Source organism: Pseudomonas putida (assembly GCF_005080685.1).
GTDB lineage: Bacteria > Pseudomonadota > Gammaproteobacteria > Pseudomonadales > Pseudomonadaceae > Aquipseudomonas > Aquipseudomonas putida_V.
This window is the reverse complement of record NZ_CP039371.1, coordinates 4,921,476-4,976,837: the sequence shown is the minus strand read 5'-3', so window position 1 is coordinate 4,976,837 and position 55,362 is coordinate 4,921,476. Positions and strand designations below refer to the sequence as shown.

The window sequence follows — 55,362 nt, the reverse complement described above, 5'->3', positions numbered from 1 at the left end:
AGCCAGCTGATCAAGGCGGCGCAAACCCTGCCGAACAAGACCTTCATCGTTGCCACCGACCGCGGCATCTTCTACAAGATGCAGCAGTTGTGCCCGGACAAGGCGTTCGTCGAAGCGCCCACGGCGGGGAACGGTGCGGCTTGCCGCAGTTGTGCGCATTGCCCGTGGATGGCGATGAATACCCTGGAGCGGGTGCTCGACTGCCTGCGCAATGGCAGCAACGAGATCTTCGTCGACCCGGCCCTGGTGCCCAAGGCAATCAAGCCGCTGAACCGGATGCTTGATTTCACCCAGGCGGCGCGCCTGAAGTTGTCGGGTAACGCCTGACGCTGGGGGGCGCTTCGCGCCCCATCCCGGTACAAGGCCGCTGCTACAGGGGAATGCGATCTATTGTAGGAGCGGCCTTGTGCCGCGAAGGGCCGCAAAGCGGCCCCAATGGCTATGACTAACGCCCCATCATCTCCCGCACCATCCGCTGCTGTTCCATGATCTCGCGCTGGCGCTGGTCGATCTGCGACGCCAGTGGGAAGTTGCTCCCGGCCCGACGCTTGGCGTAGTCCAACTGCTGGATCGCCTGGTCGAAGTCGCCCACCAGGGTGAAGTACTCGGCCCGAGCACGATGCAGGCCGATGGTATTGCCCGAAAGCCCTCGCACCTCGGCCACGTCGTACCACACGTCCGGGTCGTCGGGCCGGCTCTTGAGCAGGTCGTCCAGTACCTTTTCCGCCTCGGCCGGCTTGTTTTGCTTGACCAGCAGGTCGGCGCGCACCTGTTTCAGCGGATAGCTGTTCGGGTACAGCCCGCGCATGCGTTCGACCCGCTGCATGGCGTCGGCCAGGCGGTTGTTGGTGATCTCAAGATCGATCTGCGCGAGGTTGTAGGTGAGATCGTTAGGCGCCGCCGCCAGCAGCGGCTTGAGGTTTTCCCGTGCTTCGTTGAGCTGGCCGCCCTTGATCTGCGCCAGGGCCAGGCCGTAGCGTGCGGCATCGAGCTTGGGATTTTCGTCGAGTTGTGCGCGGAAGCGCTTGGCGGCAAGGCCTGGGGTGCCCTCGTAGGTGAGTGCGACCCGGGCGCGGATCAGCTGGTAGCGCTGGCTGTCCTCGACACCGCCCTTGGGCGCCTGCTCGGCGCGGTTGCGGGTATCGGCGATACGCGACTCGGTGACCGGGTGAGTCAGCAGGAATTCCGGCGGCTTGGCGTCGTAACGATACTGCCGGGCCAGGCGCTCGAACATGGTGGGCATGTTGCGCGGGTCGTAGCCTGCGCGTTCGAGGTTCTGGATGCCGATGCGGTCGGCTTCCTGTTCGTTTTGCCGGGAGAAGCGCCGCTGTTCCTGGATGGCCGCCGCCTGGGTGCCGGCAATCACGCCGATGCCGGCATCGCCACCGCCACCGGCGGCCAGCACGATACCGGCCAGCAGCGCTGCCATCATCGGCAGCTGCATGCGCTGCTGGGCCTCGACGCCACGGGCGAAGTGGCGCTGCGACAAGTGCGCGAGTTCGTGAGCCAGTACCGAGGCGTACTCGCCTTCGGTCTGGGCATTGAGGAACAGGCCGCCGTTGACCCCGACGATGCCGCCTGGGGCGGCGAATGCGTTGAGCTCACGGCTGTCGATGAGGATGAATTCCAGGCGCCGATCCTGCAGTTGGCTGGTCTCGGCTAATTTGTAAACGCTGGTTTCAACGTAGTCCTTGAGCTGCGGATCGTTCAGCTGGTTGACCTGCCCGCGCAGCAGGCTCAGCCAGGCGCGGCCGAGCTGATGCTCCTGTTGCGGCGATACGATCGCGGAACTGGCGTCACCCAGGGACGGCAGGTCGTCGGCGTGGCCGGGGAGGGCCATCAGGCAGGCCAGCGTCAACAGGGTAGGGCGCAGTAGATTCATGCATGAAGCTCGCGTCGGATCAAAGCCACTACTGTAGCCGGCTCGCACCTTGGCGACCAGTGGCGCTATCCTAGCGAACCCGATGGCCGATCGGCCTGCCCGCTTGTGGAGACCTGCAATGAGTGAGACCCCGACCTGCGACGCCGAATTGGACGCCAGCGGTCTGAATTGCCCCCTGCCGCTGCTCAAGGCGAAGATGGAACTCAACCGCCTGGCCAGTGGCGCGGTACTCAAGGTGACGGCCACCGATGCCGGTTCCCAGCGCGACTTCCGCACTTTCGCCCAGCTCTCCGGTCATACGCTGCTGCATGAAACGGCCCAGGCCGGCACCTATACCTACTGGCTGCGCAAGGCCTGAGCCTCAATCAAGGATCGTCAATGTTCAAAGTGCTTCGCGACTGGATGCAGCGCTACTTCTCCGACGAGGAGGCGGTGGTGCTGGCGGTGCTACTGGCGGTGGCGTTCACGGCCGTGCTCACCCTGGGCGGCATGCTTGCGCCCGTGCTGGCGGGCATGGTCCTGGCGTTCCTGATGCAGGGATTGGTCAATGCCCTGGAGCGCCTGCGCATTCCGACGCGCGTGGCGGTGGTGCTGGTGTTCGCCCTGTTCATCGGCGCCCTGGCGGTGTTCCTGCTGGTGCTCGTGCCGCTGCTCTGGCACCAGTTGATCACCCTGTTCAACGAGTTGCCGGGCATGCTCGGCAAATGGCAGTCGCTGTTGTTGCTGTTGCCCGAGCGCTATCCGCACCTGGTATCGGATGAGCAGGTGCTGCATGCCATCGAGTCGGTACGTGGCGAGATCGGCAAGTTCGGCCAGTGGGCGCTGACGTTCTCGCTGTCGAGCCTGCCGCTGTTGGTCAACGCGATGATCTACCTGGTGCTGGTGCCGATCCTGGTGTTCTTCTTCCTCAAGGATCGCGAGCTGATCAAGCGCTGGGTCAGCGGCTACCTGCCGCGCCAGCGGACCTTGCTCAACCGGGTGGGCAGCGAGATGAACCGGCAGATCGCCAACTACATCCGTGGCAAGGGCATCGAGATCCTGATCTGCGGCATCGCCACCTACATCGCCTTCATCAGCCTGGGGCTCAACTATGCCGCCTTGCTGGCGCTGCTGGTGGGGTTGTCGGTGGTGGTGCCCTACGTCGGCGCCGTGGTGGTGACGGTGCCGGTGACGTTCATCGCGCTGTTCCAGTGGGGATGGGGCGACCAGTTCATCTACCTGATGACGGTGTACGCGATCATCCAGGCGCTCGATGGCAACGTGCTGGTGCCGCTGCTGTTCTCCGAGGCGGTTAGCTTGCACCCGGTGGCGATCATCTGCGCGGTGCTGCTGTTCGGCGGGCTGTGGGGGTTCTGGGGGATCTTCTTCGCCATCCCGCTGGCGACGCTGATCAAGGCGGTGCTCGATGCCTGGCCCAGGCAGGAGCCTAGCGTTTCACCGTTGCTCTGAATGAAAGGGGGCTGCAAGGCAGCCCCATCGATCTCAGGCCTCGTTCAGGGCCTGCGCCGCTTTCAGCACCGCATCCACATGCCCCGGCACCTTCACCCCGCGCCATTCCTGGCGCAGCACGCCGTTCTTGTCGATCAGGAAGGTGCTGCGGTCGATGCCCATGTATTCCTTGCCGTACAGCTTCTTCAGCTTGATCACGTCGAACAGCTGGCAGAGCGCCTCGTCCTTGTCGCTGATCAGTTCGAAGTTGAAGCCTTGCTTGGCCTTGAAGTTCTCGTGCGACTTCATGCCGTCGCGCGAGACGCCGAACACCACGGTGTTGGCGGCCTCGAAGGCCGCATGCTGGTCGCGGAAGCCCTGGCCCTGGGTGGTGCAGCCCGGGGTGCTGTCCTTGGGGTAGAAATACACCACCACCTGGCGTCCCTTGAGCTCGGCGAGACTGACCGTCTGGCCGCTGGTGGCCTGGGCCTGGAAATCGGCGACGGGTTGGTTGAGTTCTACGGCCATGGTGGCTTCCTTACATTGGGTTCTGTGGGCGCCAAGGCTCGATCAGGGCGTCCAGGTTCAGGGCGTCGGCAAAGTCGAGGAACTGGTCGCGCAGCCAGCTGATCTGGGTACCGGCCGGCAGGATCACGGTGAACTGGGCGTTGAGCATGCTGCTGCCGGTCTGCGGCGCCAGGTAGGTATCGCAGGTCATCGCCTCGAGCTCGACGCGGTGGTCGAGGAAGAACTGGCACAGTTCGTTGATGATGTCCGGGCGATAGGCGGCACTGACGTAGGCCACGTAGGGCAGGGCCTGGGGGCGTACCTCCTGGTCGGCGCTGCGCACCACGTCGAGGGTCAGGCCGTGCTTCTTGCCCAGGCCCGGCAGGGTGGACTCCAGACGCGCCAGGGCGTCCCAGCTACCACCGACCTGCAACACCAGGGCGCTGGTCTCGCCGTGGCGGCTCAGGCGCGAGGTAACGACCGCGCAGCGGTTTTCGAACGCAGCGCGGCTGAGAACGTTGGCCAGTTCCATGGGATTGGGGCCCAGGGCACTGATGACAAGGAATTGTTCGCGGACGGTGGGGGTGGACATGCAGCATTCCTAAAGCGATGAGCGGTCGGCGCAGGACGGGGAAAGCCTCCAGTCGGCAGGGCCCGGGGCTCGCATGCGAGGCAGAGGACGCTGGCCCGGAGCGAGGTCGACGGCCCGGCGGGCCGCGCTGCACCGATCAAAGGATCAAGGGTAGCGAAATAAGGCGCCGAGGGGAATGCTCCGCCCGCCTGCTTCGCTTGTGCAAGGTCGATGCCCCCAGTACCATTACCGCTCTCTTTTTCCGGCAGGAGCAGTTACATGATTGCGGGCAGTATGGTGGCGTTGGTCACACCCATGGATGCACAAGGGCGTCTGGACTGGGACAGCCTCGACAAGCTTGTAGACTTCCACCTGGAAAACGGCACCCACGCGATCGTTGCAGTCGGCACCACCGGTGAGTCCGCCACGCTGGATGTCGAAGAACACATCCTGGTCATCAAGCACGTGGTCGAGCGCGTCAAGCGCAGCAAGCACCCCGTCCCGGTCATCGCCGGTACCGGTGCCAACTCCACCGCCGAAGCCGTGCACCTGACCCAGAACGCCAAGAATGCCGGCGCCGATGCCTGCCTGCTGGTGGTTCCGTACTACAACAAGCCGACCCAGGAAGGCCTGTACCTGCACTTCAAGCACATTGCCGAATCCGTCGACATCCCGCAGATCCTCTACAACGTACCCGGCCGCACCTCCTGCGACATGCAGGCCGAGACCGTGATCTGCCTGTCGAAGGTCAAGAACATCATCGGCATCAAGGAAGCCACCGGCGACCTGACCCGTGCCAAGGCCATCCTCGACGGCGTCGACAAGGACTTCATCGTCATGTCCGGCGACGATCCGACCGCTGTCGAGCTGATCCTGCTCGGTGGCAAGGGCAACATTTCCGTTACCGCCAACGTCGCCCCGCGCGAAATGGCCGATATGTGCGAGGCCGCCCTTGCGGGCAATGCCGAGAAGGCCCGCGCTATCAACGAAAAACTCATGCCGCTGCACAAGGACCTGTTCTGCGAAGCCAACCCGATTCCGGTGAAATGGGCGCTCGTCGAAATGGGCCTGATGCACAAGGGCATTCGCCTGCCACTGACCTGGCTGAGCGAAGGTTGTCACGAAAAAGTCCGTACTGCCTTGCGCCAGTCCGGCGTACTGGTTTAATCGAGGAAGTACACCGCATGAAGCGACTGGCTGGTCTTTCCGCCCTTGCCCTGATCATCTCCAGCACCAGTGGGTGTGGCTGGCTGTGGGGCGACGAGGGTTATTTCCGCGACCGCGGCAGCGATTACCTGCAGGCGCACCCGACCGCGCCGATGCAGCTGCCGCCGGACGCCAGCAACGTCAAGCGCCTTGACCCGCTGCTGCCGATTCCGCGTAACGTTGCCGACGACCACGCCACCGGCGAGTTCGAGGTACCGCGCCCGCAACCGCTGTCGAGCGTGGCCGAAGTCAGCGACTTCAGCCTGCAGCGCAGCGGCTCCAGCCGCTGGGTACTGGCCCAGCGCTCGCCTGCCGAAGTGTGGCCGGTGGCCCACCAGTTCTTCGAGGACAACGGCTTCCGTATTGCTGACGAACGTCCGCAGACCGGCGAGTTCAGCACCACCTGGCAGCGTTTCGACGAACTCTCGGCCTCGCTCGGCCAGCGCCTGGCGAGCACCGCCAGCAGTGGCGACAGCGAAGTGCGCGTCCGTGTGCGCATGGAGCCTGGCGTGCAGCGCGATACCTCCGAGGTCTACGTGGTCAGCGTCGAACGCCCGGCCGGCAGCACTGACGAGCCTGCGTTCCCGTCCACTTCCGCCAACACCGGTGCCGATGCCCTGCTGGTCGATGAAATGCTCGCCAGCATGAACCGCAGCGCCGAGAAGGGTGGTTCGGTTTCCCTGTTGGCCGCGCGTGATTTCGATGCGCCGAGCCGCGTCACCCTCAGCGAAGACGGTAGCGGCAACCCGGTGCTCTTCGTCGGCGCCGACCTCGACCGCGCCTGGTCCAGCGTGGGCCGCGCCTTGGAAGAAGGCGGCCAGTGGCGGGTCGAGGACATCAACCGTAGCCTGGGCCTGTACTACATCAACCTGTCGGAAAAGCCTGAAGACAAGCAGAACGAGCCTGGCTTCTTCAGCCGCCTGTTCGGCAGCGAGCCGACCAAGGAAGAACGCGAAGCCCGTGCCGAGCGCTACCAGGTCCGCCTGGCCAAGGTTGGCGAGACCGTACAGGTCACCGTCGAGAAGAACATCAACACCGTGGCCCCGGCCGATGTCGCCCGCCGCGTGCTGAGCGCCATTCAGGACCACCTGGGCTAAGTGCGCTTCGCGGTATTGGGAAGCGGTAGCCAGGGAAACGGCACGCTGATCGCCAGTGGTGATACGTACATCCTGGTCGATTGCGGTTTTTCCCTGCGCGAAACCGAGCGGCGCCTGGCGCTGCTCGGGGTGCAGGCCTCGCAACTGAGCGCGGTGCTGGTCACCCACGAACATGCCGACCACGTGCATGGGGTGGGCTTGCTGGCGCGGCGCTACAATGTACCGGTCTACCTGAGCCAAGGGACCTTGCGCGGCTTGCGCAAGCCGGTGGAGGTGACCGGTTTTCTTGCCTGCGGCGACCGCCTGGACATCGGCGACCTGCAGGTGAGTGCCGCGCGTGTCGAGCACGATGCCTACGAGCCGTTGCAGTACGTGCTCAGCGATGGCCGGCGCCGCTTCGGCATGCTGACCGATCTGGGGTCGTACGACGCGCTGTTGCTCGAGCGCTACCAGGGCCTGGACGCATTGCTGATCGAGGCCAACCATTGCCGCGACCTGCTGGCCCGCGGGCACTACCCGTACTTCCTCAAGCAGCGGGTCGGCGGCGCCCAGGGGCATTTGAACAATCATCAGGCCGCGCGCCTGGTGGAAGAGTTGGGCTGGAGCAACCTGCAACACCTGGTGCTGGCCCACCTCAGCAGCAAGAACAACCTGCCACAGCTGGCCCGTCAGTGCTTCGTCGACACCCTCGGGTGCGACCCGGACTGGCTCCAGGTGGCAAATCAGGAACACGGGCTCGACTGGCGCGAAATCGCCTAGCCCAACCACTCAAGCAAGCGGAGCCCATCATGGAAAAACGCGACGAACTCTACCGCGGCAAGGCCAAATCGGTTTACAAGACCGATGACGCCGACCGCTTGATCCTGCTGTTCCGTAACGACACTTCGGCGTTCGACGGCAAGCGCATCGAACAGCTGGACCGCAAGGGCATGGTGAACAACAAGTTCAATGCCTTCATCATGCAAAAACTCGAAGAAGCCGGCGTGCCGACCCAGTTCGACAAGCTGCTGGGCGACAACGAGTGCCTGGTGAAGAAGCTCGACATGATCCCGGTCGAGTGCGTGGTGCGTAACTATGCCGCCGGCAGCCTGGTCAAGCGCCTGGGCGTGGAGGAGGGCATCAAGCTGGAGCCGTCCACCTTCGAGCTGTTCTTGAAGAACGACGAAAAAGGCGATCCGTTCATCAACGAATCCCACGTCGTGGCTTTCGGCTGGGGCACCGCCGAGCAGCTGGCCGAGATGAAGAAGCTGTCGTTGAAGGTCAACGAAGTGCTGAGCAAACTGTTCGACGACGCTGGCCTGCTGCTGGTCGACTTCAAGCTGGAGTTCGGTGTTTTCCACGGCCAGATCGTGCTGGGCGACGAGTTCAGCCCGGACGGTTGCCGCCTGTGGGACAAGGAAACCCGCAAGAAGATGGACAAGGACCGCTTCCGCCAGGGTCTGGGCGACGTGATCGAAGCCTACGAAGAGGTTGCCAAGCGCCTGGGCGTGCCGCTGTAAGCGGTGGGTTCACGCAAGCGCCTGATACCACGCGAGTTTTTTGCAAATAAAGGTTTGCCTTTTCAGAATTCGCTGGTATGATGCGCGGCATTGGAGAGATGCCGGAGTGGTCGAACGGGACGGATTCGAAATCCGTTGTACTGGCAACAGTACCTAGGGTTCAAATCCCTATCTCTCCGCCATACAAGATGAAGCCCCGCAGATTAACGTCTGCGGGGCTTTTTCGTTATGGGTTTTCTGATTTCATGAGCCCGATCTCGGCATCGTCGAGCAGCGCCTTGGCCAAGGCGTTGAGGTAGTACGAGGCCCAGATCAGATTGTGGTTTCGCTCCATCAGGCCATCCAGGGTCATGTCCCGTGCGTAGCCCATCAATTCCGAGGCTTGTTCGCGGGCGAACTGGCAGTTGATGCCCGGTTCGATGCGGAACAGCGGTTGGGTTTGGCCTTCGCCTTGGTAGAAGCAGGTTTCGCCGGGTGTTACGGCGTTTGTGGTCATTGTCGATCTCCCTTCGATAATTTGGTTGTCTGGGCGGGCCCTTTCGCGGGACAAGCCCGCTCCCACAAGTACCCCGTTGTTGTAGAGGATTATGTTGACCCTCCGCTGCTTTGGGGATTGTGGTGATTCTGTGGGAGCGGGCTTGTCCCGCGAAGAGGCCCGCCCAGACAACACATCACTTAATGCAGCGTTCGCGGCTCGGTCGGCAGATGCGCTCGCATCTGCGCATGCTCTTCTGCAGAGTCCAACAAGGCCTGCACCGCCGCCATTTCATGGATCACGGCTCGCATGATCTTCGAGCTCGGGCTGACAGGGTTGAGCATCACGGATTGACTCGCGACGGACAGGGCACAGAGAACGTGCTCCGATGCCTGCACGAGTGCGTCTTGCAGGGCGACGGAGGATTCGAGGGAAGAAGCGGGTGGATCGGGGACTGTCTTGCGCATGAAAGCTCCTTGGGTAGGTGGAGCCGCCTGGCAACGCTGTCAAACGAATGGAGGCAGCTATACACGGGTTGACAGACCGGTTACCCAAGGACCCGGCGCACACGAATGTGCCCCATGCACAGCTGCCATGAAGCGCTGCGACAAATACTTGAATAAAACGGCCTGTCAAAGCCGGTCGTTGATTTGGCAACGACGAACCGAGACTAGGGCGCAATCCAAGCAGTCGCAATAGTTTGGCAGCGATGGAAGTATGTTTCAGAAACGGACTACAGGAAATGGGAAAAACCTGAGAAAAATGGCTGGATTTGCAGCGCTGGATTTACACGTTCCGTATAAACCTCTTCTTGCTTCTTGGTCCGCCCTGGATACCACATGGGAGAAGCTCGCCTGAGCTACCTGATTTTCCTCGAAAGCTGAATAGGGTTTTTCTTCAACTGCCGGTTGGCGTGCGCAGCCGCACGGTCCTTACCCATTGCAATGGCACAGTTAAAAGCCAAGAAAAAAACAGCGTTTAGGTACATGGCCGCTATCTGCTTGGGAGTGCCGGTTATTATATGAGTAGCATTGAGTAGAATGAGGATGCCAATAATCGCACCTAGTGCAGTCCTCGTGATGGTGAGAAAGCCAGGGCCTACCTCGGTGATAAGATCATGGACGTAGTCAAACTTGGCGCGGCTGGAGTCGAAGCTAAATCGAATCCCATGTTTCACCAGTAGCACTAAGAAGTAGGGGAAAGTCAGAATCACAGAGTATTTGATCAATGGTCCGATCGCCAGTAGCCCACTGAGCATCTCTTCTACATCCTTTTCGGTTGAGCAAAAGAGTAGCATCGGCGCCGTGCCCAGAAGGAGTGCCAGCGGTATCTCCATTTTTAGCTTGCTGAACAGCTCAACCGTATCCTGTTTGAGCTTTTCCAGGTTTCTTCTCGTTTGGTTTTTCATGGGGGACCATTGGTTTGGCGGAACAGAGACGAGCCGGACCAGCAGACCCTGCCTGCAAGTTCAGCTTGTGCATTGAGTGCAGTCAGCCTAACGGTTGGCTAGTCAGCCGGCAAAGCCTTCTCACCCGTCTGGGGTAGAGGGGGTAAGGGGCCTTTCCCCCTTTTTCCCATTTTTTTTCAATGGCTACTACGAAAAGCGCGGTGAAGCCTGGCGCGCCCAGATCTGCCGAAAAGATATCCAACCCCTTTCGCCACTTTTGATACCAAGGCAGAAGCCCTGCGTTGGGCTGCTGAGATCGAGGGCGACATGTCGCGTGCCCGCTTCGTTGACATGCGCGAAGCCGAGAGCACCGCGTTAGCCGAGGCCTTAGATCGCTAAACACCTGTTTTCGTAGCAGCGTGTCCCGCTGGCAAGCCACGTGCCAGCAACGAACCCCCGGCCATTCTGTCAGGTTTTGTTTGCCTGCGGGTTGCACTCGACTAATATCTTCATGCTGCCATATGGCATTTCGCCATGGTTAACGCGGAGGTGGAAATGGAGTTTTCGAACCAGCAAAAGCTGATCGTCGCGCTGCTTACAGAAATTCACGCACGGTTAAATATTGAGGATGGGTTAGACCCGGAATTTATTCAGCGAACAGTGAATGGAGGCCAGGGATGGGCTCTTACCTGGAAGTATCCCGGCCTTTTCGAGGAAGCTGAGGAAGATCCGCAGACAGTTAAATTTGTCGCAGACGTGCTGGAAATGTGGTCTGCTCTCGAAACCTCCTTTAATGCCCTTGATGAGACTGGGCGGGAATCGTTGCAGAGCGTAGCCGGACCTTTTGGAACACGGGTCGAATTTCCGGGATTCGATGGCAACAATGAAACTGAACACCTCTCGATTGCTCGCATCTTCGTCGAGGATCTTGATCGCTGGTCAGAATTCCAAGGGCGCATCCGCAACGCTCACATGCGGACCGTTGACGGATACGAACGAATGCTTGAAGTGTTCGAAGAGATCCGGACAGAAAAAATGAATAATGGCGACTACGGGGCTCTTGATGCGGAGGAGCTCGGGCGGATACTGACTGAGCGAACTCATCCCTCATATCGGTAGCTGAAGGATGTGATGGCCCTGGCATTAAGCTGGGCTTTTTGTTTCTGCGGATGACGCGGCCAGGCAGTTGCGCAAGTCGGTAGAGGCGATCCGTCAAAATACCTTGGCCATTATATTGACATTATCTGTCCAGCGGTCAAGATAGGGCCCACGTCTTTCCAGAGAGCCTCACTGATGCGCAAGATTCTAGCTTTAGCCGCACTCTTACTGTCCGCATCCGCCAACGCTGACTGGCGAGTGGAGGTATCTGACCTCCATACAGGGAAGGCACCTGTCGGCTACCCAGCTGTCATGGGACTAGCTCGAAACACCACGAATGGCACCCTTTCCAATGTGTTTGTGAAATTCAAGCTGTACGACGAAGAGGGAAATATCGTGGGCAACACCATGGCTGCCGGGCAAGACATTGGTCCAGGTGAGACTTGGAAGTTTGTAGCGCCAACCACAGTTCCATTTAGCGAGGCTAAGCTTGGCGAGGTGGATGTAAAGTAGCCCGAAAATGTGAGAGCCCCGCCAAGTGCGGGGCTTTCTGTTTCTATCGCCCCAGCTTTTCCGTAGCCGTATATGCCCAGAAAGACGGCCGGCTCTTCGGGTAAAGGGGCTGTCCCCTTTACCGCTTTGGGTTCAGCAATCACGTCCAGGGGAGCTGGAGAAACGGCTGTGGTTGTGGGGGCTTGGGAAAATCGTCAAAATCATTGAGCTGAAATGGCACCGCGAGGGCTTTCAGTTAATTCTATTTCTTGGCTTAAAGGTTGTGAGTAATGTTGAAGGTTCGTCTGGATGGACGCAGGCTTATTAGTACCTATCAAATAATTTTGCCTCCGGGAGCCCGAGGTGAAATTGATATCGTTATCGGCACCGATTTTGCGAAGAAAGAGATTACACTTCCTTTATCGATAATGCTTCAAAGCGGTGGTGAAAACCAAAATGTTACATTTGCCAATGTGGGAGGCAGGTCACTTATGACCCTGCATAACTGGAGTACAATGGGTACGGCGTTGACCTCATTGTATGAGTTGGCGCAGGTTGAGGATTATGGGGTTGTTGAAATGATGATGGTGAATCGTTGTGTGGGCGTGACAAACGATTTGACTATTCAGTTGTGGTGGAGGGATGTGAAGTGAAGTTAACTAATTCTGCTTCTCCTCTTCCTCCTTTACGTGTCAAGGAAGGTCAGCCGGATTATGTGCAGATCAATCCGAGCGGTATTTCGCAAAATACTGATACTCATATAATTGGAATTACCGAAGATAAACTTCACCGAATTCTTGGTGAGTATCAGCAAAGCGTTATTAAAAGCCGGGACTGGATGGCGCCTCTAGGGATCCTCTTGTCCCTTGTTGCAGCTCTTTGCACAAGTAACTTTAACGACTTTATAGTGCCTGCCTATTATTGGAAGATAGTATTTATTAGCGCTGCGCTCATTTCGGGATATGCCACTTTTACTACGGTCTGCTCTAGAATTTGGAATAGCCCTTTGAGTGTAAAAGAACTAGTTGATGTCATCGCCGGAAGAGGGAAATAATCTTGCCATCGATCCGAAATCAATGGGGCAAAGAGGGCTGCCCCGATTTTCTCCGAACCGGTACTGCAAAGTCATTTATTTCCAGTTGGTACTACTTAATGGGTTTGGTCGATCAGTGCAAGCGAACAAGGCGCTCTGTTAATAATGAAAATTGGCGGTGGTGGGATTTTTGATGAAGGGTGTTTGGAAAATAATAATAGGTCCAGGTTTTATGGCGTTACTTGCGCTAGTGGGGTTTGGCCTGGCAATTTACACCGCTTTTTTCTATGAGAAGAAACCACACCTGGTCTTTACTTCCTCACAGCCGGCCAAGGTGCTTGATATTCATCGTGCTATTGGGGGGTTGGAGGTATCATACGGTGGAGAAAATCTAAGAGGTGGTGAGAATAATCTTTGGGTGATGACTGTAACGCTGAGGAATGAAGGTAACGCCGAGGTTCGGAAGGGGGATTATGATGATCGCGATCCTATAGGGTTTTCATTGGAAAATGGCCAGCTTCTGGAACAGCCATCGGTCCAGTCTGAAAGCTCCTATATATTGAAAAATTTAGAGCTTTCGCGAGATGGGAATAGTGTTAGCTTCGCTCCAGTAATTATCGAGCCGGGAGAGTCGTTGACGTTAAGCCTTCTCGTATTAGGTGCGGATGCCATGAAGCCGGGAATTGTCCCGATGGGTAAGATTGCTGGTGCTTCCGAAGTAGATGTAAGGAGGGCTGAGGATAAGACGAAGTCCGGAGTGATGAGGGACTTGTTTTACTCTGAGCGGTGGTGGGTGCAAGTCTTACGCGCAGTGGCCTACACATTTATATTCTTGATTGGCGGGGCTATAGTTACAATGGTTCCGCAGATCTTTGCTATTCCGTTCCAAGCACATTTTGATAAAAAGAAAAAGGCTCAGCGGCGAATTCAGACAAATAGCTACCGGTCGGGGCATTCGCTTTCTTCTATAGAAAGAGTTCTTACTGATCTTTATATTGAAAGAGGAGAGCGTCCAATTCGTGATGCATATCGTGGACTGGCAGAGGTGGCGTCACATCGAGAGGTATTAGAGGGGATAAGGTCGTCACTCAATGATGTACAGATAAAAATAATAGAGGATAGGTATTTTTCTCCGTCTCGCGATAGTATTTATAAGATCAAGCGGTTAGAGAAAAGCGGTATTCCGAATGTGCGAGAGCTAACTTTAGATCAGCTAAGAATGGCTATTTCGGAAGTCGAGGCTTTATGTATTCATTTGGGGCTTTCTGTATCTGAGTTTAAGAAGAATGACCTGGATGAAAATTTGCTGGAGATGCTGGGGGTGACTCATCATGAGACGAAAGAAAAGGGAGGTGCCGAGCCTGTTCGAGTCTCAGATAGAGATTTAATTTAGTCAGCACTAATGGCGTTAGACATTGTTAAATGTTGGCTGGAGATTAGGGGGTGGAGTCAAAAGGGCTTGAGGAAAAGCATACCTCAGCTCCCCCTCCCCTTACCAACTGCTGGTGGGACCTCGGCGCTAGCGGATTCTAGCGTCGCTCACCGCGTGTGAAGCCGGTCATTCCCGCAGGCGTTCAATTCCGTGCAAAATCACTTCAGCATGGTTGTCAACGGTGGCTAGAGCACTCATAACGTTGTCGTGGATGTGGATTGAGCCGCGTTGGCTAAACCAGAGGGTCAGCTCCTCTAGTACTGCTCTGATGGCGGTTTGGTTGAGCAGCAGCTCCAAGGTATCTGCCGTGATTGCGGCTTTCTCGTCCATGATGGGCTCCTAGGCTCTGTAGGAAAAGAGATGTCGCAAACACCGCATGGAACAAGCCAGTGGGACCATGGCGGCATAGCTTTTCGCGAGCTTGTCGAAGCGTGTCACGATCCGTCGGTTCTCTTTCAGCCAGCCAAACATGCGTTCGATGATGTTGCGCTGTCGGTATCTGGGCCGATCAAACAGTCTGGGTAAGCCAGGCTTGGGCTTGCGCTTCATCGAGCGCAGCGGGATGACGGGCTGCATTCGGTATTGGTCGCAGTAGCGGCGAAGTGCCTCGGCGTCGTAGCCCTTGTTGGCAAGCAACCATTTGCAGCGCTTGCGCGGGCGGCCACGTTGGCTCGGTGGAATGCTGACCTCGTCCAGCAATGGCTGGGCATAGCTGATGTCACTGGCTTGACCGCCAGAGAGGAGGAAGCGCAACGGTGTCCCGTTGGCGTCGCAGAGCATATGGATCTTGGTTGTTAGTCCGCCACGACTGCGGCCTAAAGCGTGATCGGCAGGCTCGTCAGGCCCCCTTTTTTCCCGGCACCAGAAGAGGCTCGGGTTGCGCGTACAGCGGTTGAGTCGATCATCCAGGTTTGCAGATCGATCAGGCCTTGCTCATTCAATCTCAGATGCAAGAGTTTGAGCATCTGATCGAACGTGCCCCGGTTTCGCCAACCCCGGAACCGCTGATAGACCGTTGACCATGGGCCGAAGCGTTCCGGCATATCTCGCGCACGCAGCGCCTGAACAAAGCACCCAGAGCATGCCATTGAGCATCAGCCGGTCGCTCAGGCGTGGCCTCCCTCGGCCATGAATTTCGATGAAGAGATCGGAGACCACAGCCCAAGCCTCGTCCGAGAGTTCGTAACGCTTTGCCATCACAGCATTCCTTTCCGTCGATGGCGTGGGGCTCTACAAAAACTCAGCGTTCGAGGGGCGGCGATTGGGTTTCTCGGGATTTCGTACAGGGCCTAGTACCGTAGATACTTTTAAGACAAATTTAGGGCAAATTCTGGGACGCTTTAGGCGCGGATGGGCCATTTGATCACGTGAGGATAACCGTTTTTACTGGCCTGTAACGGCCTACCGAGCAAGTCGGGCGGGTTCAAATCCCTATCTCTCCGCCATACAAGATGAAGCCCCGCAGATTAACGTCTGCGGGGCTTTTTCGTTATGGGTTTTCTGATTTCATGAGCCCGATTTCGGCATCGTCGAGCAGCGCCTTGGCCAAGGCGTTGAGGTAGTACGAGGCCCAGATCAGATTGTGGTTTCGCTCCATCAGGCCATCCAGGGTCATGTCCCGTGCGTAGCCCATCAATTCCGAGGCTTGTTCGCGGGCGAACTGGCAGTTGATGCCCGGTTCGATGCGGAACAGCGGTTGGGTTTGGCCTTCGCCTTGGTAGAAGCAGGTTTCGCCGGGTGTTACGGCGTTTGTGGTCATTGTCGATCTCCCTTCGATAATTTGGTTGTCTGGGCGGGCCCTTTCGCGGGACAAGCCCGCTCCCACAAGTACCCCGTTGTTGTAGAGGATTATGTTGACCCTCCGCTGCTTTGGGGATTGTGGTGATTCTGTGGGAGCGGGCTTGTCCCGCGAAGAGGCCCGCCCAGACAACACATCACTTAATGCAGCGTTCGCGGCTCGGTCGGCAGATGCGCTCGCATCTGTGCATGCTCTTCTGCAGAGTCCAACAAGGCCTGCACCGCCGCCATCTCATGGATCACGGCTCGCATGATCTTCGAGCTCGGGCTGACAGGGTTGAGCATCACGGATTGACTCGCGACGGACAGGGCACAGAGAACGTGCTCCGATGCCTGCACGAGTGCGTCTTGCAGGGCGACGGAGGATTCGAGGGAAGAAGCGGGTGGATCGGGGACTGTCTTGCGCATATGCACCTCTGGGATCAGTGGGGCTACCACAAGCTTGCTGTCAAACAAGAAGGTGGCAGCTGTACGCGGGTTGACAGACCGAGGATCCCAGAGTGACTCGGCGCACACGAAGGTGCCCCGCGCACAGCCGCCATAGCGCTTGCGCGTGTCTGAGATAGGGTCGGCCTGTCAAAGCCGGTCGCTGTTTTGCCAGCGACATCCCGAGACTAGGTCCCCATCACAGCAGTAGCAATGGTTTGGCAGCGATGGAAGTATGTTTCAGAAACGGACTACAGGAAATGGGAAAAAACTGAGAAAAATGGCTGGATTTGCAGCGCCGAATTTACACATTGCGTATAAAACCAACCCCTCGCCGCACCGAATCCAACCCTATTCAGGGGAAGCGTAACGCTGCAGGCTTACGAAGCAGAGGCTCTTTCAAGAGGTTTGACTGTCAGTTCCACGCCGAGAGCCAACAGCAATTTCTGGATCGTTGCGAACCGTGTTTTGTTGCCTCCCTTGAGGGTCTTGTAGAGAGACTCACGGTTAACCCCAGCATCGTGGGCAAATTGGCTGACACCTTTGGCCTTCGCCACCTCTTCCAAGGCGTGCATGAGGATCTGAGCGTCATTTGCCTTCATCGCTTCTGCTAGAAAGGCGGCGATGGTTTCTGGGCTATCGAGGAAGCTCGAGGCCTCGAAGCGCTGGGTTTTGCTCAAATCCAGATTCAGGATTGGCATGTCTTCGGGGTGAGATTGCTCGCTCATTGTCGTTTACCTCGCAGAGCGTGAAGGATTTCCTTCGCTCGTCTAATGCCTCTGTGTCGTCCCGCCGTTCGAGGTCCAGACGAGCCTAGGCCGAAACCCATGCGGTCGCAACGGACCCACTTGGCAGGAATGACAATCCAGAAATGGACTACTTGGGATGGGAAAAACTCCGACTCAGGGCCAGCGTCCTGGTGCTGCTTTTGGGTCAATCATCTTTACGGTGGTCCCATCGGAACCGCCCCATCACCGCATCGCCGCCAACTTGATCCCAAACCCCACCAGACAAGCCCCCGCCAATCGCTCGAACATATTGGAAATCCGCGGACTGGCGCGCATGCGCTCAGCCAGCATGTGGGTCAGCACCACGGCAATCAGCCCATAAAGGAAGGTCACCACTGCCACCGTCACCGCCATGAAGCCGAAGGTCACCAAGCCCTGGTGCTTCACCGGGTCGACGAACAGTGGGAAGAACGCCATGTAGAACATGATCGCCTTGGGGTTTAGCAGGGTGATCATCATCGTCTGGCGCAGGTAATGGCCGTTGTCCATGCGGCTGGCGCGTGGTGCGCCGCCCGGCTTGCTCAGCAGCATGCGCAGGCCCAGGTACGCCAGGTAGGCCGCACCGGCCCATTGCACCACATGAAACGCGGCAGGGTAGGCGGCGAGCAAGGTCGCCACGCCCGCCACCGCCAGCCACAGCAGCACCTGGTCACCGAGGATCACGCCGCAGGTGGCGGCCATGCCCGCCTTGATGCCGCCCTTGCCAGTAGCGGTGATCAGGGCGAAGTTGCCCGGGCCGGGGATGGCCAGGACGATGATGAAGGCGATGACGAACGCGCCGTAGTCGGTGACGCCGAGCATGGACAGACTCCTGGTAGGGCAAGAACGAAGTAGGACTGCGAACTATCGCCCGCGCTAGCTAGGTTTTCAATGTGCGCAACTGCTCAAAATGGCTACTCGTGGCCACCCATAGAGACAAACTGTCGCTGGGACAACCTGTCGTCTTGACGCGCCGCCGGGCAATTTGTTTGTACTGGCATTTCGGTTACAATCGGCGAAACGATTCAGCGCTGTAGGTCAATTCGACAAAAGCCTGGGTCGTTTTCTGGTTCTCTAGCCGCTGAACAATGACCACAAAAAGCCTGCGCGGAAGAACACGAAACACCTGGGCCAGCCACAGGCCCACCCACCTGTTCTACTGACTGGATTTTTCAATGTTCAAGAAAGCTGGCAAAACCTTGCTGGGTCTGGCTGTCGCTGCAAGCTTCATGCAGGCGCACGCCGAAGAAACCAAGAAAGTCGATGTGCTGCTGGTCGGCGGCGGCATCATGAGCTCCACCCTGGCCGTGTGGCTGCACGAGCTGGAGCCGAGCTGGTCGATGGAGATGGTCGAGCGTCTGGACGGCGTCGCCGAAGAAAGCTCCAACGGCTGGAACAACGCCGGTACCGGCCACTCCGCGCTGGCCGAACTGAACTACACCCCGGAAGACAAAGACGGCAACGTCAACATCTCCAAGGCCATCGAGATCAACGAAGCCTTCCAGATTTCCCGTCAGTTCTGGTCCTGGCAGGTTCGCCAGGGCGTGTTGAAGAACCCGCACTCCTTCATCAACACCACCCCGCACATGAGCTTCGTGTGGGGCGACGACAACATCAAGTTCCTCAAGAAGCGCTACGACGCCCTGCAGGCCAGCCCGCTGTTCCGCCCAATGCAGTTCTCCGAGGACCACGCGCAGATCGCCAAGTGGGTCCCGCTGATGATGGAAGGGCGTGACCCGAACCAGAAGCTGGCCGTGACCTGGACGCCGATCGGCACCGACGTCAACTTCGGTGAGATCACCCGTCAGTTCGTCGGCCACCTGCAGACCCAGAAGAACTTCGACCTGAAGCTGTCCAGCGAAGTGCAGGACATCACCCGCAACGAAGACGGCTCGTGGCACGTCGAGTACAAGAACCTCAAGGACGGTACCGAATCGGCCACCGACGCTAAGTTCCTGTTCATCGGTGCCGGCGGCGGCGCGCTGAAGCTGCTGCAGAAGTCGGGCATTCCGCAAGCCAAGGAATACGCAGGCTTCCCGGTAGGTGGCTCGTTCCTGGTAACCGAGAACCCGACCGTTGCCATGCAGCACATGGCCAAGGCCTACGGCATCGCCTCGACCGGCGCGCCACCCATGTCGGTGCCGCACCTGGATACCCGCGTGCTCGATGGCAAGCGCGTGATCCTGTTCGGGCCATTCGCCACCTTCTCGACCAAGTTCCTGAAGAACGGCTCGTACCTGGACCTGCTGGGCAGCACCACGATGCACAACGTGTGGCCGATGACCAAGGTCGGTATCGAGCAGTACCCGCTGGTGGAATACCTCGCCGGCCAGCTGATGCTGTCGGATGACGATCGCTTCGAAGCGCTGCGCACCTACTTCCCGAACGCCAAGAAGGAAGACTGGAAGCTGTGGCAAGCAGGCCAGCGCGTGCAGATCATCAAGCGTGACGCAGAGAAGGGCGGCGTGCTCAAGCTGGGCACCGAAGTGGTTGCCTCGCAGGACCGCACCATCGCCGGTCTGCTGGGCGCCTCGCCAGGTGCTTCGACTGCCGCGCCGATCATGCTCAACGTGCTGGAAACCGTGTTCAAGGAGAAGGTCGCGACCCCAGAGTGGCAGGCCAAGATCAAGGAAATCGTGCCGAGCTACGGCACCAAGCTGAACGACTCGGCAGCGGCCACCCAGAAAGAGTGGAACTACACCGCCGAAGTGCTGCAGCTGGAGAAGCCGCCGGTGATCGACGACAGCGTCGGTACCACCGTTGCGCCGAGCCAGCCGGTTGAAAGCAAGCCTGAGAACGACATGGCGCTGTAAGCAGTAGCCTGTTGTGAGCGAAAGCCACGGGGGTGACCTCGTGGCTTTTTTGTTGCCGTTATCCTACAAAACCACTGATCGGAAACCCCGGAGCGGCCCGATAAAAACATATTTTGATGCTTAAATTAATATTGTCAGTCGATCCCCTCCAGGAGGGTGCTGTCATGAACATCAAGATCGCCGCACTGCTGCTGACCGCCCTGTGCGCGCAGCCCGTATGGAGCCAGAGCTACTCCTCGGCCACGCCCACCACCCCGCCCCCCGCCACCGCGCTCGAACAACCCGCCGCGACCACCCGCATGACGCTGCGCGATTTATGGGTCGAGCACATCTTCTGGGTGCGTAACTACGCCATCGCCAACCAGGCCGGCAATGCCAAGCAGGCCGAGGTCGCCGCTAGCGAAGTGGTGGCAGATGCCAAACGTATCGCCAACAGCATCGCGCCGTTGTACGGGCAACCCGCTGCCGATCAGTTGCTCCAGCTGCTGGCTGGCCATTGGGGCGCGATCAAGCATTACAGCGATGCCACCGTGGCCAAGGACAAGAAGGGCGCCCAGGCCGCCATCGACGAGTTGTCCAGCAATGCTCGGGCTATTGCCGATTTTCTCTCCAAGGCCAACCCTTACCTGAGCCATGCCGCGTTGATGCCGTTGCTCGTTGCCCACGGCGGTCATCATGTGGCGCAGATCGATCAGTTGGCCGACGCTGACTACGCGGGCGAGGCGCGCACCTGGAGCATGATGCGCGAGCATATCCTCACGCTCTCCGACGCCCTGGCCGCAGCGCTGGTGAAGCAGTTCCCGGACAAAGTCTGATGCTCGAAGGCCTGGGCCGTACCCAGCAGGACCTGCTCCACGCGTTGTTGCGCCAGCCGGCAGGCATGAGCATCGACGACCTGGCGCAGGTCTTGTCGATCACCCGCACGGCGGTGCGCCAGCACCTGGCCGCGCTGGAGCGCGACGGCCTGGTCGAACGTGGCGACACCCGGCCCACCGGACGGCGCCCGGAGCAGTTGCATCGATTGAGCGAGCAGGGGTGTGAGCTGTTTCCGCGCCAGTATCCGCTGCTTGCCAACCTGTTGATCGGTGAAGTGGCCGGGCTGCTCGGCCAGGACGCGCTGCGGGCGTTGATGCGCGAGCTAGGGCGCAAGCTGGCGGCGGACCTGGAGCATGAGGTGGTGGATGAGCCGCGTATCGTCGAGCACATGAACGCCGCTGGCTACGAGGCCGAGGTGTTCTTCCGTTCGACGGGGGAGACGCAGATCGTTGCGCACAACTGCGTGTTCCATGACCTGGCCAAGGCGCATCCGCTGGTGTGCGAGCTGGACTTGGCGTTGATCGGGGCGCTGGGGGCGCCGAGGTCAGCCATGAGGAATGCATGTTGAGGGGAGGGCAGGTGTGTCGGTTTGCGCTGTGCAAGCAATAGCACTGGCTGTGTTTGTGCAGGCCTCTTCGCGGGCAAGCCCGCACTCAGAATAAACCAAACTCATTGATTTAACTGGCCACTGTTGGAGCGGGCTTGTCCCGCGAACACCGGCCAAGCCTGTGCCATTCACCGCGTCGCCCCCATTCGCGGGACAAGCCCGCACACAGTGGCCACAGATACAGCGCGAAGGGGCCCGCACAGGCATCAGCGCTGGCGCAGAATGCACTCCAGCAATCCCGGAAACCGCTCGTCGAGCATTTCGCTGCGCAATGAATTCATGTGGGTGGTGCCGACATTGCGGGTCTGCACCAGCCCCGCGTCACGCAGCACGCGAAAGTGATGGGACATGCTCGACTTCGGCCGGCCGCCGTCCAGCTCGCCGCAGCTGGCCTCGGCCACGCCGGCCAGGTGGCGGACGATGCCCAGGCGCACCGGGTCGCTCAGGGCGTACAGCACGCGTTCGAGGATCAGGTCTTCTGAATTGGGATGTTTGTAGGCTCGCATGGTCGACATGATAACGAGGGTTTCCATTATTGCCATAGTTCGATTATGATCGAACTATCGTATTCAGACACACCGGGAGCTTGCCCATGTCCGCACTGTTCGAACCCTACACCCTCAAGGACGTCACCCTGCGCAACCGCATCGCCATTCCGCCGATGTGCCAGTACATGGCCGAGGACGGCATGATCAACGACTGGCACCACGTGCACCTGGCCGGCATGGCCCGGGGTGGTGCTGGCCTGCTGGTGGTCGAGGCTACCGCAGTGGCGCCGGAAGGGCGTATCACCCCCGGTTGCGCCGGTATCTGGAGCGATGCCCATGCCCAGGCCTTCGTCCCGGTGGTGCAGGCGATCAAGGCGGCCGGTTCCGTGCCGGGCATCCAGATTGCCCACGCCGGGCGCAAGGCCAGCGCCAATCGCCCCTGGGAAGGTGACGACCATATCGCTGCCGACGATGCCCGTGGCTGGGAAACCATCGCCCCTTCGGCCATCGCGTTCGGTGCCCACCTGCCGAAAGTGCCGCGCGAGATGACCCTGGACGACATCGCCCGGGTCAAGCAGGACTTCGTCGATGCCGCACGCCGTGCCCGCGACGCCGGTTTCGAGTGGATCGAACTGCACTTTGCCCATGGCTACCTGGGCCAGAGCTTCTTCTCCGAGCACTCCAACAAGCGCACCGATGCCTATGGTGGCAGCTTCGAGAACCGCAGCCGCTTCCTCTTGGAAACCCTCGCAGCCGTGCGTGAGGTCTGGCCGGAGAACCTGCCGCTGACCGCCCGTTTCGGCGTGCTGGAGTATGACGGCCGCGATGAGCAGACCCTGCAAGAGTCGATCGAACTGGCACGTCGCTTCAAGGCGGGCGGGCTTGACCTGCTGAGCGTCAGCGTCGGCTTCACCATCCCGGACGCCAGCATTCCGTGGGGCCCGGCATTCATGGGGCCGATTGCCGAGCGCGTGCGCCGCGAGGCTGGCTTGCCGGTGACCTCGGCCTGGGGCTTCGGTACGCCGCAACTGGCAGAAGGCGCGCTGCAGGCCAACCAGCTCGACCTGGTGTCGGTGGGCCGTGCGCACCTGGCCGATCCGCATTGGGCGTATTTCGCGGCCAAGGAACTGGGTGTCGAGAAACCGTCCTGGACCCTGCCGGCGCCCTACGCGCATTGGCTCGAGCGGTATCGCTGAGGTCGTCGGGGCTGCTTTGCAGCCCAATCGCCGGCAAGCCGGCTCCTACACCGATCTTGTAGGAGCCGGCTTGCCGGCGATTGGGCCGCACGGCGGCCCCGAGCTCAAAACCGATCCAACCGGTAGGCCTGCATCTCGGGCCCACCGGCTTGCTCGGCCAGACGTCCCACCCATTGCGCCGTCACCGCCGCCTGGGTCAGCCCCAGATGCTGATGCCCGAACGCGAGCAACACGCGCCCATCACACACCCGGTCGATCACCGGCAGCGAGTCCGGTAACGACGGCCTGAAACCCATCCACGGCGTCGCGCCCTCGGCATTCAGGTCATCCCGAAACAGCCCTTCGCTCAACCGGTGCAACTGCCAAGCCCGCTGCATGCTAGGCGGTGCGTTCAGCCCGGCGAACTCCACCGTGCCAGCCAGACGCAGGCCATCGGCCATCGGCGTCATGATGAACTTGCGCTCCAAGGATGTGACGGCGAACGGCAAGCGTTGATGCTCCCCTGGCAACATCAGGTGATAGCCACGTTCGGTATCCAGCGGTACGCGTTTACCGGTCAGTGCCGCTGCCAGCCGAGCCGAATGCGCGCCGCAACTGACCAGTACCTGGCGTGCCTGGAGCATGCCCAGGCTACTCGCCAGGCTGACACCGGCGGCATTGACCTGGCCGCCATCGACCTCGGCGCGCAAGAAGCGCACGCCACTGGCCCTGGCGGCCTCGAACAGTTCGCGGACCACGCGGTACGGGTCGATGAAGTGCCCGGTCGCGGGGAAGAACAGGCCACCGAGCAACGCCGGATTCAATTGCGGGGCGGCTTCGCGCACGTTGTCGGCCGACCACAGGTCCACCGCTACATCCTGCTGCTGCATGCGCACCCGCAGGGCTTCCAGCACCTGGCGCGACTCGGGCTTTTCGAACACCAGCAACGAGCCATCCTCCTTGAACAACGCGCTGCGCCCGATCGACTCCAGCAACCGTCGCCAGGCCCCCAGGCTGCCTTCGTTCAGTGCGCGGATACCCGCCACGCTGCGCTGGAAAGGCGCCGGGCGCAGGTTGAGCAGTAGCCGGGCGAACCAGGGCATGGCCTTGGGCAGGTATTTCCAGTCCAGGCGCAGCGGGCCCATCGGGTCGAGCAACATGCGGGGCAGGCGCTTGAGGATCGACAGGTCGGCGATCGGGAACACCTGCTCGGTGGCCAGGTGCCCGGCGTTGCCGTAGGACGCGCCCTGGCCGGGTTCGTCGCGATCGACGAGCACCACCCGGCGTCCCTGGCGGGCCAGTTGCAGGGCGCAGGCGACGCCGACGATGCCGGCGCCGACCACGGCGATATCGGTATCCTGCAGGGCTTGGACCATGGTTCAGGCTTCCCGTTGGCCGTCGAGCAGGCGCCGCAGCTGCAGCGGGTTGCCATGCTGGAGTGCCACAGGCAGCAGGGCGTCGGGGAAGTCCTGGTAACACACCGGGCGCAGGAAGCGCAGGATCGCGGCGGTGCCCACCGAGGTGCTGCGGGCATCGGAGGTGGCCGGGAAGGGCCCGCCGTGGACCATCGCGTCGCACACCTCGACCCCGGTCGGCCAGCCGTTGACCAGGATTCGCCCGGCCTTGCGCTCCAGCGTCGGCACCAGCTCGCGGGCGCGCTCGATATCGCCATCGTCCAGGTGCAGCGTGGCGGTCAACTGGCCTTCCAGGTGTTCGGCCACCTGGCGTACTTGCTCATCGCTGTCGCAGGCCACCACCAGGGAAGCCGCGCCGAACACTTCGGCTTGCAGCGCCGGATCGCTGAGAAACGCCACGGCGTTGGTCACGAACAGTTGCGCCTGACACTGGTTAGGCCCGTGTTGCGGTTGGCCGCTGGCGGCCACCTCGGCGTTGGTGTTGTCGGCCAGCGCGCCGACACCGGCCTGGTAGGCATCGGCTATGCCAGGGGTCAGCATGGTCTGTGCGGCGGCCTGGCGCACCTGCTCGCTGGCGTTGGCGATGAAGCGCTGCAGCGCAGGCCCCTGGCGGGCGATCACCAAACCGGGGTTGGTGCAGAACTGCCCGGCACCTTGGGTCAGCGAGGCGACGAAGCCTTGTGTCAGGGCTTCGCCACGGGCCTGTAGCGCTGCGTCGAAGAGGAACACCGGGTTGATCGAGCTCATCTCCGCGTACACCGGGATCGGTTCCGGGCGGGCCTGGGCTGCCTGGCACAGGGCGATGCCACCGCTGCGCGACCCGGTGAAGCCAACCGCCTTGATCCGAGGGTCGCGGACCAGGGCCATGCCGACCTCACGGCCTGCGCCGTACAACAGCGAGAACACACCTTCGGGCAGGTCGCAGAGTTGCACTGCGCGGGCCACGGCCTGGCCGACCAGCTCGCTGGTGCCGGGGTGCGCACCATGGGCCTTGACCACCACCGGGCAGCCAGCCGCCAGGGCCGAGGCCGTATCGCCGCCGGCCACCGAGAAGGCCAGGGGGAAGTTGCTGGCACCGAACACCGCCACCGGTCCCAGGGCTACCTGGCGCTGGCGCAGGTCGGCGCGGGGCAGGGGTTGGCGCGTTGGCTGGGCATTGTCGACCCGCACGTCGAGCCATTCGCCGCTGCGCACCACACGGGCGAAGGTGCGCAGTTGCCCGCAGGTGCGGCCGCGTTCGCCCTGGATGCGTGCCTTGGGCAGGCCGCTCTCAGCGACGACGCGGTCGATCAGGGTATCGCCAAGTGCTTCGATCTGGCTGGCGATGGTGTCAAGAAAGTGGGCGCGTTGTTCCAGCGATGTCTCGCGGTAAGCGTCGAACGCCGCCCAGGCGAGTGCACAGGCCTGGGCCACGTGTTCGGCGGTGCCGCCGGCGTAGGCGGGTTCGAGGGCCTGGTTGCTGGCCGGATCGATGGCGCGGATCGCGTCGCGGCTGCCGGGCACGGCGCGTTGGCCGATCAGCAGGTTGCCTGTGAGGGTCATGGAACGTCCTTTGAATTCAGGAGTAAAGATCTTGAAGCCGAGGCGATCCCTGTGGGGGCGGACAAGCCCGCTCCCACAGGGCGTGTGCTCTGCGCCTCAGGCCAGGTTCTGCTCCGCCGACCAGCTGGCGTACCAGGTGCGGAACAGCGCGTACTGCTGCTCGGCATAGTTGCGCTGGGCGTCGGTGAGGACATCGGTTTCGTTGAAATGCAGGCCGTACTCGCGGTCGCCGTTGAGCACCATCAAGTGCTTGTAGTACAGCACCAGGTCGCAGCCTTCATCGAACGACGACAGCACTGCCAGCGCCGACTCCAGTTCACGCGCCAGGCGGCGAGCGCGGGCGTCGCCCTTGGCGGCCTGCTTGCTCAGGCTCACCAGTTGCAGCACTTCACGCGGCAGTGCGTTGCCGATACCGGTGATGGCGCCGGTGGCCGCACAGTTGACGAAGCCATGCACCACCTGGGTGTCGACGCCGACCATCAGCGTCACGTCGTCGTCCTTGGAGGTGATGTGCTCGGCGGCATAGCGCAGGTCGGCGCCGCCGCCGAACTCCTTGAAGCCGATCAGGTTGGGGTATTCGCGACGCAGTTCGAAGAACAGGTCGGCGCGGGTGGCGAAGCCGTAGTAGGGGCTGTTGTAGATCACCGCTGGCAGTTTCGGCGCGGCCGCGAGGATCGCCGAGAAATGGTGCTTCTGGGCGATCAGCGAGGCGCCGCGGCTGAGCACCCGGGGGATGACCATCAGGCCAGCGGCGCCGACCTTGGCGGCATGGGCGGCATGCGATACCGCCTCACGGGTGTTCACAGCGCCCGTGCCGACGATGGTCGGAATGCCGGCGGCTACCAGGCGCGCCACGCCTTCCTGGCGCTCGGCCTCGGTCAGCAGCGGCCAGTCGCCCATCGATCCGCAGTAGACCACGGCGCTCATGCCGGCCTCGATCAGTTCGCGGCCCTTGCGCACCAGGGCGTCGAAGTCCGGCTTGCGCTCGGTGGTGCACGGGGTCATCAGGGCGGGCATGCAGCCGGTGAAGATGTTGTCGGTCATGGTTGTCACTCCTAGCGCTATTCAATTGGGAAAAAAGCCGGGTCAGATGCCCCAGGCGAACGGATCCTGTTCGTCGATCAGCAGGGTGCTGTCGGCGGTCATGTAGGCGCGGCCGGTGATGAACGGGCGAATGCGTTCGCCGTCGCGTTGGTAGCGGCCCTGGAACTGGCTGCCGGTGATACTGGCCTGGACCCAGGTCTGGCCTTCGCCGAGCTTGCCGTCGGCGGCCAGGCACGCCAGCTTGGCGCTGGTACCGGTGCCGCAAGGCGAGCGGTCGTAGGCCTTGCCCGGGCACATGACGAAGTTGCGGCTGTCGGCGTCGGGGTCGTCGGCGAACAGCTCGACATGGTCGATGGGCGCACCGTTTTCGCCGGTGATGCCCTGTGCTTCGAGGGCCTTGAGCATGGCCCAGGTGTAGTCGGTGAGGGCATCGCGGTTGGCAAGCTCGATGCGCTGGCCGTGTTGGGCAACCAGGAAGAACCAGTTGCCACCCCAGGCGATATCGCCATGCACCACGCCATGGCCGGGCACCTCGACCGCAACCTGCTGGCGGTAGCGATAGGACGGCACGTTGCCGATGGTGATCGCGCCGTCTTCGTGCAGGGTCGCGCTGACTTGGCCGACCGGGGTGTCGATCCTGTGCTCGCCGGGTTCGATCAGGCCCAGGTGCTGCAGGGAGGCAACCAGGCCGATGGTGCCGTGGCCGCACATGTTCAGGTAGCCGGCGTTGTTGAAGAAGATCACCCCGCAGGTGGCATCTGCCGAGACCGGCGGGCAGTACAACGCGCCCACCAGCACATCGTTGCCGCGTGGCTCCAGCAGGCAGGCGCGCCGCCAATGGTCGTGCAGCTCGCGCAGTTCGTCGCGCTGCTCGGCCATGCTGCGACCCTGCAGTGCCGGGAAACCTTTCATCACCAGGCGGGTCGGTTCACCGCCGGTATGCGAGTCGATGACGTGGATCTGTTTCATGGGGTTGTCCATTGCGTGAAAGTTCAGGAGGCGGCGGCTGCAGGGTGGCCGGCATAGGTGTCGGCTGAGGCTTCGCTTTCGTCCTCGCCTTCCAGGCGCACCAGGTGGGCCGGCACGCCGGTCGCGGCGCCCCAGTAGTAGATGCCCAGGGCGCAGGCGGCCACGGCCACGGTGTCGAGCGGGTGACCGATCACGCCCAGGCCGCCGAAGCTGCCCAGCCAGGAAAGCAGGATGGTCACGCCATAGAAGCCGATCAGCCAGGCCGACGAGCGCACTTGCTGGGCCAGCGACAGGTGCTGGGTCGGCACGAAGCGGCCGCACAGCAGGTACAGCACGAACATCACGATCTGCAGGGCCAGCAGCCACGACACGGTGTTCCAGCCGGACCAGTAGACGATCAGCGCGGCGATGATGAACGACAGCGGGCCGAGCACATTCATGCCCTTGACCCGGAACGGGCGCGGCATGTCGGGCGCGTTGCGGCGCAGGGCTGCGACGCTGACCGGGGCCACGGCGTAGCTCAGCACCAGCGCTGCCGAGACGACGTTGATCAAGGCTTCCCAGGATGGGAACGGCAGGGTCCAGAACACCGCCAGGCCGAAGGTCAGCCACAGTGCCGGGCGCGGGATGCCCGATTGCGCGTCGATGCGGGTGAAGTACCTGAAGAAGGTGCCGGTCTGGGCCCAGCCGTAGACCACGCGTGGGGTGGCGTTCATGTAGATGTTGCCGCAGCCGCTGGGCGAGATCACCGCGTCTGCCACCACCAGGTAGGCCAGCCAGCCCACGCCCAGGGCCAGGGCGATATCGCGGTAGGGCAGGGCCAGCTCCTTGGTCACCGCGGCCCAGCCATTGGCGAGCATTTCGGTCGGCACGCTGCCGAGGAAAGCCAGTTGCAGCAAGGCGTAGATCGCCGTGGACAGCAGCACCGAGAGAATCAGCGCGATGGGAATGGTGCGTTGCGGGTTCTTCACCTCGCTGGCCACCGAGATGATCGGCGTCAGGCCCAGGTAGGCGAAGATGATGCCGCCGGCCGACACGGCCATTTCCACGCCGGACAAGCCGAACGGGGCAAAGCCCTGGACGGTGAAGTTTTCCGGTTTGAAGAAGGTGAACAGCACACCGATCACCAGCAGCGGCACGATGAACTTGAACACGCTGACCAGGTTGTTGGCCTTGGCGAAGGTCTTCACGCTGCGGTAGTTGAGCAGGAAGAACAGCCCGAGCAAGGCGAACTGCACCAGCCAGCCGAGTGCGGTAGGGTCGCTGGAGCCGGCCTGGGTCAGCCCGGGAAACCAGGCCGCGGCATACTGGCGCGAGGCGACCACTTCGATGGCGATCAGGCTGGAGAAGGCGATCAGGGTGATGAAGCCCATCAGGTAGCCGAGCAGCGGGCCATGCGAGTACACCGGGTAGCGCACCACGCCACCGGCGCGTGGCAGGGCGGCGCCGAGCTCGCAGTAGACGATGCCCAGCAACAGCACGGCGAAACCGCCGAGAAACCAGGAGAGGATACCGGCCGGGCCGGCGATGGCCGAGACGTGGCTGGCGGCGAACAACCAGCCGGAGCCGAAGATGGCGCCGAGGCCGATGAAGGTGAGGTCGAGCAATGACAGCTGTTTCTTGAATTTGCCTGACATGGGTTCGCCTTTTTGTTGGTTATTGGATAGGCAGGTCTGATGTCACGTTTTGCAGCTTGATGCGGCCGCGCTCTTGTAGGTGTCGGGCGGCTTGCGTGGGGCATAGAGTGGACCGACAAGGGGGGAGTGTTCTTGATGGTTTTCGGCAGGGTGCATGACGAAATCGGCACAATTGCGAAAAACGCTGGCGGCGCTGGAAGGCGTATGGATAGGCTGTAGGGCATACCGCGCAAGGGTTTGAGTAATTTACGAGTAGTGCCGGCCTCTTCGCGGGCAAGCCCGCTCCCACATGATCCATACAGGCTTTGAAAACTGTGGTGTTCCTGTAGGAGCGGGCTTGCCCGCGAAGAGGCCGGCCCAGCCACCCGAGATGAGGCAGATGACCAACACCCCCCTGGCAACCCTGTACCAGTCCCTCGACCACCTGCGCCCCGCCACGCTGGAGGCGTTGCTGGCCAGTGTGTCCCTGCTTCTGCCGATCCTCGACACCATCCCCAACGCGGCGATCTTCATCAAGGATGCCGAGGCCCGCTACGTGCTGGCCAACACCACCCTGGTCCAGCGCTGCGGCCTCAAGCGCTTGCAACCCCTGCTGGGCAAGACCAGCGCCGAAGTGTTCCCGGTGCAACTGGGGCCCGGGTACACCGAGCAGGACCGCCGTGTATTGGAAGAGGGACGGGTACTGGAGGACCAGCTCGAACTGCACCTGTACGGCAGCCGCGAAGCCGGCTGGTGCCTCACCCACAAGCGCCCGCTGCGCAATCCGGCAGGCGAGATCATCGGCCTGGTGGGTATTTCGGTCGACCTGCAGTCAGCCGCCGACAGCCACCCGGCCTACCAGCGCCTGGCCGCAGTGGATGAGCACATCCGCCAGCACTTTCACCAACCGATCAGCATGGGCGAGCTGACGCGCATCGCGGGCATCTCCGTCGCGCAACTGGAGCGCTACTGCAAGCGGGTGTTTCACCTCACGCCTCGGCAGATGATCCACAAGGCGCGGCTGGAGCACGCGCACAGGCTATTGCACTCGGACCTGCCGATCACCGAAGTGGCCTTGCGTTGCGGCTACACCGACCACAGTGCGTTCAGCCGGCAGTTCAAGCAACTCACCGGCTTCACGCCCCGCCAGTACCGCCAGGCAACCGCCGATCAGTCGGGCTGAACAGCGCACGTGCCTCGGCGAAACACTGCTCGGCGATGGCCGAGCGTGGCTCGCTGCGGCGCAGCAGCAAGCCGACCGGGCTGTGGATGCTGGCATCGGCAATGGGGATGATGCGCAGGTGTTCGCTGAGGTCTTCCAGGCCGCAGTCCAGTGGCATCACCGCGCAGCACACGCCGGTGGTGATGGCCTGGATCAGCTGGAAGCTGGAGTCGCTTTCGAGCACGGCCAGTGGTTCCAGGCCACGGCTACGGAAACTCAGGTCCAGGGACTGGCGGTAGTGCATGCCCTTGCTCAGCAGCCCGAGCGGAATGCCGGCCAGGACGTTCCATTGCAGTTGCTCCTGCTCGAACTGGAAGTGCCGGGTGTCATGCAGCAGGCCCATGGTGGTGGTGCCCAACTCGATGACTTCGAAGAAACTGGCATTGACCTGGTCGAGGTAGCAGATACCCAGGTCGAGCTGGTTACGGCTCAGGCCATCGATGATCTGCTCGGTGCTGTGCGAACTGAGCTGGAACTGCAGCTCGGGGTACTTTTCGCGCAGTGGCAACAGCAGGTGCATGGGGTTGAAGCTGGCCAGCGGTACCGTGCCCAGGCGCAGGCTGCCGACCACCTGGCCGCGACAGCTGGCAGCCTCGGCCTGCAGGCCGTCGTGGGCCGCGAGCAGGGTGCGGGCCCAGGCCAGGATGCGTTCGCCGGCTTCGGTGAAACCTTCGAAACGCTGGCCGCGCTTGACCAGCACCAGGTCCAGTTCATCCTCCAGGTTGCGCAGGCGCATCGACAGTGTCGGCTGGGTGATGTGGCACAGCGCCGCGGCCTGGCCGAAGTGGCGGGTCTGGTCGAGGGCGATGAGGAACTTGAGCTGCTTGATGTCCATGGAGGTGCCTGGCGTCTGGTTGTGCAGACCATAACCCACGTCTGCGATAGATGTCATTGATCGGCCGGTACGCCATTTCGATTGGACGCACCGGGGCCATGCACCTAGCGTGGCGACCATGCCATTGAAGGAGCTTCATCGTGCGCGTCCAACCCGACGCGGTCTTCGTACCGCTCAACATCGCCGTGCTGACCGTCAGCGACACCCGAACCTACGACAACGACACCTCCGGCGAGCTGCTGGCCAGCCGCTCGCTGGAAGTCGGCCACCGCCTGGTTTCGCGCGCATTGCTCAAGGACGATCTGTACAAGATCCGCGCCCAGGTCGCCACCTGGATTGCCGATGACCACGTGCAGGTGGTGCTGATTACCGGTGGTACCGGCTTCACCGGGCGCGACAGCACGCCGGAGGCGGTGGAATGCTTGCTGGATCGGCGTATCGATGGCTTCGGCGAGTTGTTCCGTGCCTTGTCGATCCTCGATATCGGCAGTTCGACGGTGCAGAGCCGGGCGCTGGCGGGCATGGCCAACGGCACCCTGGTGTGCTGCCTGCCGGGGTCGACCGGGGCCTGCCGCACAGCCTGGGAGGGGATTCTCGCGGAGCAGCTTGATGCGCGGCATCGGCCTTGCAACTTCGTCAAGCACCTCAAGCCCATCGGTGCTTGCCCGAGCCGGGGCTGATCAGTTCCGGTTCTATCGCCGGCAAGCCGGCTCCTACCTCTAGAGCGTGGACCCTGTAGGAGCCGGCTTGCCGGCGATAGGGCCGGAGCAGGTGTCCTCTGGTTTCAGCTCAACACATACTCGACCGGCTGCAACGCCGGCGGCAGCTCTTTCTCTCCCAGCGCCGACAACACATCCCGCTCGATGGTGCGCACCATGGCATCGGTCGGCAGGTCGTTCTCGTCTCGCCCGAACGGGTCTTCCAGCTCATTGCCGATGGCATCGAGCCCGAAGAAGGTGTACCCGACGATGGTGGTGAACAACGGTGCCAGCCAGCCCAGCGGCTCGGCCAGGGCGAACGGCAGCAGCAGGCAGAAGATGTAGATGGTGCGATGCAGCAGCAGGGTGTAGGGGAAGGGCAGCGGCGTGCCTTTGATCCGCTCGCACGTCGCCTGCACCTGGGCCAGCCCCACCAGGCGCTGTTCCAGCAAGGTGTAGCGCCACTCGCTGATCGACTGCAGTTCGGCCAGCCGCGAGCAGCGCCCGCCAACCTCGCGCAAGATGCCGTCGCAGACGTTATGTGGGCTCAGCGCCGCCGCGTCGGCGAGCCAGGGGCGGGCAGCGGCCAGTTCGTCCTCACCGCGCAGCCTGGCATTCAATGCATGGGCAAAGCCGCACAGTTCGCGGAGCATGGCGTGGCGCTGCTGCGGGTCGGCGATCGCCACGCTTTCCCGGGCGAACGAGCGGATCTCGATGATCATTTGCCCCCAGGCCTTGCGCCCTTCCCACCAACGGTCGTAGCAGGCGTTGTTGCGAAAGCTCATGAAGATCGACAACGACAGCCCGAGCAGGGTGAACGGGGTGGCGCTGACCGGATAGAAAAAGGCCGGGAAATGCCGCTCGACCAGCACGATCAATGCGGCCAGAAGTGTGACCATCAGGCAACGCAGGGCGATGCGCTTGACGATCGATCCCTTGAGGGTGAACAGCACGCGCAGCACATCCGGGTGGGGGTGGACGATCATGGAATTCCAGAGACAGCCTGTCAGCCGCCGGTCATGTTCATGAAGCGCAGGATCTGCACCTCGCCACCGACCTCGAAGTGGTGGCGGTAGGGCTTGAGGTGCAGGGAGTCGCGGATGGCCTTTTCCAGGCGTTCGGCATCGCCGGGGTGCGCGCGCAGCACCTGCTTGAGGTCCATCGAATGCTCGTTGCCCAGGCACAGCAGCAGCCGGCCTTCGACGGTCAGGCGCACACGATTGCAGGTGGCGCAGAAGTTATGGCTATGTGGCGAGATGAATCCGACACGGGTGTGCGCGGATTCGGCCAGGCGCCAGTAACGAGCCGGGCCCTGGGAGGACTCGGCCGACTCGATCAGGGTGAAGCGCTCGGCCAGCCGTGCGCGGACTTCGTCGCTGGAACAGAACGACTCGCCGCGCTCATGCTCGCTGATCACGCCCAGCGGCATCTCTTCGATGAAGGTGATGTCCAGTTCGCGGTCGATGGCGAAGCGCACCAGGTCGACCAGCTCATGGTCATTGCGGCCCTTGAGCACGACGCAGTTGATCTTGGTGCGCTGGAAGCCGGCGCGGCGTGCGGCGTCGATGCCGGCAATCACCTGGTCGAGGTCGCCGGTGCGGGTGAGCTGCTTGAAGCGCGCGGCATCGAGGCTGTCGAGGCTGATGTTCAGGCGCGTTACACCTGCGTCGAACAGCGGTTGGGCCAGGTGGCCAAGCTGCGAGCCGTTGCTGGTCATGCACAGTTCGCGCAGCCCGGGCAGGGCGGCGATGCGCTGGCACAGGTCGACGATGCCCTGGCGCACCAGTGGCTCGCCGCCGGTGAGGCGGATCTTGCGAGTGCCGAGGGCGACGAAGCGCTCGGCGACCTGGAACAGTTCTTCGAGGCTGAGAATCTGCTGGCGCGGCAGAAACTGCATGTCTTCGGCCATGCAGTACACGCAACGGAAGTCGCAGCGGTCCGTGACCGACATCCGCAGGTAGTCGATTTTCCGGTTGAAGCCGTCGATCAGGGCCCGGCTGTTCTGTTCCACGTACTCGCTCGACTCGGGGTAGGACTATTGAGTCCAAGCTATAACCTGCGGCCATCTCCGTCAAATTGCTTTCCCCGACTGGTTGATCAATGGCATCTATCAAGGTTTTCGGTTTAACCACGGTGGTGGCTGCTTCGCGGGTAAACCCGATCCTACAGGGTATTGCGCTGTTCTCGTGTGCACCGCTCTACCTGTAGGTGCGGGCTTGCCCGCGAAAGAAGCAACGCAGTTCCAGAGCCATGATCGAAACCGCCTATCACGCCGTAAGGTATTTCGATTGGACGCCTTCCCGCCACGCTCAATAGGCTGAATAAAAGCACCGAGCGTGAGGAAGCACCGCATGAGCAATGACCAACACATCAGGGACTACAAAGGACCTGCCGCCGGCTGGGGCGCGCTCAAGAGCGTGACCAAGAGCTGGCTGGGCAGCGACAACGCCTTCAAGAACCTGCGGGCCATGCTCAAGACCAACCAGAACGGCGGCTTCGACTGCCCCGGCTGCGCCTGGGGCGAATCGCCGGAAAGCGACATGGTCAAGTTCTGCGAGAACGGCGCCAAGGCGGTCAACTGGGAAGCCACCGGGCGCTCGGTGGACCCGGCGTTCTTCGCCAGATACAGCGTCAGCGCGCTCCTCGAGCAGACCGACTACTGGCTCGAATACCAGGGCCGCCTGACCCATCCAATGCGTTACGACGCTGCCACCGACCACTATGTCGAGACCTCCTGGCAAGAGGCATTCGAGCTGATCGCCGGCCACCTGCGGGCGCTCCAATCCCCCGACGAGGCCGAGTTCTACACCTCCGGGCGGGCCAGCAACGAGGCAGCGTTCCTCTATCAGTTGTTCGTGCGCGCCTATGGCACCAACAATTTCCCCGACTGCTCGAACATGTGCCACGAGGCCAGCGGTGCCGGCATGTCGGAAACCCTCGGTGTCGGCAAGGGCACCGTGGTGTTCCATGACCTGGAGCTGGCCGATGCGATCTTCGTCATCGGCCAGAACCCCGGCACCAACCACCCACGTATGCTCGAACCGCTGCGCGAGGCGGTCAAGCGCGGTGCCCAGGTGGTGTGCTTCAACCCGCTCAAGGAGCGTGGCCTGGAGCGTTTCCAGCACCCGCAACACCCCCTGGAGATGCTCAGCAACGGCTCCGAACCGACCACCAATGCCTATTTCCGCCCGGCCCTTGGCGGCGACATGGCGGCCCTGCGCGGCATGGCCAAGTTCCTCTTGCAGTGGGAGCGCGAAGCCCAGGCCAAGGGCGAGCCGGCGGTATTCGACCATGCCTTCATCGCCGAACACACCTCGGGCGTCGATGCCTACCTGGCGGCGGTCGATGCCACCCCGTGGGAGCACATCGTCAAGCAGTCCGGCCTGACCCTGGCCGAGATCGAGCTGGCCGCGCGCATGTACCGCAAGGCCGAGCGGGTGATCATGTGCTGGGCCATGGGCGTCACCCAGCACCGCCATTCGGTGCCGACCGTGCAGGAAATCGTCAACCTGCAGCTTTTGCGCGGCAACGTTGGCAAGCCCGGTGCCGGCCTGTCGCCAGTGCGCGGCCACAGCAACGTGCAGGGTGACCGCACCATGGGCATCGACGAGAAGCCCAAGGCGGCGCTGCTCGATGCCCTGGAACGACGCTTTCAGTTCCGCGTGCCGCGTGCCCACGGGCATAACGCGGTCCTGGCGATCAAGGCCATGGAGGAAGGGCGGGCCAAGGTCTTCGTCGCTCTGGGCGGCAACTTCGCCCAGGCCACGCCAGACACCCCGCGCACCCACGCGGCGCTGCGCAACTGCGCGCTGACCGTGCAGATTTCCACCAAGCTCAACCGCTCGCACCTGGTCACTGGCCGCGATGCATTGATCCTGCCCTGCCTGGGCCGTACCGAAATCGACATGCAGGCCGAAGGGCCGCAGGGCGTGACCGTGGAAGACACGTTCAGCATGGTGCACATCTCCAATGGCCAACTGCGTCCGCGTTCGGCGCATATGCGTTCGGAGCCGTGGATCGTGGCGGGTATGGCCAAGGCGACGCTCGGCAACCAGCCGATCGACTGGGAATACGCGGTGGCGGACTACAACCGCATTCGCGACATGATCGCCGACGTCATCCCCGGTTTTGCCGACTTCAACCAGCGTCTGCAACACCCCGGTGGCTTCCACCTGGGCAACAGCGCCGCCGAGCGCAACTGGCGCACGGCCACCGGCAAGGCCCGCTTCATGCCCCATGCCTTGCCTGAGGAACTGGTCAATGCCCAGGTGCTGGCGCGTGGCGACAAACCGGACCTGATCCTGCAGACCATGCGCTCGCACGACCAGTACAACACCACCCTGTATGGGCTCGATGATCGTTATCGCGGCGTGTTCGGCCTGCGTGAGGTGGTCTTCGTCAGCGAAGCGGACATCCGTCGGCTGGGCTTCGAGCCCGGCGAGCATGTGGACCTGGTTTCGCTCTGGGAGGACGGCGTGGAGCGACGGGTATCGGGGTTCCGCCTGGTGCCCTACGACATCCCCGACGGGCAGGCAGCGGCCTACTATCCCGAGACCAACCCGCTGGTGCCGCTGGAGAGCTATGGCGAGGGCACCTACACGCCGACGTCCAAGTTCGTGGCGATCCGGTTGGAAAAGGCCAAGGCGGGGAATCGGATCGAGGCGGTGCTGGCGGCTGATTGATAGGTTGTCTGGACTGGCCTCATCACCGGCAAGCCGGCTCCTACCGGATCACCACAACCCCTGTAGGAGCCGGCTTGCCGGCGATGAGGCCAGGTTGGCGAAGCCCGCTCAAGGCCGGTGCACCGGCAACGCCGTGGTGTACTTCATCTGCTCCATGGCAAAACTGGAGGTGATGTTGGAAAGCCCCTCGGTGCAGGTGATCAGCTTCTTGTAAAAGCGGTCATAGGCCGCGATATCGCCCACCACCACCCGCAGCATGTAGTCCCAGTCACCGGACATACGGTAGAACTCCATCACTTCCTCGAAACCGCGCACCGTCTTGGCGAACTGCTCCAGCCAGGCGCTGTCGTGGCGCTGGGTCTTGAGCTGGACGAACACGGTCAGGCCCAAGCCCAGCCGCGTCGGGTCGAGCAAGGCCACGCGGCCTAGAATGTAGCCGTCTTCCTCCAGGCGCTTGACCCGCTTCCAGCAGGGCGTGGTGGACAGGTTGACCGACTCGGCCAGGTCCTTGAGCGAAATGGAGGCGTCGCGCTGAAGCAAGGTCAGGATGTGCTGGTCGAAACTGTCCATGGCGCGTTGAACCCAAGAAAAATATTCCTCAGCGTACTCCAGTGAGAGAAAAATTTCCTGCACGGGGCTGCGTCCCCGTGCGTGTGCGATAGTTGTACATCCACTCCTGCCAATGGGCCCGACCATGTCCGACAAGCCGCGCCAGTTCGCCACCCGCACCATCCACGCCGGCGAGCAGTTCAGCGTCGCCGACAACGCGATCTTCCCTGCCATCGTTACCGCCAGCTCGTTCATCAAGCGAGACCTGGACGATCGCCCTGAATACTCCTACAGCCGCGTCGGCAACCCCACCCGTCATGCATATGAAACCTGTGTGGCCTCGCTCGAGGAAGGTGTTGGCGCGGTGGCCTGCGCCTCGGGCGTGAACGCGACCGCCACGGTACTGGAACTGCTGCCCAAGGATGCCCACGTGGTGGTGATGAACGGCGTGTACGGTGGCACGTTCCGTATCCTCGAAGACTTCCGTGGGCGCACCTCGGGCCTGACCACCACCTATGTCGATCTCAATGACCTCGACGCCGTGGCTGCGGCGATCCGGCCCGAGACCCAGCTGATCTGGATCGAGTCGCCGACCAACCCGCTGTTGCACCTGGTGGACATCAAGGCGGTGTGCGACCTGGCGCGAGCCCGCGGCATCCTCACCTGCATCGACAACACCTTCTGCTCGCCCTGGAACCAGCGGCCGATCAGCCTCGGCGTGGATTTGGTCATGCATTCGGCGAGCAAGTACATCGGTGGCCATTCCGACCTCACCGGCGGCGTGGTGGTGGCGGCCAACGACGCGCTGCTGGCCCGCCTGCGGCGCATCAGCATGGCGGTGGGCGCGGTGCAGGGGCCGTTCGACTGCTACCTGGCCTTGCGCGGGCTGAAGACCCTGGACGTGCGTATGGAGCGCCAGTGCGCCAACGCCCTGGAAGTGGCGCGCTTTCTCGAAGGCCACGGGCAGATCGAGCAGGTGTACTACCCAGGGCTGCCCAGCCACCCGCAGCACGCGTTGTGCAAGCAGCAGATGCGCAGCGGCGGGGCGGTGGTGGCGATGAAGGTCAAGGGCGACCGGGCGGCGCTCAACCGCCTGGTCGAGGCACTGCAGATCTTCGTCCTGGCCGATTCGCTGGGCGGGGTGGAGAGCATGATCAACCACTCGTGGAGCATGTCGCACGTGTCGTTGAGCCCGGCGCAGAAGGGGGCCATGGGCATCAGCGAGAACCTGCTGCGGTTGTCGGTGGGGATCGAGGATCATCGGGATCTGATCGACGACCTGGATGGGGCGCTCAAGGCTTCGGTCGCGCGATGATGCTGCTGGCCCTATCGCCGGCAAGCCGGCTCCTACAGGAGGTTCGTAGGAACCGGCTTGCCGGCGATGGGGCCGTTGAATTCAATGGAGGACCATCAGGATTTCGGCGGATGGACGATCCGCTCGATCTTGTCTTTGATCAGCAACCGTTCCTTGCGCAGGCGGTTGACCGCTTCGTCGTTGGTGCCATTGCCTTCGGCGGCCACTACCTGCTTGTCCTTGGCGTTGTATTCCTTGTGCAGCTTCTGCAGGTCTTCATTCTCGTCGATCAAAGCTTGGAATGTGTCAGCGGTAACGTGCAGGTCAGCGAGCAAATCATGCGGAACTGGCATTTCTTCACCTCTGTCAGGGGTTGTCGGTAGGTGTCCTGACCTTTGAGGATAGCCGCCTTTGCGCATCTGGGGGCTGACGGACTGGCGTCGGTTGTCGGACCGCGATGCGTACGCCACGCTGCGCCTGCCCGTCTTAATGAACGACATTTAATCGAGCCCCGCCTTGATTCACGAATTTGTTACCGTCTTTTTCACGAAAAATTGATGGCCCCCTTTCTAGAGTTCGCTCAACTTTCCGCGGTGTGCACTTCAGCGCGGGTTGATAATTACTCTTGATTGCGAATCCATGCACAAAATCAAATCCCTGCGGACTGAATGGGTCACGCTGTTGGCCAGCCTTTACCTGCTGATTGGCTTCAATGTGTTTCTCTGGCAGCACCTGAGCCAGGTGGTGCCCGCAGGTCTGGCGGGGCTGTGGTTGAGCCTGGCGTTCGCCGTGATGATGTTCTTCGCGTTCAACCTGATCCTCACGCTGTTGGCCTTCCGTTATGTATTGAAACCGGTGCTCATTGTGTTGTTCATGAGCGGTGCGGGCGTGGCTTACTTCATGAATCAATATGGCGTGCTTATTGATGCCGGCATGTTTCGCAATATCGCCGAAACCAATGTGTCGGAAGTGCGCGACTTGTTATCGCTGAAGTTTGCCGGTTATATCCTGCTGCTCGGGGTTCTGCCCTCGGTAGTGCTGTGGAAGGCGCCTATCGCCTATCGCCCCTGGCACCGCGAGCTGCTGGGCAAGCTGGTGGTCGGCGCGTCCTGCGTGGTCGCCCTGGGGGCGGTGGCGCTGGTCAACTACCAGGGGCTGTCGTCGTTGTTGCGCAATCACCACGAATTGCGCCTGATGCTGACGCCCAGCAATATCGTCGGCGCTTCCTTCGGTTATGTCAGCGAGCGCGTGGGCACCGCGGCCCGGCCATTCGAAGCCTACGGCGAGGATGCCCAGCGCGACGCGGCCTGGCAGCGCCACGAGCGCAAGTCGCTGACCGTGCTGGTGGTGGGTGAGAGTGCGCGGGCGGATCATTTCGGCGTGCTTGGCTATGCCCGCGATACCACGCCCAAGCTTGCCAAGGAACAAGGCCTGCTGGCGTTCAGCGACGTCCACTCGTGCGGCACCGAGACCGCCGTGTCGGTGCCGTGCATGTTCTCCGGGATGGGCCGCAAGGACTACGACGCACGCGTGGCCAAGAACCGCGAGGGCCTGCTCGATATCCTCCAGCGCGCAGGCCTTGCCGTGCAGTGGCGGGACAACCAGTCCGGCTGCAAGGGCACCTGCGACCGCGTGCAGTTCATCGATGTCAGCAACCTCAAGGACCCGGCGCTGTGCAGCGAGGGCGAGTGCCATGACGAAATCCTCCTGCAGGGCCTCGGCGAGCTGATCGACAACCTCGACAAGGACACCGTGCTGGTGCTGCACCAGATGGGCAGCCACGGCCCCGAGTACTTCAAGCGCTACCCGGCAGGCGCCGAGCCGTTCACCCCGGTTTGCCGCAGCAATGCCCTGGACCAGTGCAGCCAGCAGGACATCGTCAACGCCTACGACAATACCCTGGCCTACACCGACACGCTGTTGGCCAAGCTGATCGATACCCTGCGCAGCCATCAGGACAAGGTCGACACGGCGATGATCTACCTGTCCGACCATGGCGAGTCGCTGGGCGAATACAACCTGTATTTGCACGGCACGCCCTACATGATGGCGCCGGAGCAACAGAAGCACGTGCCGCTGCTGACCTGGTTCTCCGACAGCTACCAGCAGGACTTCGGCCTGGACACCGGTTGCCTGGCCCGCCTGAGCGACGCGCCGCTGTCCCAGGACAACCTGTTCCACTCGATGCTCGGCCTGTTGCAGGTGCGCACCGAGGTCTACCAGCGCTCGCTGGACATGTTCGCCAGTTGCCGGCCGTGGCTGGCCGCCGATCGCTGATCTGGCTTGGCCCGGTATCGGCGGTTGCCGATGCCGTTTATCGAAGCAAGGGATGGCGCAGGTTTCACCCGCAGTGGCTGCGCCGTATATACTGCGCGCCAATGATAGTGGGAGAGCCTCGTGGCCATAGAAATACACTGGATACGTGACGACCAGACCCTGGCCGAACACTGCCGTGCCTGGCACGACTTGCCCTTCGTCGCGCTCGACACCGAATTCATGCGGGTCGACACCTTCTACCCCAAGGCCGGCCTGGTGCAGGTCGGTGATGGCCAGCGCGCCTTTCTCATCGACCCGCTGACCATCAGGAACTGGCAGCCCCTGGCCGATTTGCTGGAAGACAGCGGTGTGGTCAAGGTGCTGCATGCCTGCAGCGAAGACCTTGAGGTCCTGCTGCGCCTGACCGGCAAGCTGCCACAGCCGTTGTTCGACACGCAGCTGGCGGGGGGCTACCTGAACCTGGGCTTCTCCATGGGCTATTCGCGCCTGGTGCAGGATGTGCTCGGTATCGAGCTGCCCAAGGGCGAAACCCGCTCCGACTGGCTGCAGCGTCCGCTGTCCGATACCCAGGTCAGCTACGCCGCCGAAGACGCCGTGCACCTGGCCGAGCTGTTCGCCGCCCTGCGCCCGCGCCTGTCCGACGACAAGTACGCCTGGGTGCTGGAGGACGGTGCCGAGCTGGTCGCTGCCCTGCGCCGTGAAGTCGAGCCGCAAACCCTGTACCGCGACGTCAAGCTGGCCTGGAAGCTCTCGCCCCAGCAACTGGCGGTGCTGCGCGAGCTCTGCGCCTGGCGCGAGCGTGAAGCGCGCAGCCGCGACGTGCCACGCAATCGCATCCTCAAGGAGCATTCGTTGTGGCCAATGGCCAAGAACCAGCCGGACAACCTGTCGGCCCTGGCCAAGATCGACGAGATGCACCCGCGCACCATTCGCCAGGACGGCGAGACACTGCTCAAGCTGATCAAGCACGCTGCCGGCCTGCCTGCCGAGCAGTGGCCGCAGGCGTTGCCCGAGCCGCTGCCGATCGAGGCCGCCGGCATCCTCAAGCGCCTGCGCGCCATTGGCCAGGCCGAGGGTGAGCGCCTGGGCATCGCCCCCGAGCTGATGCTGCGCAAGAAGGCCCTGGAAGCCCTGCTCAAGAGCGGCTACCCCAACGGCCCCTACCAACTGCCCGATGCGCTGCGCGGCTGGCGCCGTGAGCGCATGGGCCAGGCCCTGCTCGATGACCTGGCAGGCGCCGGAGAGACCCGATGAAACGTATCTGCTCGATCTACAAGAGCCCCCGCAAGAACGAAATGTACCTCTACGTGCTCAAGGCCGAGGGCCTGGAGCGCGTACCCGAAGGCCTGCTGCCGTTCTTCGGCACCCCGGTGCATGCCTTCGACCTGGTGCTCAGCCCCGAGCGCAAGCTGGCCCGCGAAGACATCGCCAAGGTGCTGGAAAACCTCGACACGCAAGGTTATCACCTGCAGATGCCGCCGCCCGATGACGAGTACATCGAGCACCTTCCCGAAGAGCTGCTGCGCCGTAACGACCCGGCCTGACCGGCCGGCTCATCTCTTTTTGCCAGGTGGCCCGCGTGTCGGGCCACCGTTGTGTCTGCCAAGGTTGTCTTCTCGATGCGCGTTCTGATCGTCGAACAGGATCACGCCAACTACGCTCGCCTGCTGGGCGAGGCGGCGCCGGACCTGGAAATCCTCACCAGCGGTGATTCCGCCGAACTGGCGCGCCTGGCGCCACAATGCCCGGTCTGGCTCGGCCAGCCGGACCTGCTTGCGACCCTGCTGCGCCAGGGCCACAAGCCGCAGTGGATGCAGTCGACCTGGGCCGGCATCACCCCGCTGCTGGCCCAGGGGCTGCCTCGCGATTACCGGCTGAGCCGCGCCGTGGGCATCTTTGGCCAGGTGATGGCCGAGTACATGCTCACCTACATGCTCGGCCACGAGCGCGAGGTGTTGTCGCGCCTGGTCAGCCAGGTGGAGCGGCGCTGGGACGATCGCCCGGGGCTGACCCTGGAAGGGCGCAAGGTGCTGATCGTCGGTACCGGCGATATCGGCCTGCGCGTGGCGCAGTTCCTGCAGCCGTTCGGCGTCACCCTGTACGGCGTGGCCAGCAGTGCCCGCGAGCTGGCGCCGTTCGTCGAGGTGGCGGGGCTGGACGCGTTGCCGCGCCTGGTTGGCCAGGTCGACTATGTGCTGAACCTGCTGCCGGATACCCCGGTCACCCATGACATCTACGACGCTGCGTTATTCAAGTGCTTCAAGCCCAGTGCGCTGTTCATCAATGCCGGGCGCGGCGTAGCGGTGGTCGATGCCGACCTGGTCGAGGCGTTGAAACAGGGGCATCTGGCCGGTGCGGTGATCGACGTCTGCCGGCAGGAGCCGCTGCCCCAGCGTCATCCGTTCTGGACGGCCTGGGGGCTGTTGCTGACCGGGCACAGCTCGGCGCCGACCTCGCCTTTGGCGATGGTGCGGTTGTTCGTCGAGAATGCTCGGGCGTATGCGGCGGGGCAGGCGGTGCGGGGTGAAGTGGACTTCGAGCGCGGTTATTGACGCGTAGTGTCAATGCCGGCCTCTTCGCGGGCTTGCCCGCGAAGAGGCCAACACAAAATTACAGGCTGAAATCCCCTTCAGCCGCCAACTCGCTCAGCGGCCGACGCGGGCTCGGCACTTCACGGGCCTGCAGCGCTTCGTCGAGGCTGGCCTTGTCGCCCAGCTTGCCGATCGCCACCATGGCATGCAGCTCATAGCCTTCCGGTACCTTCAGCTCCTGGCGTGCGAGGTCCTTGTCGAACCCGGCCATGCCATGGGTATGCCAACCGCTGATGCTGGCCTGCAGGGCCAAATGGCCCCAGGCGGAGCCGGTGTCGAAGGTATGCCACAGGGCCGGTTTTTCTTCCGTCCCGCCCGGAGCTGCAAATGTGGTCTTGGAAATGATCACCACCAGCGCCGACGCCTGCTGCGCCCAGCTGCGGTTGAACGGCACCAGCAGGCTCAGGTAACGCTCCCAATTCGGCGTGTCGCGGCGGGCATAAAGGAAGCGCCAAGGCTGCGAGTTGTAGGCCGAAGGCGCCCAGCGCGCAGCTTCGAGGAAGCTCAGCAGGGTTTCTTCGCTGATCGGCTCGGCGGTGAAGGCACGCGGCGACCAGCGGTTGATGAACTGCTCGTCGATGGCGTAATCGGCAATGCGGGGGGGGCGCTCATGGCTGCTCCTGCAAACGGACGGGAAAAACGCACGCTACTGCCTCCCGTCGCGACTGACAAGCGGTCTGGCATTGCCGAAGGCCAGGCTCTAGACTGGCGCCGCCGCGCGCCGCGGACTCAAGATGAAGCAGGAAACCCGTGTGATGATCGCTGACAGCGCGCCGTTCTGGCGGCGCAAGACCCTCGAACAACTCGACCCGCAAGAGTGGGAGTCGCTGTGCGACGGCTGCGGGCTGTGCTGCCTGCAGAAGCTCGAGGACGAGGACGACAACAGCGTCTACTACACGCGCATCGCCTGCAAGCTGCTCGACCTGCAGACTTGCCAGTGCAGCGACTACCCTAACCGTTTCGCCCAGGTGCCGGACTGTATCCAGCTCACCCCGGGCAAGGCCGACCAGTTCAGGTGGCTGCCGAGCACCTGCGGCTACCGCCTGGTCAGCGAAGGCAAGGACCTGCCGGCCTGGCACCACCTGGTCTGCGGTGATCGTTCGCAGGTGCATGAGCAGCGCATTTCCCAGTCAGGGCGTATGCTCAGCGAACATGACGTGGACGAAGACGACTGGGAAGATCACCTGATTTTCCGCGCCAGCTAACGCGGCGTGGCCGTCGCCTTCGCGATACAAGGAGTTTCTCAATGCGTTGCCAGCGGTTGTTGCTCCTGTGCCTTTTCGCCTGCTCCCCAGCCTGGGCCAAGAAAGTCGACCTTGATTACCAGGTACGCCTGCTGCCGGCCAATGGCCAGGCCGAGGTCCGCCTGACCCTGTCCGAGGGCAGTGCCGTGCGCAGCCTGGACTTCGACCTGGGCAAGAGCGGGGCGTACAGCGGTTTTCTCGCCGACGGTCAGTGGCAGCAGCAGGGCGAGCGCGGGGTGTGGCACCCGGCGGCCGGCAAGACCAGCCTCAGCTACCGGGTGCAGCTGGACCAGCGCCTGCGCAGTGGGGCCTATTCCTCGCGGATGACACCGCATTGGGCGTTGTTCCTCGGTGATCAGCTGGTGCCTCCGGCACGCCTCGATCAGCAGGACGGCACCGAGCTGGTGGCGCGCCTGGCCTTCGACCTGCCCGAGGACTGGAAGAGCATCGAGACCTCCTGGCCGCGTATCGGCAAGGACAAATTCCGCATCGACAACGTATCGCGCCTGTTCGACCGCCCGACCGGCTGGATGCTGGCCGGCGACCTGGGCAGCCGCCGTGCGCGCCTGGGCGATACCGACGTGACCGTGGCCGCGCCCGTGGGCCAGGGCATGCGGCGGATGGACAGCCTGACCTTGCTCACGTTCGTCTGGCCGCACCTGCAGGCGGTGTTCCCACGCAACCCGCCGAAGGTGCTGTTGGTGGGTGCGCGTGACGGCATGTGGCGCGGCGCCATGGCAGCGCACGGTTCGTTGTACCTGCACAGCGCAAGGCCGATGGTCAGCGAGAACGGCAGCAGCCCGCTGTTGCGGGAGCTGGTGCAGCTTTTCGCGCAGATTCGCCCACGTGCCGGCAGCGATTGGCTGGGCGAGAGCCTGACCGACTATTACGCCAACGAGTTGTTGCGCCGGGCGGGTGGCATCAGCGACGACCGTTACGAGGTGTGGCAGGCACGCCTGCAGAAGCGTGCGGCCAAGGTGACCGAACTGCGCGGCGCGCAGGCGACGCCGGCGCAGGTGGCGCGGGGTATCCTGCTGTTGCAGGCGCTGGACAAGGAAATCCGCATCCATACCCAGGCCAAGCGCTCGCTGGACGATGTGGCCCAGGCCTTGATGCGCTTGCCCAGTGTGAGTACCGAGGAATTCGTGCAGATCAGCGAGAATGTGCTGGGGCGGCGTTCCGAGGTGTTGCAGAGCAAGGTGTTGCGGTAGCGACACCTCATTCGCCTGTGCCGGCCTATTCGCGGGCAAGCCCGCACCTACAAGGTCACCGTTGATCCTGTAGGAGCGGGTTTACCCGCGAAGAGGCCGGCACAGGCACTCCGTCCTCAGCCAGCCGCCAACGGATCCTTACCCGTCACCGTCACCCCCTCAGTCGCCGCCTTGGCGCTGTCTTTCAACGCCTTGAGCTCCTCGGCGCTGCGCTCGATGTCCGCCTTCAAACCGTTGTATTCCTGACGATGGCGTTGCCACCAGGCCTTGGTCGAGCAATGCCCGCTGACGCCCCGCGCCAGCGCCAGGCCGCCCACCGCGATCTGCAGCAGCCCCAGCAGGCCGCCGTGACGCAGCCCCTTGCTGATCATCAGGGCGCCCCCGGCAAGGGAACTTGCCCGTTCCAGCCCATGGACATTGTGGTCCCGCGAGGTTGCAGCGCTATGGATATCCAGCATGGCGAGGTCTCCGTGTGAAGTGTAAGCAGCTGACCTGCCAGGCACCGCCGCCGTTCCTTCGGCATGCCAAACGGTAGGCTGACTTCGCGCGAAGGCTCTGCAATGGGCCTCTTGCCCAGGTCGATGTCCGTTCTGGTCAAGTGCGTGGCGGATTGAGGCAACTGAGCCGTTGCCCGCCTGGATTAACGTGGCCCAGCGCGAAGCTCATCCACGCTGGGTTTCGATCCAGGAGCTTCACGTCCCCCCACACAAAGAAAACAACAGCAGGGACCAGGATGACAATGACAAGCGCGAGTGGCGCCGGCAATCAGCTGGCGCAAGGCTTCAAGCAACGCCATGTGACCATGCTTTCCATTGCCGGGGTCATCGGCGCCGGGTTGTTCGTAGGCTCCGGCCACGCCATCGCTGCAGCCGGGCCCGCGGCCATCGTGGCCTATGCCCTGGCCGGTACGCTGGTGGTGCTGGTGATGCGGATGCTCGGTGAAATGGCCGTCGCCAGCCCCGACACCGGCTCGTTCTCCACCTATGCCGACCGCGCCATCGGGCGTTGGGCCGGCTTCACCATCGGTTGGTTGTACTGGTGGTTCTGGGTGTTGGTGATTCCCATCGAAGCCATCGCCGCCGGCGTGGTACTCAATAACTGGTTCCCGCAGGTCGATGCCTGGTTCTTCGCCTTGAGCATGACCGTGCTGCTGACCGCCACCAACCTGTTCAGCGTGGCCAAGTACGGCGAGTTCGAGTTCTGGTTCGCCATGCTCAAGGTCATCGCCATCGTCGCCTTCATCGCACTGGGCGCATTTGCCCTGGCAGGCGCTTTACCAGGGCGCGAGGTAAGTGGCCTGCAGCGCCTGCTGGCGGAGCAGGGCGGGTTCATGCCCAACGGCTGGACGGCGATCATCGGCGCCTTGCTCACCACGATGTTCAGCTACCTGGGCACCGAGGCCGTGACCATCGCCGCGTCCGAATCCAAGGATCCGGCGCGCAACATCGCCAAGGCGACCCGTTCGGTGATCTGGCGGATCAGCGTGTTCTACCTGCTGTCGATCTTCGTGATCATCTCGGTGGTGCCGTGGAACGATCCGCTGCTGCCGGTGCAGGGCTCCTACCAGCGTGCGCTGGAAATCATGAACATTCCCTACGCCAAGCTGCTGGTGGACATGGTGGTGTTGGTGGCGGTGGCCAGTTGCCTGAACTCTTCCATCTACATTTCTTCGCGGATGCTTTATTCGCTGAGCAAGCGTGGTGATGCGCCGGGCTTCATCCAGCGCACCTCCAAGGTTGGCGTGCCACGCGCCGCAGTGATCGGCAGCACGCTGATCGGCATGCTGGCGACCATCGTCAACTACTTCGCCCCGGCCGAGGTGTTCGCCTTCCTGCTGGCAAGCTCCGGTTCGATCGCGCTGCTGGTATACCTGGCCATTGCCTTCTCGCAACTGCGCATGCGCGCCCTCTTGCAGCGGCAGAATGTCGAGATCGCCTTCCGCATGTGGTTGTACCCATGGCTGACGTACGCGGTGATCGGCTTCATCGTGTTCGCCCTGGGCACCATGTTCGTGATGCCGCAGCACCGCATGGAGGTGTCGCTGACCTTGGCGCTGGCGTTGGTGATCCTGTGCCTGGGGGTGATCACCAGTAAGCGGCATGCGCGCCGGGAGGCGTTGGCGGCGGCTTGAGACCGTCGATTGTCTGGAAGGAAGCCACCTCTGTGCAGGTGGCTTTTTTGTTTGTTCCGGCCTCTTCGCGGGTAAACCCGCTCCTACAGGTATCCCATTGCCCTGAAGGACGTGTAGGCGAGGGCTTACCCGCGAAAAGGTCGGAACTGTTGTCGCATTTCATCGAGGGTGTCTTGTCTGGATAATTTCCCGTCCGGTTTGGCAATGCAGCCACGGGCGTGTTTAATCACCCCTGAAAAATCGCTGAAACCCTCTAGAAGCAAGGCCCCCAGAGATTTTTGCCGTTCATCGAAATCGCTGTAGACAGATTGTCTAACAGTGCCATATAGTCGTTATACAAATAGTAGACAAAGTCTATGACAACAAAGAAGGCCGCCATGAAAGCCACCGCTCAACCCATCAGCGCCCCCGTCGCCGAAGCGCCGCCAGACCGCAAGGCGGTCCTCGCCGAAGCGCTGCGCCGCCGGATCCTCAGCATGGAGCTGGCCCCAGGCGCTGTGGTCGACGAGCTGGCCCTGTGTGACGAATTCGGCCTGTCGCGCCCCCCCGTTCGTGAGCTGCTGCGCCAGATCGCCGCTGAAGGCTACATCGAACTCGAAGCCAACCGCGCCCCGCGTGTCGCCGCGATGAACCACGAATCGCTGCACAGCTTCTTCGTTGCCGCTCCGCTCATCTATGTCGCCACCACCCAGCTGGCCGCGACCAACGCCAGTGAAATCGAGATCGAAGCGCTCAAGATGATCCAGGCCATGTTCCGCCAGGCCATCGAAGAGCGCGACGTGGAAAACCGCGTGCTCTACAACGACGCCTTCCACCTCGAGATCGGCAAGATGGCGCACAACGAATACCTCATGCCCAGCTTGCGTCGACTGCTGATCGACCATACCCGCCTGGGCAAGATCTTCTACCGCCACCCGACCACCGACGACATGCAGCGCGACCTCGAATTGGCCTGCGAACAGCACGAACAGATGATCCAGGCCATCGAGCGGCGTGATCCGCAGAGCGCCGGGCAGCTGGTGCGCGAGCACTTCGAGCTGTCGCGTCGGCGCATGGCCGAATACGCGGCCCCGCAAGGGTTGGATGTACCGATTCAGATATGAAGTATCAGATCGTCGCCACCGGCGCGATCGCTCGACAACAACACGATCCAGGTTAGTGACATGACAAAAATAAGTTCGTTACCTGCCGATGATGCCACCTGTGGTTGGTATCACCTCAGCGCGCCACGCACCCCACGGCCGGCGCACAGCGGCCACAGCAAGGCCCGCTGGGTAGTGGTAGGCGCTGGCTTTACCGGGCTGGCGGCGGCACGCCAATTGGCGACGAACTTTCCCGACGACGAGATCGTGTTGATCGAGGCCCAGGAGGTCGGTTTCGGCACCTCCGGGCGCAATGCCGGCTTCGCCATCGATTTGCCCCATGACATCGGTGCCGAGGACTACATCGGCGACATCGATATCGCCAAGACCGTACTCAAGCTCAATCTGGGCGGCCAATCGTTCCTCAAGGAGCTGATCGACCGCCATGGCATCGAGTGCCAGTTCCGCCATTGCGGCAAGTACCAGGCTGCCATCGAAGACCGCGGCATCGCCGTGCTCGACGCCTACCGCCGTGGCCTGGACAAACTCGACCAGCCCTACGAGGTGATCGAAGGGCGCGACCTGCCCGAGCACATCGGCACCCACTTCTACCGCAAGGGCCTGTTCACTCCCGGCACCGCGCTGCTGCAGCCTTCGGCGCTGGTCAAAGGCCTGGCCGACAGCCTGCCGAGCAACGTCTCGCTGTACGAGCACACGCCAATCACCGAAGTCGACTACGGCGACAAAGTGGTGCTGCGGCACGCCAACGGGTCGATCACCGCTGACAACCTGGTGCTGACCACCAATGCTTTCGGCATGAGTTTCGGCTTCCTCAAGGGCCGCATGCTGCCGGTGTTCACCTACGGCAGCATCACCCGGCCGCTGACCGAGGACGAGCAGGCGCGCCTGGGCGGCAAGCCGTTCTGGGGCGTGATTCCAGCTGACCCGTTCGGCACCACCCTGCGCCGGACCGTCGACAACCGCCTGCTGATTCGCAACAGCTTCAGCTACAACCCCGATGGGCGTGGCAACCGTAAATACCTCGAGCGCTTCGTCGAGCGCCATCGCGATTCCTTCGCCCGCCGCTTCCCGATGTTGCCCGGGGTGAACTTCGAATATACCTGGGGTGGCGCACTTGCCCTGTCGCGCAACCACATGGGCTTCTTTGGCAAGTTGGCACCCAATGTCTATGGCGCCTTGTGCTGCAATGGACTTGGCGTGACCCGTGGCACGGTCACCGGAAAGTTGCTCGCAGATTGGCTGGCTGGCGACAAGAACGCATTGATCGAGTTTCTGCTCAATGCCCCCGGGCCTTGTGCGAATCCACCGCAGCCCTTGGTTTCCCTGGGCTTGAACGCCAACCTGATGTGGGGGCAATTCCGCGCCGGCAAGGAAAGCTGATTTCAGGAAGTTCTGAACACATGCACGACACAGGCTAGGTAAAAACCTGGCACGGGCGCGGCTTGCCCGAAAACATGATCGAAGCAGGCAGTTCGATCAAACGGGACTAAACGCAAGTTTAGGTTTCGCGGACTCGCTCGCCCTGAATAAACGCAATAGAGATGTCGTAGGTACAACAATGAAAAACCCGAATATTTCCGTTGAAGATGTGCCGATCAACCGTTTTCACCAATTGCTGACCCTGCGCTCAGGGGGCGGTTCGTTCGTCGATGGCTACGTGCTGAGCATTATCGGCGTGGCGATGGTGCAGATGTCCGCTGGCCTTGATTTGAGCAGTTTCTGGCAGGGCATGATCGCTGCTTCGGCACTGATCGGCATCTTCTTCGGTGGCTTCCTCGGGGGCTGGCTGACTGACCATTTCGGTCGCAAGCGCGTGTTCTTCGTAGGTCCGGTCCTGTTCATGCTGGCTTCGCTGGCCCAGCTCTGGGTCGAGTCGGCCCTGGCCTTGTTCCTGTTGCGCTTCACCATCGGCATTGCGGTGGGTATCGAATATCCAGTGGCCACTTCGCTGCTGGTGGAGTTCCTGCCCAAGAAGAACCGTGGCCCACGCCTGGCGACCTTGACCGTGCTGTGGTTCGCTGGTGCCGCTGCCGCCTACATGATCGGCGAGGCCATCCTGCGTCATGGTGGTGACGACGCCTGGCGCCTGGTACTGGCCAGCGCCGCGGTGATCGGGGCGATCCTGTTCGCCCTGCGCATCGGTACCCCGGAGTCGCCGCGCTGGCTGATCAGCAAAGGCCGCTCGGCCGAAGCCGAACAGGTGATCAAGCGGGTCTATGGCAACGACTTCTCGCTGCGTAACCTGCCGGAGGAGCCCAAGACCCGCAAGCTGTCTTTCATGAGCCTGCTGCACTCCGGTTACGGTAAGCGCATGTTGTTCGTCACCCTGTTCTGGACCTGCTCGGTGATCCCGGTGTTCGCGGTCTATGCCTTCGCGCCGAAAGTGCTGGCGGCGCTGCACCTCAAGGGTGACTGGGCGTCCATCGGCTCGGTCGCCATCACCTGCCTGTTCGTGGTCGGCTGCATCATCGGCACCCGCCTGCTCAATAGCATCGGCCGGCGCACCACGCTGCTGCACAGCTTCTTCTGGTCGGGGCTGGCGCTGCTGGGGCTGGGCGCCTTCAGCGACGGCAACGAGATGCTGATCCTGGTGTTGTTCGGTGCCTATGCGTTGTTCATCGGCGGCGCTCAGGTATTGCAGCTGGTCTACCCCAACGAACTGTTCCCTACCGAAATCCGTGCCGGCGCCGTGGGCGTGGGCACCTCGATGTCGCGCATCGGTGCCGCGGTCGGCACCTGGCTGGTACCGATCGCCCTGGATAGCTACGGCATCGGCGCCACCATGTACGCCGCCGCCGTGGTGACCTTCGTCGGCCTGGCCTTCTCGGTGGCCCTGGCCCCGGAAACCCGCTCGCTCAACCTGCAAGAAGCGGCTGCGCTGAACTGAACCCAATGACAACCCGGATCCGCTCCGGCCTTTACAACACTGATCCACGCACTGGAGAACCAACCGTGAAATTCGAAGGCATCTACACCCCGGCAATCACTCCGCTGGCTGCGGACGGCTCGATCGACAAGGCGGCATTTGCCGAGGTCCTCGAGTACCTGGTCGAGTCGAAAATCCATGGCGTCATCATCGGCGGCACCACTGGCGAGTACTACGCTCACACCGCCCAGGAGCGCGTCGAGCTGGCCGCCCAGGCCAAGGACGTGTTGAACGGTCGCCTGCCGCTGATCGTCGGTACCGGCGGTATCCGCACCGAAGACGCTGTGGCCTTCGCCCAGCACGCCAAGGAGATCAAGGCCGACGCGCTGTTGGTGGGCACTCCGCCGTACGCGTTGCCGACCCAGCAGGAAATCGCCCTGCACGTCAAAGCCGTCGACGCCGCCGCCGACCTGCCGATCATGCTCTACAACTACCCAGGCCGCATGAGCGTGAGCATGGGCGAAGCATTCTTCGACGCCGTCGCCGACGTGAAGAACATCGTCGCCATCAAGGAAAGCTCCGGTGACATGGCCCAACTGCACCGCCTGGCCATCCAGCGTCCGAACATCCAGCTGTCCTGCGGTTGGGACGACCAGGCCCTGGAATTCTTCGCCTGGGGCGCCAAGAGCTGGGTCTGCGCCGGCTCCAACTTCATCCCGCGCGAGCACGTGGCCCTGTATGAAGCCTGTGTGATCGAGAAGGACTTCGACAAAGGCCGCAAGATCATGGCCGCCATGATGCCGCTGATGGACTTCCTCGAAGGTGGCAAGTTCGTTCAGGCGATCAAGAACGGTGTGGCGCTGAACGGCCTGAAGACCGGTGGTGTGCGCAAGCCGCTGTACGACCTCGATGAGGCCGAGAAGCAGGAGCTCAAGCGCGTGGTCACCGAACTGAAAGCCACCATCGCACAGATCAAATAGGGAGGCCGGAAAAATGGCTGAATTGCTGAGCAAGGAACAATACGCGGCCATCGCCGCCGAACTGCAACTGCGCACCAAAGCGTTCATCGACGGAGAGTTGCGCGATGCCATTTCCGGTCGCACCTTCGTCACCACCAACCCGGCCACCGGCAAGCAACTGGCCGAGGTCGCCGCCTGTGACGTCAACGACGTCAACGTCGCCGTGGCCGCCGCCAAGCGCGTGTTCGAAGACGGTTCGTGGTCCAAGCTGCAGCCCGGTGAGCGCAAGCACATCCTGCTGAAGTTCGCCCAACTGCTCGAAGACAACGCCCATGAGCTGGCCGTGCTGGAAAGCCTGGACAGCGGCAAGCCAGTCAGCGAGTGTCAGAACGTCGACGTGCCGGAAACCATCCACACCATCCGCTGGCACGCCGAGCTGATCGACAAGATCTACGACAACACCGCCCCGACCGGCAACGCTGCCGTGACCATGGTGGTGCGCGAAGCCATCGGCGTGGTCGGCCTGGTGCTGCCGTGGAACTTCCCACTGCTGATGCTGGCCTGGAAGATCGCCCCGTCGCTGGCTGCCGGTTGCTCGATCGTGGTCAAGCCCGCCAAGGAAACCACCCTCAGCGCCCTGCGCGTGGCCGAACTGGCCTTCGAGGCCGGCATTCCGGCGGGTGTGTTCAACCTGGTGCCTGGCGGTGGCCGTGAAGTGGGCGAGGCCATCGGCCGCCACATGGACATCCCGATGGTCAGCTTCACCGGCTCCACCGACACTGGCCGCCTGTTCCTGAAATACGCTGCCGAGTCCAACCTCAAGCGCATCGTCCTGGAACTGGGTGGCAAGAACCCGGCCGTGGTCATGAACGACTGCGAAGACTTGGACGAAGTGGCTCAGTTCGTCACTGCCGGTGCGTTCTGGAACATGGGTGAGAACTGCTCCGCCTCGTCGCGCCTGATCGTCCATAAAGACGTGAAGGACGAACTGCTGAGCCTGATCGCCAAGCACCTGAAGGACTGGAAGCTGGGCGACCCGCTCGACCCGGACAACCGCCTGGGCGCGATGGTCAGCAAGTCGCACTTCGAGAAGGTCAAGTCCTACCTGGAATATGCCGCCGAGCACAAGCTCAGCGTGGTGCAGGGTGGCGCGACCGAGGACGGCGTGTTCGTGCAGCCGACCATCGTCGACAACGTTGGCCGTGACAACAAGCTGTTCATCGAGGAAATCTTCGGCCCGGTGCTGAGCGTGACCAGCTTCGAGACCATCGATGAAGCCATCGAGATCGCCAACGACACCGTTTATGGCCTGGCCGCCTCGGCCTATACCGGCAGCCTGCGCAATGCCCTGCGCCTGTCGCGCGAGATCCGCGCGGGCGTGGTGACGGTCAACTGCTTCGGCGAAGGCGATGCCTCGACGCCGTTCGGTGGCTACAAGGAGTCCGGCTTCGGTGGGCGCGACAAGTCCATCTGGGCCCATGATCAGTACACGGAGCTGAAGACCATCTGGATCAACGCTTCGTGATCTGATCGCTGGACGGTGCTGTTCTGACGGAGTTCGGCACCTGGCCGGTCTTGTGGTGTCTGGACTGGCCTCTTCGCGGGACAAGCCCGCTCCTACAGAATCGCCTTTGTCCTGAAGACAACGGTGTACCTGTGGGAGCGGGCTTGTCCCGCGAAGAGGCCGGCCCAGGCAACGCAAGGCCGGCCTTTTTCGTCTACTTGAACTTGGGCCCTGAGCGGGTATTGAGCCCCTTGGCCAGCCGGTCATACAGCACCACGTTCACCGTCGCCGCCAAGTTCATGCAACCTTCGGTGGGGATGTAGATGGTCTCTTCGCACCACCCGCGCACTTCCTCGCTCAACGAACCGTCCTCCGGCCCGAAGATATAGATGGCGCGGTCGGGGTGGGTGTATTCGGGCAGTGGCCGGGCGCCCTCGACCAGTTCCACCGCGACAGGCGTGCAGCCCAGGGGAATGATGCGCTGCAAGTCGTCGATGCCGATCAGCGGAATGTCGTAATGCACTCGCTTGGTGTCGGTGACGAAGTCACGCGCCCGCTCATAACGCTTGCCGGTGTAGAACACCGAGTTGACGCCGTAGCAACCCGCCGCGCGC

General features: G+C 62.3%; 56 protein-coding genes, 1 tRNA gene and 2 pseudogenes (2 of these 59 running past the window's edge). 33 read left to right on the top strand and 26 right to left on the bottom strand.

The annotated features are described in order from the left end of the window. On the top strand, positions 1–327 hold the end of the coding sequence (gene nadA, locus E6B08_RS23060; protein WP_136916127.1) for a quinolinate synthase NadA. It extends 732 nt beyond the left edge of the window; the window shows 327 of its 1,059 coding nt (coding positions 733–1,059); its start codon lies off the left edge, out of view; it ends in the stop codon at positions 325–327. Positions 328–445: 118 nt separating this feature from the next. Here nadA and E6B08_RS23055 read toward each other — a convergent pair whose 3' ends face one another. Next, positions 446–1,882 (bottom strand): M48 family metalloprotease, encoded by a 1,437-nt coding sequence (locus tag E6B08_RS23055; protein ID WP_136916126.1) that lies wholly within the window; start codon positions 1,880–1,882, stop codon positions 446–448. 118 nt (positions 1,883–2,000) lie between these two features. Between E6B08_RS23055 and E6B08_RS23050 the strand changes: the two genes are divergently transcribed. Both E6B08_RS23050 and E6B08_RS23045 read left to right on the top strand, forming a co-directional pair. Beyond that, positions 2,001–2,240: a sulfurtransferase TusA family protein gene (locus tag E6B08_RS23050; protein WP_136916125.1), complete on the top strand. Its 240-nt coding sequence runs from the start codon at positions 2,001–2,003 to the stop codon at positions 2,238–2,240. Positions 2,241–2,260: 20 nt separating this feature from the next. Then, on the top strand, positions 2,261–3,331 hold the full coding sequence (locus tag E6B08_RS23045; RefSeq protein WP_136916124.1) for an AI-2E family transporter: 1,071 nt from the start codon (positions 2,261–2,263) through the stop codon (positions 3,329–3,331). 33 nt (positions 3,332–3,364) lie between these two features. Here the strand turns inward: E6B08_RS23045 and E6B08_RS23040 are convergent, their stop codons facing one another. Then, positions 3,365–3,838 carry a peroxiredoxin gene (locus E6B08_RS23040; RefSeq protein WP_136916123.1) on the bottom strand — a complete coding sequence of 158 codons (474 nt, stop codon included), beginning with the start codon at positions 3,836–3,838 and terminating at the stop codon, positions 3,365–3,367. Between the two features lie 10 nt (positions 3,839–3,848). Then, entirely contained in the window at positions 3,849–4,409 is a 561-nt protein-coding gene (locus tag E6B08_RS23035) for a glycine cleavage system protein R (RefSeq protein WP_003254741.1), read from the bottom strand. Between the two features lie 258 nt (positions 4,410–4,667). Between E6B08_RS23035 and dapA the strand changes: the two genes are divergently transcribed. The 5 genes from dapA (at position 4,668) to E6B08_RS23010 (ending at position 8,372) form a co-directional block, all read left to right on the top strand. Next, a complete protein-coding gene (gene dapA / locus E6B08_RS23030) occupies positions 4,668–5,555 on the top strand; it encodes a 4-hydroxy-tetrahydrodipicolinate synthase (RefSeq protein ID WP_136916122.1) in 888 nt (295 codons plus the stop codon). Between the two features lie 17 nt (positions 5,556–5,572). Next, complete coding sequence (gene bamC, locus E6B08_RS23025) at positions 5,573–6,691, top strand: outer membrane protein assembly factor BamC (RefSeq protein WP_136916121.1); 1,119 nt, start codon at positions 5,573–5,575, stop codon at positions 6,689–6,691. After that, entirely contained in the window at positions 6,692–7,450 is a 759-nt protein-coding gene (locus tag E6B08_RS23020; protein ID WP_136916120.1) for an MBL fold metallo-hydrolase, read from the top strand. It abuts the gene before it with no gap. 29 nt (positions 7,451–7,479) lie between these two features. Continuing rightward, on the top strand, positions 7,480–8,190 hold the full coding sequence (purC, locus tag E6B08_RS23015) for a phosphoribosylaminoimidazolesuccinocarboxamide synthase (protein ID WP_004375217.1): 711 nt from the start codon (positions 7,480–7,482) through the stop codon (positions 8,188–8,190). A gap of 92 nt (positions 8,191–8,282) precedes the next feature. After that, positions 8,283–8,372 (top strand) — tRNA-Ser (locus tag E6B08_RS23010). 44 nt (positions 8,373–8,416) lie between these two features. On the opposite strand, the gene E6B08_RS23005 is transcribed toward E6B08_RS23010, so the two are convergent. From E6B08_RS23005 to E6B08_RS22995, 3 genes are all read right to left on the bottom strand, one after another. Continuing rightward, positions 8,417–8,686: a DUF3077 domain-containing protein gene (locus tag E6B08_RS23005; RefSeq protein WP_136916112.1), complete on the bottom strand. Its 270-nt coding sequence runs from the start codon at positions 8,684–8,686 to the stop codon at positions 8,417–8,419. A gap of 179 nt (positions 8,687–8,865) precedes the next feature. After that, positions 8,866–9,132 carry a hypothetical protein gene (locus E6B08_RS23000; RefSeq protein WP_136916111.1) on the bottom strand — a complete coding sequence of 89 codons (267 nt, stop codon included), beginning with the start codon at positions 9,130–9,132 and terminating at the stop codon, positions 8,866–8,868. A 392-nt stretch (positions 9,133–9,524) separates the two neighbouring features. Continuing rightward, positions 9,525–10,073, bottom strand: coding sequence for a hypothetical protein (locus E6B08_RS22995; protein WP_136916119.1), 549 nt, complete (start codon positions 10,071–10,073; stop codon positions 9,525–9,527). A 534-nt stretch (positions 10,074–10,607) separates the two neighbouring features. On the opposite strand from E6B08_RS22995, the gene E6B08_RS22985 reads away from it, so the two are divergent. From E6B08_RS22985 to E6B08_RS22965, 5 genes are all read left to right on the top strand, one after another. Beyond that, positions 10,608–11,171: a YfbU family protein gene (locus tag E6B08_RS22985; protein WP_192938583.1), complete on the top strand. Its 564-nt coding sequence runs from the start codon at positions 10,608–10,610 to the stop codon at positions 11,169–11,171. Positions 11,172–11,345: 174 nt separating this feature from the next. Next, positions 11,346–11,663, top strand: a complete 318-nt coding sequence (locus tag E6B08_RS22980) for an FxLYD domain-containing protein (protein ID WP_136916117.1) — start codon at positions 11,346–11,348, stop codon at positions 11,661–11,663. Between the two features lie 269 nt (positions 11,664–11,932). Further along, positions 11,933–12,295 carry a hypothetical protein gene (locus E6B08_RS22975; protein ID WP_136916116.1) on the top strand — a complete coding sequence of 121 codons (363 nt, stop codon included), beginning with the start codon at positions 11,933–11,935 and terminating at the stop codon, positions 12,293–12,295. Continuing rightward, positions 12,292–12,696, top strand: coding sequence for a hypothetical protein (locus E6B08_RS22970; protein WP_136916115.1), 405 nt, complete (start codon positions 12,292–12,294; stop codon positions 12,694–12,696). Before E6B08_RS22975 ends, E6B08_RS22970 begins: the two co-directional genes overlap by 4 nt. Positions 12,697–12,868: 172 nt before the next feature. Further along, positions 12,869–14,068, top strand: a complete 1,200-nt coding sequence (locus E6B08_RS22965; protein ID WP_136916114.1) for a hypothetical protein — start codon at positions 12,869–12,871, stop codon at positions 14,066–14,068. Positions 14,069–14,233: 165 nt separating this feature from the next. Here the strand turns inward: E6B08_RS22965 and E6B08_RS22960 are convergent, their stop codons facing one another. From E6B08_RS22960 to E6B08_RS22935, 6 genes and pseudogenes are all read right to left on the bottom strand, one after another. Then, a complete protein-coding gene (locus E6B08_RS22960) occupies positions 14,234–14,437 on the bottom strand; it encodes a hypothetical protein (protein WP_136916113.1) in 204 nt (67 codons plus the stop codon). Between the two features lie 9 nt (positions 14,438–14,446). Next, a pseudogene (locus tag E6B08_RS22955) lies at positions 14,447–15,304 on the bottom strand (IS5 family transposase). 292 nt (positions 15,305–15,596) lie between these two features. Continuing rightward, on the bottom strand, positions 15,597–15,866 hold the full coding sequence (locus E6B08_RS22950) for a DUF3077 domain-containing protein (protein WP_136916112.1): 270 nt from the start codon (positions 15,864–15,866) through the stop codon (positions 15,597–15,599). Between the two features lie 179 nt (positions 15,867–16,045). After that, positions 16,046–16,312: a hypothetical protein gene (locus tag E6B08_RS22945; protein ID WP_136916111.1), complete on the bottom strand. Its 267-nt coding sequence runs from the start codon at positions 16,310–16,312 to the stop codon at positions 16,046–16,048. Positions 16,313–16,710: 398 nt separating this feature from the next. Then, a complete protein-coding gene (locus E6B08_RS22940; RefSeq protein WP_136916110.1) occupies positions 16,711–17,058 on the bottom strand; it encodes an addiction module antidote protein in 348 nt (115 codons plus the stop codon). A gap of 243 nt (positions 17,059–17,301) precedes the next feature. Then, positions 17,302–17,919, bottom strand: a complete 618-nt coding sequence (locus E6B08_RS22935; RefSeq protein WP_136916109.1) for a LysE family transporter — start codon at positions 17,917–17,919, stop codon at positions 17,302–17,304. Between the two features lie 353 nt (positions 17,920–18,272). Between E6B08_RS22935 and mqo the strand changes: the two genes are divergently transcribed. The 3 genes and pseudogenes from mqo to E6B08_RS22920 all read left to right on the top strand — a co-directional run bounded on the left by mqo (position 18,273) and on the right by E6B08_RS22920 (position 21,335). Further along, entirely contained in the window at positions 18,273–19,910 is a 1,638-nt protein-coding gene (mqo, locus tag E6B08_RS22930) for a malate dehydrogenase (quinone) (protein ID WP_192938582.1), read from the top strand. 164 nt (positions 19,911–20,074) lie between these two features. Next, a complete protein-coding gene (locus E6B08_RS22925; protein WP_136916107.1) occupies positions 20,075–20,725 on the top strand; it encodes a hypothetical protein in 651 nt (216 codons plus the stop codon). Then, positions 20,725–21,335: pseudogene (locus E6B08_RS22920) on the top strand (helix-turn-helix transcriptional regulator). The gene E6B08_RS22925 and the pseudogene E6B08_RS22920 overlap by 1 nt, the downstream one beginning before the upstream one ends. Before the next feature lie 204 nt (positions 21,336–21,539). Here the strand turns inward: E6B08_RS22920 and E6B08_RS22915 are convergent. Next, positions 21,540–21,875: an ArsR/SmtB family transcription factor gene (locus E6B08_RS22915; RefSeq protein WP_136916106.1), complete on the bottom strand. Its 336-nt coding sequence runs from the start codon at positions 21,873–21,875 to the stop codon at positions 21,540–21,542. 50 nt (positions 21,876–21,925) lie between these two features. Here E6B08_RS22915 and xenA point away from each other — a divergent pair, with 50 nt between their 5' ends. Further along, positions 21,926–23,017 carry a xenobiotic reductase XenA gene (gene xenA, locus E6B08_RS22910; protein WP_136916105.1) on the top strand — a complete coding sequence of 364 codons (1,092 nt, stop codon included), beginning with the start codon at positions 21,926–21,928 and terminating at the stop codon, positions 23,015–23,017. Between the two features lie 104 nt (positions 23,018–23,121). On the opposite strand, the gene E6B08_RS22905 is transcribed toward xenA, so the two are convergent. The 5 genes from E6B08_RS22905 to E6B08_RS22885 form a co-directional block, all read right to left on the bottom strand. Beyond that, complete coding sequence (locus E6B08_RS22905; protein WP_136916104.1) at positions 23,122–24,372, bottom strand: NAD(P)/FAD-dependent oxidoreductase; 1,251 nt, start codon at positions 24,370–24,372, stop codon at positions 23,122–23,124. Between the two features lie 3 nt (positions 24,373–24,375). Beyond that, positions 24,376–25,953: an aldehyde dehydrogenase (NADP(+)) gene (locus tag E6B08_RS22900; RefSeq protein WP_136916103.1), complete on the bottom strand. Its 1,578-nt coding sequence runs from the start codon at positions 25,951–25,953 to the stop codon at positions 24,376–24,378. 96 nt (positions 25,954–26,049) lie between these two features. Beyond that, positions 26,050–26,997, bottom strand: coding sequence for a dihydrodipicolinate synthase family protein (locus E6B08_RS22895; RefSeq protein WP_136916102.1), 948 nt, complete (start codon positions 26,995–26,997; stop codon positions 26,050–26,052). 42 nt (positions 26,998–27,039) lie between these two features. After that, the gene (locus tag E6B08_RS22890; protein WP_136916101.1) at positions 27,040–27,966 is read right to left on the bottom strand and encodes a 4-hydroxyproline epimerase; all 927 of its coding nucleotides are present in this window, start codon (positions 27,964–27,966) and stop codon (positions 27,040–27,042) included. A gap of 23 nt (positions 27,967–27,989) precedes the next feature. Beyond that, positions 27,990–29,603, bottom strand: a complete 1,614-nt coding sequence (locus E6B08_RS22885; RefSeq protein WP_136916100.1) for an APC family permease — start codon at positions 29,601–29,603, stop codon at positions 27,990–27,992. Positions 29,604–29,982: 379 nt separating this feature from the next. On the opposite strand from E6B08_RS22885, the gene E6B08_RS22875 reads away from it, so the two are divergent. Next, positions 29,983–30,765: an AraC family transcriptional regulator gene (locus tag E6B08_RS22875; protein ID WP_136916098.1), complete on the top strand. Its 783-nt coding sequence runs from the start codon at positions 29,983–29,985 to the stop codon at positions 30,763–30,765. Here the strand turns inward: E6B08_RS22875 and E6B08_RS22870 are convergent. Continuing rightward, positions 30,719–31,639 carry a LysR family transcriptional regulator gene (locus tag E6B08_RS22870; RefSeq protein WP_136917478.1) on the bottom strand — a complete coding sequence of 307 codons (921 nt, stop codon included), beginning with the start codon at positions 31,637–31,639 and terminating at the stop codon, positions 30,719–30,721. The two genes, E6B08_RS22875 and E6B08_RS22870, sit on opposite strands and share 47 nt — an antisense overlap. Before the next feature lie 140 nt (positions 31,640–31,779). Here E6B08_RS22870 and moaB point away from each other — a divergent pair, with 140 nt between their 5' ends. Next, positions 31,780–32,319, top strand: a complete 540-nt coding sequence (gene moaB, locus E6B08_RS22865; protein ID WP_136916097.1) for a molybdenum cofactor biosynthesis protein B — start codon at positions 31,780–31,782, stop codon at positions 32,317–32,319. Between the two features lie 104 nt (positions 32,320–32,423). On the opposite strand, the gene E6B08_RS22860 is transcribed toward moaB, so the two are convergent. Both E6B08_RS22860 and moaA read right to left on the bottom strand, forming a co-directional pair. Then, the gene (locus E6B08_RS22860) at positions 32,424–33,323 is read right to left on the bottom strand and encodes a bestrophin family protein (protein ID WP_136916096.1); all 900 of its coding nucleotides are present in this window, start codon (positions 33,321–33,323) and stop codon (positions 32,424–32,426) included. 20 nt (positions 33,324–33,343) lie between these two features. Beyond that, positions 33,344–34,348, bottom strand: a complete 1,005-nt coding sequence (gene moaA / locus E6B08_RS22855) for a GTP 3',8-cyclase MoaA (protein WP_136916095.1) — start codon at positions 34,346–34,348, stop codon at positions 33,344–33,346. 340 nt (positions 34,349–34,688) lie between these two features. On the opposite strand from moaA, the gene E6B08_RS22850 reads away from it, so the two are divergent. Further along, on the top strand, positions 34,689–37,019 hold the full coding sequence (locus E6B08_RS22850; protein ID WP_136916094.1) for an FdhF/YdeP family oxidoreductase: 2,331 nt from the start codon (positions 34,689–34,691) through the stop codon (positions 37,017–37,019). A 108-nt stretch (positions 37,020–37,127) separates the two neighbouring features. Here the strand turns inward: E6B08_RS22850 and E6B08_RS22845 are convergent, their stop codons facing one another. Further along, a complete protein-coding gene (locus E6B08_RS22845) occupies positions 37,128–37,589 on the bottom strand; it encodes an Lrp/AsnC family transcriptional regulator (protein WP_136916093.1) in 462 nt (153 codons plus the stop codon). 112 nt (positions 37,590–37,701) lie between these two features. On the opposite strand from E6B08_RS22845, the gene E6B08_RS22840 reads away from it, so the two are divergent. Then, complete coding sequence (locus E6B08_RS22840) at positions 37,702–38,883, top strand: trans-sulfuration enzyme family protein (RefSeq protein ID WP_136916092.1); 1,182 nt, start codon at positions 37,702–37,704, stop codon at positions 38,881–38,883. 95 nt (positions 38,884–38,978) lie between these two features. Here the strand turns inward: E6B08_RS22840 and E6B08_RS22835 are convergent, their stop codons facing one another. After that, the gene (locus E6B08_RS22835) at positions 38,979–39,215 is read right to left on the bottom strand and encodes a YdcH family protein (protein WP_136916091.1); all 237 of its coding nucleotides are present in this window, start codon (positions 39,213–39,215) and stop codon (positions 38,979–38,981) included. A gap of 286 nt (positions 39,216–39,501) precedes the next feature. On the opposite strand from E6B08_RS22835, the gene E6B08_RS22830 reads away from it, so the two are divergent. The 4 genes from E6B08_RS22830 to E6B08_RS22815 all read left to right on the top strand — a co-directional run bounded on the left by E6B08_RS22830 (position 39,502) and on the right by E6B08_RS22815 (position 43,691). Beyond that, a complete protein-coding gene (locus E6B08_RS22830; RefSeq protein ID WP_136916090.1) occupies positions 39,502–41,139 on the top strand; it encodes a phosphoethanolamine transferase in 1,638 nt (545 codons plus the stop codon). A gap of 120 nt (positions 41,140–41,259) precedes the next feature. Next, positions 41,260–42,393, top strand: a complete 1,134-nt coding sequence (gene rnd / locus E6B08_RS22825; protein WP_136916089.1) for a ribonuclease D — start codon at positions 41,260–41,262, stop codon at positions 42,391–42,393. Then, positions 42,390–42,683 (top strand): YcgL domain-containing protein, encoded by a 294-nt coding sequence (locus E6B08_RS22820; protein ID WP_136916088.1) that lies wholly within the window; start codon positions 42,390–42,392, stop codon positions 42,681–42,683. Before rnd ends, E6B08_RS22820 begins: the two co-directional genes overlap by 4 nt. A 75-nt stretch (positions 42,684–42,758) precedes the next feature. Next, complete coding sequence (locus E6B08_RS22815; protein ID WP_136916087.1) at positions 42,759–43,691, top strand: D-2-hydroxyacid dehydrogenase; 933 nt, start codon at positions 42,759–42,761, stop codon at positions 43,689–43,691. 58 nt (positions 43,692–43,749) lie between these two features. Here E6B08_RS22815 and E6B08_RS22810 read toward each other — a convergent pair whose 3' ends face one another. Continuing rightward, positions 43,750–44,325 carry a nitroreductase family protein gene (locus E6B08_RS22810; RefSeq protein ID WP_136916086.1) on the bottom strand — a complete coding sequence of 192 codons (576 nt, stop codon included), beginning with the start codon at positions 44,323–44,325 and terminating at the stop codon, positions 43,750–43,752. 160 nt (positions 44,326–44,485) lie between these two features. Here E6B08_RS22810 and E6B08_RS22805 point away from each other — a divergent pair, with 160 nt between their 5' ends. Continuing rightward, positions 44,486–44,935 carry a YcgN family cysteine cluster protein gene (locus E6B08_RS22805; protein WP_136917477.1) on the top strand — a complete coding sequence of 150 codons (450 nt, stop codon included), beginning with the start codon at positions 44,486–44,488 and terminating at the stop codon, positions 44,933–44,935. Positions 44,936–44,976: 41 nt separating this feature from the next. Continuing rightward, positions 44,977–46,185 carry a hypothetical protein gene (locus tag E6B08_RS22800; RefSeq protein WP_136916085.1) on the top strand — a complete coding sequence of 403 codons (1,209 nt, stop codon included), beginning with the start codon at positions 44,977–44,979 and terminating at the stop codon, positions 46,183–46,185. Between the two features lie 116 nt (positions 46,186–46,301). On the opposite strand, the gene E6B08_RS22795 is transcribed toward E6B08_RS22800, so the two are convergent. Then, positions 46,302–46,643 carry a YgaP-like transmembrane domain gene (locus tag E6B08_RS22795; RefSeq protein ID WP_136916084.1) on the bottom strand — a complete coding sequence of 114 codons (342 nt, stop codon included), beginning with the start codon at positions 46,641–46,643 and terminating at the stop codon, positions 46,302–46,304. A 275-nt stretch (positions 46,644–46,918) separates the two neighbouring features. Between E6B08_RS22795 and gabP the strand changes: the two genes are divergently transcribed. From gabP to E6B08_RS22765, 6 genes are all read left to right on the top strand, one after another. Then, positions 46,919–48,316, top strand: coding sequence for a GABA permease (gabP, locus tag E6B08_RS22790; RefSeq protein ID WP_192938581.1), 1,398 nt, complete (start codon positions 46,919–46,921; stop codon positions 48,314–48,316). A gap of 377 nt (positions 48,317–48,693) precedes the next feature. Next, positions 48,694–49,419: a GntR family transcriptional regulator gene (locus tag E6B08_RS22785; protein ID WP_136916082.1), complete on the top strand. Its 726-nt coding sequence runs from the start codon at positions 48,694–48,696 to the stop codon at positions 49,417–49,419. 60 nt (positions 49,420–49,479) lie between these two features. After that, positions 49,480–50,799 carry an NAD(P)/FAD-dependent oxidoreductase gene (locus tag E6B08_RS22780; protein ID WP_136916081.1) on the top strand — a complete coding sequence of 440 codons (1,320 nt, stop codon included), beginning with the start codon at positions 49,480–49,482 and terminating at the stop codon, positions 50,797–50,799. 178 nt (positions 50,800–50,977) lie between these two features. Then, positions 50,978–52,306, top strand: coding sequence for an MFS transporter (locus E6B08_RS22775; protein ID WP_136916080.1), 1,329 nt, complete (start codon positions 50,978–50,980; stop codon positions 52,304–52,306). Between the two features lie 65 nt (positions 52,307–52,371). Continuing rightward, entirely contained in the window at positions 52,372–53,265 is an 894-nt protein-coding gene (locus E6B08_RS22770) for a dihydrodipicolinate synthase family protein (RefSeq protein ID WP_136916079.1), read from the top strand. A 13-nt stretch (positions 53,266–53,278) separates the two neighbouring features. Then, positions 53,279–54,769 (top strand): aldehyde dehydrogenase, encoded by a 1,491-nt coding sequence (locus E6B08_RS22765; protein WP_136916078.1) that lies wholly within the window; start codon positions 53,279–53,281, stop codon positions 54,767–54,769. A 193-nt stretch (positions 54,770–54,962) separates the two neighbouring features. On the opposite strand, the gene E6B08_RS22760 is transcribed toward E6B08_RS22765, so the two are convergent. Then, a protein-coding gene (locus tag E6B08_RS22760) for an RNA methyltransferase (protein WP_012273680.1) crosses the window boundary here: on the bottom strand, positions 54,963–55,362 show its 3' portion. Its footprint extends 71 nt past the window's final position; only the last 400 of its 471 coding nucleotides appear in the window; its start codon lies off the right edge, out of view; its stop codon occupies positions 54,963–54,965.

Bases quoted from the DNA above. Each gene is read 5' to 3' on its own strand.
- E6B08_RS23055 (WP_136916126.1), bottom strand. From the start codon at position 1,882: ATGAATCTACTGCGCCCTACCCTGTTGACGCTGGCCTGCCTGATGGCC.
- E6B08_RS23050 (WP_136916125.1), top strand. From the start codon at position 2,001: ATGAGTGAGACCCCGACCTGCGACGCCGAATTGGACGCCAGCGGTCTG.
- E6B08_RS23045 (WP_136916124.1), top strand. From the start codon at position 2,261: ATGTTCAAAGTGCTTCGCGACTGGATGCAGCGCTACTTCTCCGACGAG.
- E6B08_RS23040 (WP_136916123.1), bottom strand. From the start codon at position 3,838: ATGGCCGTAGAACTCAACCAACCCGTCGCCGATTTCCAGGCCCAGGCC.
- E6B08_RS23035 (WP_003254741.1), bottom strand. From the start codon at position 4,409: ATGTCCACCCCCACCGTCCGCGAACAATTCCTTGTCATCAGTGCCCTG.
- dapA (WP_136916122.1), top strand. From the start codon at position 4,668: ATGATTGCGGGCAGTATGGTGGCGTTGGTCACACCCATGGATGCACAA.
- bamC (WP_136916121.1), top strand. From the start codon at position 5,573: ATGAAGCGACTGGCTGGTCTTTCCGCCCTTGCCCTGATCATCTCCAGC.
- purC (WP_004375217.1), top strand. From the start codon at position 7,480: ATGGAAAAACGCGACGAACTCTACCGCGGCAAGGCCAAATCGGTTTAC.
- E6B08_RS23005 (WP_136916112.1), bottom strand. From the start codon at position 8,686: ATGACCACAAACGCCGTAACACCCGGCGAAACCTGCTTCTACCAAGGC.
- E6B08_RS23000 (WP_136916111.1), bottom strand. From the start codon at position 9,132: ATGCGCAAGACAGTCCCCGATCCACCCGCTTCTTCCCTCGAATCCTCC.
- E6B08_RS22995 (WP_136916119.1), bottom strand. From the start codon at position 10,073: ATGAAAAACCAAACGAGAAGAAACCTGGAAAAGCTCAAACAGGATACG.
- E6B08_RS22985 (WP_192938583.1), top strand. From the start codon at position 10,608: ATGGAGTTTTCGAACCAGCAAAAGCTGATCGTCGCGCTGCTTACAGAA.
- E6B08_RS22980 (WP_136916117.1), top strand. From the start codon at position 11,346: ATGCGCAAGATTCTAGCTTTAGCCGCACTCTTACTGTCCGCATCCGCC.
- E6B08_RS22975 (WP_136916116.1), top strand. From the start codon at position 11,933: ATGTTGAAGGTTCGTCTGGATGGACGCAGGCTTATTAGTACCTATCAA.
- E6B08_RS22965 (WP_136916114.1), top strand. From the start codon at position 12,869: ATGAAGGGTGTTTGGAAAATAATAATAGGTCCAGGTTTTATGGCGTTA.
- E6B08_RS22960 (WP_136916113.1), bottom strand. From the start codon at position 14,437: ATGGACGAGAAAGCCGCAATCACGGCAGATACCTTGGAGCTGCTGCTC.
- E6B08_RS22950 (WP_136916112.1), bottom strand. From the start codon at position 15,866: ATGACCACAAACGCCGTAACACCCGGCGAAACCTGCTTCTACCAAGGC.
- E6B08_RS22945 (WP_136916111.1), bottom strand. From the start codon at position 16,312: ATGCGCAAGACAGTCCCCGATCCACCCGCTTCTTCCCTCGAATCCTCC.
- E6B08_RS22940 (WP_136916110.1), bottom strand. From the start codon at position 17,058: ATGAGCGAGCAATCTCACCCCGAAGACATGCCAATCCTGAATCTGGAT.
- E6B08_RS22935 (WP_136916109.1), bottom strand. From the start codon at position 17,919: ATGCTCGGCGTCACCGACTACGGCGCGTTCGTCATCGCCTTCATCATC.
- mqo (WP_192938582.1), top strand. From the start codon at position 18,273: ATGTTCAAGAAAGCTGGCAAAACCTTGCTGGGTCTGGCTGTCGCTGCA.
- E6B08_RS22925 (WP_136916107.1), top strand. From the start codon at position 20,075: ATGAACATCAAGATCGCCGCACTGCTGCTGACCGCCCTGTGCGCGCAG.
- E6B08_RS22915 (WP_136916106.1), bottom strand. From the start codon at position 21,875: ATGGCAATAATGGAAACCCTCGTTATCATGTCGACCATGCGAGCCTAC.
- xenA (WP_136916105.1), top strand. From the start codon at position 21,926: ATGTCCGCACTGTTCGAACCCTACACCCTCAAGGACGTCACCCTGCGC.
- E6B08_RS22905 (WP_136916104.1), bottom strand. From the start codon at position 24,372: ATGGTCCAAGCCCTGCAGGATACCGATATCGCCGTGGTCGGCGCCGGC.
- E6B08_RS22900 (WP_136916103.1), bottom strand. From the start codon at position 25,953: ATGACCCTCACAGGCAACCTGCTGATCGGCCAACGCGCCGTGCCCGGC.
- E6B08_RS22895 (WP_136916102.1), bottom strand. From the start codon at position 26,997: ATGACCGACAACATCTTCACCGGCTGCATGCCCGCCCTGATGACCCCG.
- E6B08_RS22890 (WP_136916101.1), bottom strand. From the start codon at position 27,966: ATGAAACAGATCCACGTCATCGACTCGCATACCGGCGGTGAACCGACC.
- E6B08_RS22885 (WP_136916100.1), bottom strand. From the start codon at position 29,603: ATGTCAGGCAAATTCAAGAAACAGCTGTCATTGCTCGACCTCACCTTC.
- E6B08_RS22875 (WP_136916098.1), top strand. From the start codon at position 29,983: ATGACCAACACCCCCCTGGCAACCCTGTACCAGTCCCTCGACCACCTG.
- E6B08_RS22870 (WP_136917478.1), bottom strand. From the start codon at position 31,639: ATGGACATCAAGCAGCTCAAGTTCCTCATCGCCCTCGACCAGACCCGC.
- E6B08_RS22860 (WP_136916096.1), bottom strand. From the start codon at position 33,323: ATGATCGTCCACCCCCACCCGGATGTGCTGCGCGTGCTGTTCACCCTC.
- E6B08_RS22850 (WP_136916094.1), top strand. From the start codon at position 34,689: ATGAGCAATGACCAACACATCAGGGACTACAAAGGACCTGCCGCCGGC.
- E6B08_RS22845 (WP_136916093.1), bottom strand. From the start codon at position 37,589: ATGGACAGTTTCGACCAGCACATCCTGACCTTGCTTCAGCGCGACGCC.
- E6B08_RS22840 (WP_136916092.1), top strand. From the start codon at position 37,702: ATGGGCCCGACCATGTCCGACAAGCCGCGCCAGTTCGCCACCCGCACC.
- E6B08_RS22835 (WP_136916091.1), bottom strand. From the start codon at position 39,215: ATGCCAGTTCCGCATGATTTGCTCGCTGACCTGCACGTTACCGCTGAC.
- E6B08_RS22830 (WP_136916090.1), top strand. From the start codon at position 39,502: ATGCACAAAATCAAATCCCTGCGGACTGAATGGGTCACGCTGTTGGCC.
- E6B08_RS22820 (WP_136916088.1), top strand. From the start codon at position 42,390: ATGAAACGTATCTGCTCGATCTACAAGAGCCCCCGCAAGAACGAAATG.
- E6B08_RS22815 (WP_136916087.1), top strand. From the start codon at position 42,759: ATGCGCGTTCTGATCGTCGAACAGGATCACGCCAACTACGCTCGCCTG.
- E6B08_RS22805 (WP_136917477.1), top strand. From the start codon at position 44,486: ATGATCGCTGACAGCGCGCCGTTCTGGCGGCGCAAGACCCTCGAACAA.
- E6B08_RS22800 (WP_136916085.1), top strand. From the start codon at position 44,977: ATGCGTTGCCAGCGGTTGTTGCTCCTGTGCCTTTTCGCCTGCTCCCCA.
- E6B08_RS22795 (WP_136916084.1), bottom strand. From the start codon at position 46,643: ATGCTGGATATCCATAGCGCTGCAACCTCGCGGGACCACAATGTCCAT.
- gabP (WP_192938581.1), top strand. From the start codon at position 46,919: ATGACAATGACAAGCGCGAGTGGCGCCGGCAATCAGCTGGCGCAAGGC.
- E6B08_RS22785 (WP_136916082.1), top strand. From the start codon at position 48,694: ATGAAAGCCACCGCTCAACCCATCAGCGCCCCCGTCGCCGAAGCGCCG.
- E6B08_RS22780 (WP_136916081.1), top strand. From the start codon at position 49,480: ATGACAAAAATAAGTTCGTTACCTGCCGATGATGCCACCTGTGGTTGG.
- E6B08_RS22775 (WP_136916080.1), top strand. From the start codon at position 50,978: ATGAAAAACCCGAATATTTCCGTTGAAGATGTGCCGATCAACCGTTTT.
- E6B08_RS22765 (WP_136916078.1), top strand. From the start codon at position 53,279: ATGGCTGAATTGCTGAGCAAGGAACAATACGCGGCCATCGCCGCCGAA.